The 40,711-nt window shown below is 70.5% G+C and carries 37 protein-coding genes; 12 read left to right on the plus strand and 25 right to left on the minus strand.

Features of this window, described 5'->3' with window-relative positions:
* Positions 1-58: 58 nt before the first annotated feature.
* Together ACFU8Q_RS09760 and ACFU8Q_RS09765 are read right to left on the minus strand one after the other, a co-directional pair.
* Positions 59-376 (minus strand): hypothetical protein, encoded by a 318-nt coding sequence (locus ACFU8Q_RS09760; protein ID WP_384450355.1) that lies wholly within the window; start codon positions 374-376, stop codon positions 59-61.
* A gap of 135 nt (positions 377-511) precedes the next feature.
* Positions 512-1,666, minus strand: coding sequence for an adenosine deaminase (locus ACFU8Q_RS09765; RefSeq protein ID WP_384450358.1), 1,155 nt, complete (start codon positions 1,664-1,666; stop codon positions 512-514).
* 103 nt (positions 1,667-1,769) lie between these two features.
* Between ACFU8Q_RS09765 and ACFU8Q_RS09770 the strand changes: the two genes are divergently transcribed.
* Positions 1,770-2,531, plus strand: coding sequence for an alpha/beta hydrolase (locus ACFU8Q_RS09770; RefSeq protein ID WP_384450361.1), 762 nt, complete (start codon positions 1,770-1,772; stop codon positions 2,529-2,531).
* A 489-nt stretch (positions 2,532-3,020) separates the two neighbouring features.
* On the plus strand, positions 3,021-3,566 hold the full coding sequence (locus tag ACFU8Q_RS09775) for a hypothetical protein (RefSeq protein ID WP_384450363.1): 546 nt from the start codon (positions 3,021-3,023) through the stop codon (positions 3,564-3,566).
* An 88-nt stretch (positions 3,567-3,654) separates the two neighbouring features.
* On the opposite strand, the gene ACFU8Q_RS09780 is transcribed toward ACFU8Q_RS09775, so the two are convergent.
* Both ACFU8Q_RS09780 and ACFU8Q_RS09785 read right to left on the minus strand, forming a co-directional pair.
* Entirely contained in the window at positions 3,655-4,275 is a 621-nt protein-coding gene (locus ACFU8Q_RS09780; protein ID WP_384450366.1) for a DinB family protein, read from the minus strand.
* 203 nt (positions 4,276-4,478) lie between these two features.
* Entirely contained in the window at positions 4,479-5,432 is a 954-nt protein-coding gene (locus ACFU8Q_RS09785; protein WP_384450369.1) for a LysR family transcriptional regulator, read from the minus strand.
* A 62-nt stretch (positions 5,433-5,494) separates the two neighbouring features.
* Between ACFU8Q_RS09785 and ACFU8Q_RS09790 the strand changes: the two genes are divergently transcribed.
* The 3 genes from ACFU8Q_RS09790 to ACFU8Q_RS09800 all read left to right on the plus strand — a co-directional run bounded on the left by ACFU8Q_RS09790 (position 5,495) and on the right by ACFU8Q_RS09800 (position 8,736).
* A complete protein-coding gene (locus ACFU8Q_RS09790) occupies positions 5,495-6,814 on the plus strand; it encodes an MFS transporter (RefSeq protein ID WP_384450371.1) in 1,320 nt (439 codons plus the stop codon).
* A 110-nt stretch (positions 6,815-6,924) separates the two neighbouring features.
* Positions 6,925-7,641, plus strand: coding sequence for a L,D-transpeptidase family protein (locus ACFU8Q_RS09795; RefSeq protein WP_384450374.1), 717 nt, complete (start codon positions 6,925-6,927; stop codon positions 7,639-7,641).
* Positions 7,642-7,746: 105 nt separating this feature from the next.
* The gene (locus tag ACFU8Q_RS09800) at positions 7,747-8,736 is read left to right on the plus strand and encodes a sigma-70 family RNA polymerase sigma factor (RefSeq protein ID WP_384450377.1); all 990 of its coding nucleotides are present in this window, start codon (positions 7,747-7,749) and stop codon (positions 8,734-8,736) included.
* A 93-nt stretch (positions 8,737-8,829) separates the two neighbouring features.
* Here the strand turns inward: ACFU8Q_RS09800 and ACFU8Q_RS09805 are convergent, their stop codons facing one another.
* Positions 8,830-9,216, minus strand: coding sequence for an STAS domain-containing protein (locus tag ACFU8Q_RS09805; RefSeq protein WP_384450380.1), 387 nt, complete (start codon positions 9,214-9,216; stop codon positions 8,830-8,832).
* A gap of 301 nt (positions 9,217-9,517) precedes the next feature.
* Between ACFU8Q_RS09805 and ACFU8Q_RS09810 the strand changes: the two genes are divergently transcribed.
* A complete protein-coding gene (locus ACFU8Q_RS09810) occupies positions 9,518-12,859 on the plus strand; it encodes a S8 family serine peptidase (RefSeq protein WP_384450383.1) in 3,342 nt (1,113 codons plus the stop codon).
* Positions 12,860-12,940: 81 nt separating this feature from the next.
* Here ACFU8Q_RS09810 and ACFU8Q_RS09815 read toward each other — a convergent pair whose 3' ends face one another.
* The 12 genes from ACFU8Q_RS09815 to ACFU8Q_RS09870 form a co-directional block, all read right to left on the minus strand.
* On the minus strand, positions 12,941-14,218 hold the full coding sequence (locus ACFU8Q_RS09815) for a thymidine phosphorylase (RefSeq protein ID WP_384450386.1): 1,278 nt from the start codon (positions 14,216-14,218) through the stop codon (positions 12,941-12,943).
* Between the two features lie 133 nt (positions 14,219-14,351).
* Positions 14,352-14,765 (minus strand): cytidine deaminase, encoded by a 414-nt coding sequence (locus tag ACFU8Q_RS09820; RefSeq protein ID WP_384450389.1) that lies wholly within the window; start codon positions 14,763-14,765, stop codon positions 14,352-14,354.
* Complete coding sequence (locus tag ACFU8Q_RS09825) at positions 14,762-16,027, minus strand: ABC transporter permease (RefSeq protein WP_384450392.1); 1,266 nt, start codon at positions 16,025-16,027, stop codon at positions 14,762-14,764. The genes ACFU8Q_RS09820 and ACFU8Q_RS09825 overlap by 4 nt, the downstream gene beginning before the upstream one ends.
* A complete protein-coding gene (locus ACFU8Q_RS09830) occupies positions 16,024-17,142 on the minus strand; it encodes an ABC transporter permease (protein WP_384450394.1) in 1,119 nt (372 codons plus the stop codon). The genes ACFU8Q_RS09825 and ACFU8Q_RS09830 overlap by 4 nt, the downstream gene beginning before the upstream one ends.
* Positions 17,142-18,725: an ABC transporter ATP-binding protein gene (locus tag ACFU8Q_RS09835; protein WP_384450450.1), complete on the minus strand. Its 1,584-nt coding sequence runs from the start codon at positions 18,723-18,725 to the stop codon at positions 17,142-17,144. Before ACFU8Q_RS09835 ends, ACFU8Q_RS09830 begins: the two co-directional genes overlap by 1 nt.
* A gap of 252 nt (positions 18,726-18,977) precedes the next feature.
* Positions 18,978-20,027 carry a BMP family protein gene (locus ACFU8Q_RS09840; RefSeq protein WP_384450397.1) on the minus strand — a complete coding sequence of 350 codons (1,050 nt, stop codon included), beginning with the start codon at positions 20,025-20,027 and terminating at the stop codon, positions 18,978-18,980.
* 138 nt (positions 20,028-20,165) lie between these two features.
* Complete coding sequence (locus ACFU8Q_RS09845) at positions 20,166-21,392, minus strand: amidohydrolase (protein ID WP_384450453.1); 1,227 nt, start codon at positions 21,390-21,392, stop codon at positions 20,166-20,168.
* Between the two features lie 263 nt (positions 21,393-21,655).
* The gene (locus ACFU8Q_RS09850) at positions 21,656-22,360 is read right to left on the minus strand and encodes a hypothetical protein (RefSeq protein ID WP_384450400.1); all 705 of its coding nucleotides are present in this window, start codon (positions 22,358-22,360) and stop codon (positions 21,656-21,658) included.
* Positions 22,361-22,641: 281 nt separating this feature from the next.
* The gene (locus ACFU8Q_RS09855) at positions 22,642-23,697 is read right to left on the minus strand and encodes a hypothetical protein (protein ID WP_384450402.1); all 1,056 of its coding nucleotides are present in this window, start codon (positions 23,695-23,697) and stop codon (positions 22,642-22,644) included.
* An 11-nt stretch (positions 23,698-23,708) separates the two neighbouring features.
* Complete coding sequence (locus ACFU8Q_RS09860; protein WP_384450405.1) at positions 23,709-24,653, minus strand: N-acetylneuraminate synthase family protein; 945 nt, start codon at positions 24,651-24,653, stop codon at positions 23,709-23,711.
* A gap of 93 nt (positions 24,654-24,746) precedes the next feature.
* Positions 24,747-25,982 carry a cytidylyltransferase domain-containing protein gene (locus ACFU8Q_RS09865; RefSeq protein WP_384450407.1) on the minus strand — a complete coding sequence of 412 codons (1,236 nt, stop codon included), beginning with the start codon at positions 25,980-25,982 and terminating at the stop codon, positions 24,747-24,749.
* A gap of 20 nt (positions 25,983-26,002) precedes the next feature.
* A complete protein-coding gene (locus ACFU8Q_RS09870) occupies positions 26,003-27,352 on the minus strand; it encodes a DUF6716 putative glycosyltransferase (protein ID WP_384450410.1) in 1,350 nt (449 codons plus the stop codon).
* Positions 27,353-27,561: 209 nt separating this feature from the next.
* Here ACFU8Q_RS09870 and ACFU8Q_RS09875 point away from each other — a divergent pair, with 209 nt between their 5' ends.
* From ACFU8Q_RS09875 to ACFU8Q_RS09885, 3 genes are all read left to right on the plus strand, one after another.
* Positions 27,562-28,539 (plus strand): glycosyltransferase family 2 protein, encoded by a 978-nt coding sequence (locus ACFU8Q_RS09875; protein ID WP_384450412.1) that lies wholly within the window; start codon positions 27,562-27,564, stop codon positions 28,537-28,539.
* The gene (locus ACFU8Q_RS09880) at positions 28,539-29,954 is read left to right on the plus strand and encodes a polysialyltransferase family glycosyltransferase (protein ID WP_384450415.1); all 1,416 of its coding nucleotides are present in this window, start codon (positions 28,539-28,541) and stop codon (positions 29,952-29,954) included. Before ACFU8Q_RS09875 ends, ACFU8Q_RS09880 begins: the two co-directional genes overlap by 1 nt.
* 289 nt (positions 29,955-30,243) lie before the next feature.
* The gene (locus ACFU8Q_RS09885) at positions 30,244-31,317 is read left to right on the plus strand and encodes an acyltransferase family protein (protein ID WP_384450457.1); all 1,074 of its coding nucleotides are present in this window, start codon (positions 30,244-30,246) and stop codon (positions 31,315-31,317) included.
* A gap of 99 nt (positions 31,318-31,416) precedes the next feature.
* Here ACFU8Q_RS09885 and ACFU8Q_RS09890 read toward each other — a convergent pair whose 3' ends face one another.
* The 3 genes from ACFU8Q_RS09890 to ACFU8Q_RS09900 all read right to left on the minus strand — a co-directional run bounded on the left by ACFU8Q_RS09890 (position 31,417) and on the right by ACFU8Q_RS09900 (position 34,080).
* Positions 31,417-31,701, minus strand: a complete 285-nt coding sequence (locus ACFU8Q_RS09890; protein WP_384450418.1) for a hypothetical protein — start codon at positions 31,699-31,701, stop codon at positions 31,417-31,419.
* Entirely contained in the window at positions 31,698-32,363 is a 666-nt protein-coding gene (gene leuE / locus ACFU8Q_RS09895; RefSeq protein ID WP_384450421.1) for a leucine efflux protein LeuE, read from the minus strand. The genes ACFU8Q_RS09890 and leuE overlap by 4 nt, the downstream gene beginning before the upstream one ends.
* A 136-nt stretch (positions 32,364-32,499) precedes the next feature.
* Positions 32,500-34,080: a methylmalonyl-CoA mutase gene (locus ACFU8Q_RS09900; RefSeq protein ID WP_384450424.1), complete on the minus strand. Its 1,581-nt coding sequence runs from the start codon at positions 34,078-34,080 to the stop codon at positions 32,500-32,502.
* A 325-nt stretch (positions 34,081-34,405) separates the two neighbouring features.
* Between ACFU8Q_RS09900 and ACFU8Q_RS09905 the strand changes: the two genes are divergently transcribed.
* Positions 34,406-35,305 carry a L,D-transpeptidase family protein gene (locus ACFU8Q_RS09905; RefSeq protein WP_384450427.1) on the plus strand — a complete coding sequence of 300 codons (900 nt, stop codon included), beginning with the start codon at positions 34,406-34,408 and terminating at the stop codon, positions 35,303-35,305.
* 232 nt (positions 35,306-35,537) lie between these two features.
* On the opposite strand, the gene ACFU8Q_RS09910 is transcribed toward ACFU8Q_RS09905, so the two are convergent.
* A complete protein-coding gene (locus ACFU8Q_RS09910) occupies positions 35,538-36,917 on the minus strand; it encodes a hypothetical protein (protein ID WP_384450430.1) in 1,380 nt (459 codons plus the stop codon).
* The gene (locus tag ACFU8Q_RS09915; RefSeq protein ID WP_384450433.1) at positions 36,917-37,780 is read right to left on the minus strand and encodes an RNA polymerase sigma factor; all 864 of its coding nucleotides are present in this window, start codon (positions 37,778-37,780) and stop codon (positions 36,917-36,919) included. The genes ACFU8Q_RS09910 and ACFU8Q_RS09915 overlap by 1 nt, the downstream gene beginning before the upstream one ends.
* A 470-nt stretch (positions 37,781-38,250) precedes the next feature.
* Between ACFU8Q_RS09915 and ACFU8Q_RS09920 the strand changes: the two genes are divergently transcribed.
* Entirely contained in the window at positions 38,251-38,502 is a 252-nt protein-coding gene (locus ACFU8Q_RS09920; RefSeq protein ID WP_384450436.1) for a hypothetical protein, read from the plus strand.
* On the opposite strand, the gene ACFU8Q_RS09925 is transcribed toward ACFU8Q_RS09920, so the two are convergent.
* Positions 38,465-38,836, minus strand: coding sequence for an HGxxPAAW family protein (locus ACFU8Q_RS09925; RefSeq protein WP_384450439.1), 372 nt, complete (start codon positions 38,834-38,836; stop codon positions 38,465-38,467). The two genes, ACFU8Q_RS09920 and ACFU8Q_RS09925, sit on opposite strands and share 38 nt — an antisense overlap.
* Positions 38,837-38,951: 115 nt before the next feature.
* Between ACFU8Q_RS09925 and ACFU8Q_RS09930 the strand changes: the two genes are divergently transcribed.
* Positions 38,952-39,425 (plus strand): MarR family winged helix-turn-helix transcriptional regulator, encoded by a 474-nt coding sequence (locus ACFU8Q_RS09930; protein ID WP_384450442.1) that lies wholly within the window; start codon positions 38,952-38,954, stop codon positions 39,423-39,425.
* Positions 39,426-39,733: 308 nt separating this feature from the next.
* Here the strand turns inward: ACFU8Q_RS09930 and ACFU8Q_RS09935 are convergent, their stop codons facing one another.
* Together ACFU8Q_RS09935 and ACFU8Q_RS09940 are read right to left on the minus strand one after the other, a co-directional pair.
* Entirely contained in the window at positions 39,734-40,324 is a 591-nt protein-coding gene (locus ACFU8Q_RS09935) for a hypothetical protein (RefSeq protein WP_384450445.1), read from the minus strand.
* 91 nt (positions 40,325-40,415) lie between these two features.
* A partial coding sequence (locus ACFU8Q_RS09940; RefSeq protein ID WP_384450447.1) for a DUF4328 domain-containing protein occupies positions 40,416-40,711 on the minus strand: 296 nt, incomplete at its 5' end.

The raw sequence follows: 40,711 nt of genomic DNA on the forward strand, positions 1-40,711 counted from the left end.
CCCGGTCCGGGTGTCCGCCCACAGGCGTGTGTACGGGGAGCGTTCCCGTGACGGGGGGTCAGCCGCCGAGCGGGAGGCCGTTGGTCGTCAGGCCGCTGGTCTGCATGCCGCCCGCGGGCAGGCCGCCGAGCAGGCCCTTGACCGGGGTGGCGGCGTCGCCGACGAGCTTCTGCCGGCCGGCGCCGAGGAGCTTGGTGGCCGTGTCCTGGACCGGCAGGGACCGGGGCGCGTTCTCCAGCGCCGAGCCGGCGACCGGCAGGGCGGTGGCCGCGGCGTCGGACGGCAGCACGGCGGCGGAGGCGGTACCCCCGGCGGCAGCGGCGAAAGCGGCACCGACAGCGGCGACGCCGAGAGTCCTGACAGCAGACTGCTTCATGTGAAATTCATCCTTGGGGAGAGGAACGTGGGGGGTTCTGAAACGTAGTCAGCCCACTACCTGTCCCGCAAACCCGCCGGATATGGGAAACGGCCGGGAAACCGCCGTCCCGGCCGCTTACCGAAGGAGTGCCGATCAGCCCGCGGAAGCGGAAGAAATGCTGGTCGTGGCGGTCTGCTCGAAGAGCCACTCGGACTTCAGCTCGGCGTATCCGGGCTTGATCACGTCGTTGATCATCGCCAGACGTTCATCGAAAGGAATGAATGCCGACTTCATCGCATTGACGGTGAACCACTGCATGTCATCGAGCGTGTATCCGAAGGTCTCGGTCAGCTTCTCGAATTCCTGGCTCATGCTCGTACCGCTCATCAGGCGGTTGTCCGTATTCACGGTGGCCCGGAAATGCAGCCTCCGCAGCAGACCGATGGGGTGCTCGGCGTAGGAGGCGGCCGCGCCGGTCTGGAGGTTGGAGGTCGGGCACAGCTCCAACGGGATGCGCTTGTCCCGTACGTAGGAGGCGAGCCGGCCGAGCTTCACGGAGCCGTCCTCGGCGACCTCGATGTCGTCGATGATGCGGACACCGTGGCCGAGCCGGTCCGCGCCGCACCACTGGATGGCCTGCCAGATCGACGGCAGGCCGAAGGCCTCGCCCGCGTGGATGGTGAAGTGGTTGTTCTCGCGCTTGAGGTACTCGAACGCGTCGAGGTGCCGGGTGGGCGGGAAGCCCGCCTCCGCGCCCGCGATGTCGAAGCCGACGACGCCCTGGTTGCGGTAGCGGTTGGCGAGTTCGGCGATCTCCAGGGACCGGGCGGCGTGCCGCATCGCGGTGAGGAGGGCGCCCATCCGGATGCGGTGGCCGTCCAGGCGGGCCCGGCGCTCCCCCTCCCGGAAGCCCTCGTTGACCGCCTCGACGACCTCTTCGAGGGTCAGTCCGGCTTCCAGGTGCTGCTCGGGGGCGTACCGCACCTCGGCGTACACGACACCGTCCGCCGCGAGGTCCTCGGCGCATTCGGCGGCCACCCGGACCAGGGCGTCACGGGTCTGCATGACGGCGCAGGTGTGGGCGAACGTCTCCAGGTAGCGCTCCAGCGATCCGGAGTCGGCGGCCTCGCGGAACCAGATGCCGAGCTTGTCGGGCTCGGTCTCGGGGAGTCCGTCGTATCCGCTCGCGGCGGCGAGGTCGACGATCGTTCCCGGACGCAGGCCGCCGTCGAGGTGGTCGTGGAGAAGGACCTTGGGGGCACGCCGGATCTGATCCTGGCCGGGCACATGGAGGGTCGGGCTCATCATTTGGGCACTCTAGCGCCTACGCGCGTAGATTGTCGCTTGCCGATGCGTAACAGTGACCGCGAATACGGGTGGAGTACACCTCTCCTTCTGACACTGTTCTGTCATGGCACAGCGCGCACTCCCCCTGCCTGCTGCGAGGCTGGGACGGGCCGTCAGGACGGCCGGAGCACCAACTGCGGTCAGCGGCGTGGTTCTGCTGCTCCCGGACGGCGAGGCCGACTCGCACCGCCGCCCCTCCCCCCTTTCGTACGCCCTCCAGCTGCCGCTGGCCCGGACCCTGGCCCGCGCGGGCCGGGAGGACGGGCTCACCGCGCATGTCGTGCGCTACCGCTGCCGCGGCTGGAACGCGACCGACGCGCAACTCGCGGCGGACGCCCGATGGGCGGTGGACGAGGTCGTACGACGCTACGGCGACGTCCCCGTCTGCCTCGCCGGCCATGGCATGGGCGGCCGCGCCGCCCTCCGCGCGGGCGGCCACGCGGCGGTCAACTCCGTTCTGGCGATGGCTCCTTGGCTGCCCGAGAACGCGGTGGTCGAGCCGGAACCGGTGAAGCATCTGCTCGGCCGGCAGGTCCTGCTCGTCCACGGTACGAACGATGCCCGCATCGACCCCGAACTCTCCTTCCGCCTGGCCGAACGCGCCAAGAAGGCCAACCGCGACACCTGCCGCTTCGAGGTCCACTCCGACGGCCACGGACTGCGCCAGCACCGCGCCGAAGTAGCGGCCCTGGCCACGGACTTCGTCCGCGGCTCACTCTTCGGCCACGCCTACGCCCGTCCGGTCGCCGACGCACTGGCGGCGCCGCCGCCGCTGGGGTTGCGGATGCCGCTGGCGGCGGGGTTCGGGAAGTCGCTGCGGGGGTGAGGTGAGGGGCACGGAGCCGGTGGGGACGAAGTCGGCCACTTCCGAAGGGGGCCGCCCGGTGACCCGCTCCACGCCGTCCGCCTTGCGGTCGTACCGGTTCTCCGCATGAAGGCGGACCATGGTGGAGATGTGCCGGAAGACGTGGTCCGGCCGCCCCAGCGGCCTGAGATCCTGGTCGATCCATTCCTGCAGGGGGACGTCGCGGTAGCCGACCGGCCGACCCAGGAGCCTCTGCCCGCGTCGCGGTCGAGGCCGGAGTCCGCGCACTTCTATCGCTTCGCCGCCGCGACTCATAGGTTGATCACGCGATGCGCAGCCATGAACAACGACGGCATGAGGGGGGCTCATGAGTGCCGGGGTCCACAGCGCGAGCAACGGCGCTTCCGGGGAGTGGCCGACGGTTCACCTGGTGGCAGTAACCCGGCTCCTGCCGTCCGGGGGTGCGGTGCACGCGGCGCCACCTGGCGGGACGGGGCCGGTGATGGGGTCGTGACCGCAGTGCGGGTACGCGTGCTGGAGGGCCCGCTCCTGGTTCAGTGGCTCTGCGCCGAAACGGCCTTCGCCTGGGTTTCCGTCACCGTCGCGGGTGTCTTCGGTGCTTTGGGGGACCATCCGACGGCGTGGTTCATCCCCGCGTGCCTGGTGCTGCCGGTCGTGCTGCACTTCGCGTTGCGGGGCCGGTTCGCCGTACGCCTGGACGACGCCGGGATCACGGTTGTCCGGCCCTGGAACCGCCGCCGCGCGGCCTGGGCAGAGGTGGGCGGGGTCCGCTTCGCTCCGCTCCCGATCGACGAGGACGACGTCGCCAGGTGGGCGGTGACGATGACCGTGAGGACCTCGCGCACACTCCCCCTGACCATCGTCGACGACACCGACGACCCGGCCTTCGACACACTGCTCCGGCATGGCCGGCTGTTCCGGCCGTTCGCCGACCGCGGCCTCGGTGTCCTCGGCGCGCCGGAAGGCTCACGCGAACGCGAGTACTTCGAGCGGGCCGTACGCGCGGCCGGCGGCAGGGCGTCCGGCGAACGGTGACGCTCCGGGCCGTGCGCCGGACCACCGTGACAGCGCCGTACGGGCTCCAGGTCTCCGGTCCGGGCCCCCGCGGGAACACCGCGCGGCGTCAGCTCCGTCGCGCGCGGTACAGGTCGCGAATCAGGGCGATCTCGGCTCCGTGGTGCAGGAGTTCCTGGTTGACCCACCAGACCGTTTCGAGGAACGGGTCCTCCGGGTCGCTGCCGTGCGGGTAGGTGCTGTACCCCACCGTGTCGAGCGCGGCGTCGTCTGCGGTGAGCAGGGCCTTCCGCCATGCTGCGGCGCCTTCGTCGAAGGCCGCGACCGCCCCCATGGCGTCCGGGCTGCTGTGATAGTCGTCCCTGGTCAGCGTGTGGCTGCCGGCCGTGTGGTCGGCGCGCAGGGTCAGCATCTCGGCGAGGTGGCTCAGGCGCCACGCGATCGTGGTGAAGGGCGGCGGGAACGGGTGCGGGAAGGGCGTGGCGTCGCGTCCCCAGTTCCCGGCACCGGTCAGGAGGGTCGCGTGCGGCCCCGGCCCGCCCGAACGCGGGCGGACCGACCAGCAGTCGGGCACCGGCTCCCAGAGGCACTCCTCGTCCGTCATGGGACCGGCTGGTACGTCCGTCCCGTCGCCGCTGTCCACGACGGGACCTGTCAGGCGGTCGGCGAGGCGCCCGCGCGCGAAGTCGAACTGCTGGAGCAGCGGAACCAGTCGGGGCGGTGCGGTCATCGAACACTCCTGGGGAGGCCGGTGGCGTGCGGGACTGAGCCGTGGGCCCGTCACTCTGTCACGGCCGGTACCGCACCGCAGTTCATTTTCCGGCGGGGCCGGGTCCGTGCGGTACGACGGGCGGGCTCCGAGCGGAACGAGGGCGCCCCGTACGCCGCCGCCGGTCCGCTCGGCGGTGCCGCCCGTCGCCCCCGGGGGCCGGCTCAATCCGGCAGCAAATGCCCCCGCCGAGACAGCAGGAAGCGCTTGAAGGCGGCCACCGGCGGGGTGTCCGGGTGGCCGTCCAGCCAGGCGACGCCGATCTCGCGGGCCGCCCTCGGGGCCGTCACCGTGAGTTCGACGACGCCCGGGCGGGCCACGGCGGGCGGCGGCAGCAGGGCCACGCCGAGGCCGGCCGCGACCAGGCCGCGCAGGGTCTCCGCCTCCTCACCCTCGAAGGCGACACGTGGGGTGAAGCCCGCCTCCGCGCACAGGTCATCGGTGATCCGCCGCAGGCCGTACCCGGGTTCGAGGGTGACGAACTTCTCGTCGGCGGCCTCCGCCAGGCGGATGCGGCGGCGCGAGGCGAGCCGGTGGTCCTCGGGGACGACGAGGCGCAGTCGCTGCTCGTCGAGGCGGCGGGCGACGAGGTCGGGGGCGTCCGGAACGGGAGAGGTGAGGCAGAGGTCGAGGCCGCCGGACCGGAGGCGTTCGATCATCGCCTCGCCGTAGTTCTGCACGAGCTGGAAGCGGACCCGGGGGTGGTCGGCGCGGAAGGCGCGGATCAGGGCGGGCACGGTCTCGGAGCCCATGGTGTGCAGGAAGCCGAAGGCGACCTTGCCGGTGGCCGGGTCGGCATCGGCCCGTACCGAGTCGGCGGCCTTCTCGACCTCGGCGAGGGCCCGCTCGGCGGAGCCCAGGAAGGTGCGGCCCGCGGGCGTGAGGGAGACGGTACGGCCCTTGCGGGCGAACAGGGCGACTCCCAGGTCCTGTTCGAGCCTGACCATCGACCGCGAGAGCGTCGACTGCGGAACGCCGAGCTCGTGCGCGGCGCGGGTGACGTGCTCGTGGCGGGCCACCGCCTCGAAGTGAGCCAGTCGCGGTGCGAGGACGGCACGAATGTCTTCTTCGTAACTACTGGGTGACAGCCGCGGCTGTGACCTGGATTCATGCACCATGGGATTGATTATCGCAACTTCGCGCATTGGACGCATGAAGCCGGGCGGCCTACTTTCGAACCATGCCTCCTGCCAGTACCGGGGCGTCCACCCTCACCGTGGCCGCCTCGCCCCAGCCGTCCCCCGTCGCCACCGCTGCCACCACCTCCGCCGCCGCGCCGGACCGTCTCGAACCGGGCCGTCCCGGCTACCGCCGGATGAGCTTCGCTCTCTTCGCCGCCGGTGTCGCGACATTCGCACTCCTCTACTCCACCCAGGCCCTGCTGCCCGCCGTCTCCGCCTCCCTCGGCGCCACGGCCGGCCAGGCCAGCTGGACGGTCTCCGCCGCGACGGGCGCGCTGGCGCTGTGTGTGCTGCCGATGAGTGCGCTGTCCGAGCGGTTCGGGCGGCGGCAGATGATGACCGCCTCGCTGGCGGTCGCCGTGCTGGTCGGGCTGCTCGTGCCGTTCGCGCCCTCGCTGGGCTGGCTGATCGCGCTGCGCGCCGTCCAGGGCGCGGCGCTGGCCGGACTCCCGGCGTCCGCGATGGCGTATCTGGCCGAGGAGGTCCGGCCGAAGGCGCTGGTCGCCGCGATCGGACTGTTCGTGGCGGGCAACAGCATCGGCGGGATGAGCGGCCGTATCCTCACCGGCTGGATCGCCCAGCTGTGGGGCTGGCGGGCGGCGCTCGGCGCGGTCGGGCTGCTGGCCGTGGCCTGCGCGGTCGTCTTCCACTTCATGATCCCCAGGGCCCGGCACTTCACCCCGGGTTCGCTGAATCCCAAGGCCCTCGCGAAGACGGTGGGCGGGCACCTCGCGGACCCGCTGCTGCGCCGGCTGTATGCGATCGGCGCGCTGTTCATGACGGTGTTCGGCGCCGTCTACACGGTGATCGGCTACCGCCTGGTGGAGGCGCCGTTCAACCTCCCGCAGGGCGTCGTCGGGTCGATCTTCCTGGTCTATCTCGTCGGTACGGTCTCCTCCGCCGCGGCAGGCAAGCTGGTCGCCCGGCTCGGCCGACGGGGCGCGCTGTACCTGGCCGTCTCCACGACGGCGGCCGGTCTGCTGCTGTCGCTCGCCGACCAGTTGGCCGCCGTACTCCTCGGCCTGGTCCTGATCACGGCGGGATTCTTCGCCGGGCACGCGGTCGCCTCCTCGTCCGTGAGCCGTACGGCGACGAAGGGCCGGGCCCAGGCGTCGGCGCTCTACCAGTCCGCGTACTACCTGGGCTCCAGCGCGGGCGGCACGCTCGGCGCGGTCGCCTTCCACGCCGGGGGCTGGGCCGGGACCGTGTCGCTGGGGCTGCTCGCGGTCCTCGGCGTCGTCTCGGTCACGCTGTACGGCTCGCGGGCCGCACGCGCCGAGCGGCGGCGGCTCGTGCCGGTGGCAGCCGTACACAACTGAGACAGCGGCGTCCGTACAGAACTGAGACATACGGCGCACAACCATCCACTCCCCGACGCGCGTCTAGCAGGCGGAATCACCTCACGGCGCGCGAAGGGGAGTTGGCGTACATGAGAATCGCAGGGAGCATACGGGGGGTCAGTTCGCGGCGCACGCTCGCGCTGTCCGTCGCCGGTCTGATGGCGGCGCCCGCCCTCGTCGTGGGCACCGGCGGATCCGCGCAGGCGGCGTCCTGCACGACGTCCACCGGGCCGTACCAGAAGCAGGTCGAGAAGTATCTGCACCGGCCGGTCGACGGCAGGCAGTCGGCCGCCGACTGCAAGGCGATCCGGTCGTTCCAGACCACCTACGGCGTCACGCCCACGATCGGTTACGCGGGACCGGTCACCTGGCGCACCATGAAGACGCTGACGGCCCAGAAGGCGGCCGGCAAGAACCCCAACAAGGACAAGAAGTGCCCCACGAACAAGGGGCGCATCGCATGCGTCGACCTGACCCGGCAGCTGAGCTGGATCCAGGACGGCAGCAAGCTGAAGTTCGGTCCCGTGCCGGTGCGGACCGGGCGGGACACGTACGAGACGCGCACCGGGGCGAAGAAGATCTACTGGCGGCACATCAACCACGTCTCGTCGATCTACCACGTGTCGATGCCGTACTCCCAGTTCTTCGACGGCGGGCAGGCGTTCCACTCGGTGGGCCTGAAGATGTGGAACCCGCCGGGGTCGCACGGCTGCGTCAACATGCGGCCCGCCGACGCGAAGGCGTACTGGAATCTACTGAAGAACGGCGACGACGTATACGTGTACGGGCGCAAGCCCGGAACGTGACCGGTAGGTGTGCGGCTTGACCACGTCCCGCCCTCGTTGTCAGTGGCCTGTTGTAGCTTCCGAAGTGCTGGGTGAGCGGTGTAACAGCGCGACAGGGGTGGAGCGATGAGTGATCTGACAGCGACGGCGGACATCGACAGCCGTCTGGAGGGACACCGGGTCGAGCTGACCGGCTACTGCTACCGGATGCTCGGTTCGGCCTTTGAGGCGGAGGACGCGGTCCAGGACACACTGGTGCGTGCCTGGCGCAACTTCGAGAAGTTCGAGGGGCGTTCCTCGCTGCGGTCCTGGCTGTACCGCATCGCCACCAACGTCTGTCTGGACATGCTGAAGGCCGGCAACAAGCGGGCCCGTCCGATCGATCTGACGGGCCCGACGCCGCTCGCCCAGGCGACGCTCAACCCGCTGTCGGAGAACACCTGGCTGGAGCCGATGCCGGACGGGCGGATCCTGCCCTCGGTCGCGGACCCGGCAGAGGCCGCGGTGGCGCGGGAGTCGGTGCGACTCGCGTTCGTCGCCGCGTTGCAGCATCTGCCGCCCAAGCAGCGGGCCGTGCTGATCCTGCGCGAGGTGCTGGCCTGGAAGGCGAGCGAGGTCGCCGAGCTGCTCGACACCTCGGTCGCCTCGGTCAACAGCGCCCTCCAGCGAGCGCGCGCGACCCTCACGGAACACGAGGGCCGGGCCGTCGACACGGCGAATACGCTCGACGAGGAACAGCGCAAGCTGCTCGAGCGGTACGTAGCGGCCTTCGAGGGCTACGACATGGCGGCGCTGACGGCGCTGCTCCATGAGGACGCCGTGATGACGATGCCGCCGTTCGATCTCTGTCTCCAGGGGCACGACGACATCACCGGCTTCATGCTCTCCATGGGCGCGGGCTGCGCGGGCTCCCGCCTGGTGGCGACGTCGGCGAACGGCACCCCGGCGTTCGCGCACTACAAGCCGAATCCGGACGGGACCGGGTTCGTGCCGTGGGCGGTGCAGGTCATCGACATCTCGGAGGGCTCCATCACCGGGATGCACTGCTTCCTGGACACCCCGCGCTGGTTCCCGCTGTTCGGCCTGCCGGATCGTCTCGACGACGACGCGGCGTGAGCGGTAGGCCGCCGGGCAGGACCGAGGGTGAACGGAGCGCGGACGGGCGGGCGAAGGTCCGCGCCGGGCGCGCTCCCTCCGGGCCCCGCCCCCTCAGGCCCCGCTCCCCCCGGCTTCGGCTTCGGCCCCGGTCCCGCACCCGATGTCCACGCCGTCGGCCAGCCCCACCAGGTCCAACAGGGCCAGCAGTTCGGGCGATGCGTTGCGCAGCCGCAGTCGGCCGCTGCCCGCCCGGCGTACGACGAGCCCCAGCCGCGCTATCGCCTCGACCAGGGCCAGGTCCGCCTGTACGACCCCGCCCACGTCACAGTCCACCCCGGCATCCGGTGCACGGCCCGCGCCCCCGGGGTCGTACAGCAGCGACTCCATCTCGGCACAGAGTCCCGGCACCGCGGCCCGCGTGACGCGGCCGGTGACGACGAGCACGATCGAGGTCCTGGCTTCCACACCAGGGAGACCGACCCGGCGGCCGAAACTCATCGCTGACCACCTCCGCACCTTCCCGGCGCCCCGGCCCTCATCACGCCCCGTACCCGCCCAAGGAACTGCTCCCACCCGCCGCGCACCCGCTTCCTGCCCGCTCCTCGCCCGCCCCTCAGCCAGACAAGCAAGCGGTGAACGTCCGTCAACTGCGTTCATCTGTGCGGTTCCTGTGAACCTTTTCGATCAATTCCCCCTCTAAGCAAGTGAACCGGTCAGCACCGGCATCTCGTCGGTACCGACTGTCCAGTGGCCCCTCGGGGGGTCGCCCGATTCTCCAGGGGGAGAGTTGCGCAGACACGTGAGAAACGCGTGTGTTTCGACCATCGCCACGGCAGCCGCCGTGGCGCTCGCGGCCGGTATGACCACCCCAGCGGTGGCACAGCCGGATCAGGTCCGGCCGACGGGGACGAAATCCCTGCCCCGTTATCAGCTGACGCTCATCACCGGCGACCGCGTCTCGGTGGACGCCAAGGGCCGGGTCGTGGGCTTCCAGCCCGCGAAGGGACGTGCGCAGATACCCGTACAGCGGCAGGACCATGGTGGTCACACCTTCATCATTCCGTCGGACGCCCGCCGTCTGATCGGCTCCGGCAAGCTCGACCGCCGGCTCTTCGACGTCACTGTGCTGAACCGTCCGGAGATACGCAGGTCCCAGCAGAAGGGCCTGCGGCTGATCGTCGGTTACCAGGGCGCACAGAGCTCGTCCGCCCGGGCCGACGTCAGGGATGCCGGCGGCACCACGGTCAGCCGGACGCTGAAGTCCCTGAACGCCGAGTCGGTGGTCACGCCCAAGCGCGATGCCGGGGACATCTGGCATGCACTCACCACCAAACCGCAGCACAGCCCCCAGCGCACCACGGCCCCGGGAATCAACCGGGTCTGGCTGGACGGCGTGCGCAAGGCGAGCCTCGACAAGAGCGTGCCGCAGATCGGCGTGCCCGCCGTGTGGAAGGCCGGTTACACCGGCAAGGGCGTCAAGATCGCCGTCCTGGACAGCGGTGTGGACGCCACCCACCCGGACCTCAAGGGCCAGATCCTGGCGACGAAGAACTTCAGCGCGTCGTCCGACACGAAGGACCGGGTCGGTCACGGTACGCATGTGTCCTCCATCGTGGCCGGTACGGGCGCCAAGTCGGGCGGGAAGTTCAAGGGCGTGGCGCCGGACGCCAAGCTGCTCGAGGGCAAGGTGCTCGACGACGACGGCTACGGCGACGACTCCGGCATCCTGGCCGGCATGGAGTGGGCCGCCGCGCAGGGTGCCGACGTCATCAACATGAGCCTCGGCGGCTTGGACACCCCGGAGATCGACCCGCTCGAAGCGGCGGTCAACAAGCTGTCGGCCGACAAGGGCGTCCTGTTCGCCATCGCGGCGGGCAACGAGGGCGATCTCGGCGCCGGTACGGTCGGCTCGCCGGGCAGTGCGGACGCCGCACTGACCGTCGGTGCGGTCGACGACAACGACAAGCTGGCCGACTTCTCCAGCCGTGGCCCGCGCGTCGGCGACAGCGCGATCAAGCCCGATGTCACCGCCCCGGGCGTGGACATCACGGCAGCCGCGGTGCCGGGCTCGCTCATCGACCGGGAGTACGGCCAGAAGCCGGCCGGCTACACGACCATTTCCGGTACGTCGATGGCGACCCCGCACGTCGCGGGCGCGGCGGCGCTCCTCAAGCAGCAGCACCCGGAGTGGAAGTACACCGAGCTCAAGGGGGCGCTCACGGCCTCGACGAAGCCGGGTGCGTACACCCCGTTCGAGCAGGGTTCGGGGCGGATCGCCGTCGACCGGGCGATCGCCCAGACCGTCGTCGCCGACCCCGTCTCGGTGAACCTCGGTGTGCAGCAGTGGCCGCACACCGATGACACCCCGGTCACCGAGCAGGTGACGTACCGCAACCTGGGGACGACGGACGTCACTCTCTCCCTGTCGGTGACGGGTCACGACCCGAAGGGCAAGACCGCCCCGGCCGGTTTCTTCACCCTGGGCGCGAACGAGGTCACCGTTCCGGCGGGCGGCACGGCCGACGTGCCGCTGACGGCGGACACCCGCCTCGGTGGCACGGTGGACGGTTCGTACTCGGCCTACGTGGTGGCGACCGGTGATGGCCAGACCGTCCGCACGGCGGCCGCGGTGGAGCGCGAGATCGAGTCGTACGACGTGACGCTCAAGGCCATCGGCCGTGACGGCAAGGCGCCCGCGAACGCGAGAGCCGATCTCTCCGGCCTCGACGACTCCGTCTCCGACATGTGGCTCATGCCCGAGATCACCAACGGTTCGGTGAAGGTGCGGGTGCCCAAGGGCCTGTACTCGCTCAGTGCGGACCAGGTGCTGGGCTCGGACGATGTCTACAAGGGCGGCGACTGGTTCGTCCAGCCGAAGCTGAACGTCACCAAGAACACCACGGTGACGTTCGACGCCCGCAAGACCAGGCCGGTAAGCATCACCCTGCCTGTGAAGGGGCTCAAGCCCGGCTACGTCGCGACCGACTACACGATCGAGAACAAGAACTACTCGGCGGGCTTCGGCTACTCCGTGCCGGACCAGAAGAACTTCCGCACGGCGCACGTAGGCCCGAAGCTGACCGATCGCTCGCTGTCCCAGCACTGGACGGGCACCTGGTACAACGGTGCGTCGAGCGAGTACGACATCGCGCTCGGCGGCCCGGTGACCCAGTTCTCGACCGGCTACACCCGCAAGCTGACGGCCAAGCAGTTCGCCGCGGTCAAGGTGGCCATGGGTACGCCCGGTGTGAGCCGTAAGAACGGTGCCATCAACGCGTGGGGCAGCCTCCCCGGCGAGGGCGGGACACTGTCCCTGATGCCGGTGGAGCAGAAGCTCCCCGGCACCCGCACGGTCTATGTCTCCACCGCCGACAAGGCCACGTGGGGATTCGACTTCATGCAGATCGGCGGTCACGATGCCCAAGGCTTCCCGATCGTCGATTCCATGTACTCGCTCGGTGCCGAGCAGGCGTTCACCGGTGGCAGGACGTACACGAAGACCGTGAACGCCGGTGTCTTCGGACCGCGGCTGGCCAAGGGAGACGGCATCTACCGCGAGGGCAACGAATTGTCCGCGTCCATTCCGCTGCATGCCGACGGCAAGGGCAACGAGGGCTACATGGACTACACCTCGGTGAAGACGGTCCTCTACCGCAACGGCAAGAAGTTCGCCGAGAACCAGGATCCGCTCTTCGGACTGGAGCCGTTCGTCCTTCCGGCCGCGTCGGCGGACTACAAGCTGACGACCTCGGTCCGGCGCAGCGCCAGGATCGGCACCCTGTCCAGCCGTATCGACGCAAGCTGGACCTTCAAGTCCAAGAAGGCCGGCTCCGCGAAGCTCCCGGCATCCACGGTCCGCTTCACACCCAACGTGACGCTGGACGGCAAGGTGACCGCGGGCAGGACCGCCTCGGTACCGGTGACGGTGCAGGGTTCGGCCGCTGGCAGGAACCTCAAGTCACTGACCGTGTACGTCAGTTACAACGCCGGTAAGACCTGGAAGAAGACCACGGTCAAGTCGGGCAGGATCTCCGTGAAGAACCCGGCCAAGGGCAAGTCGATCTCCTACCGGGCCAATGTCACGGACAAGCAGGGCAACAAGTCCTCGGTGTCGATCTACAACGCGTACTTCGGCAAGTAGGCGCCGACCGCATGAGAGCGGCCCGCCGGGACGGATTCCTCCGCCCCGGCGGGCCGTTCGCGTGCGGTGCGATCGAAGCCGTTACGCGATGCGCTCGCGCACGACCGCCGTCGGTGTGAACTCCGTGCCCTCCGGGGCGATGTCGTACGAGGAGGGCAGGGCGTTCAGCGCGTAGTCGAACTTCTCCGGGGTGTCGGTGTGCAGGGTCAGCAACGGCTGTCCGGCCGTGACCGTGTCACCCGGCTTGGCGTGCAGTTCGACGCCCGCGCCCGCCTGCACCGGGTCCTCCTTGCGGGCCCGGCCCGCGCCGAGGCGCCAGGCGGCGACGCCGATGTCGTACGCGTCCAGGCGGGTCAGCACGCCGGTGGCCGGGGCCGTCACGACGTGCTGCTCGCGGGCGACCGGGAGCGCGGCGTCCGGGTCGCCGCCCTGGGCGGAGATCATCCGGCGCCAGACGTCCATCGCGGAGCCGTCGGCCAGGGCCTTCTCCGGGTCGGCGTCCTTGAGCCCGGCCGCGTCCAGCATCTCGCGGGCGAGGGCCAGGGTGAGGTCGACGACGTCCTTCGGACCGCCACCGGCCAGCACCTCGACCGACTCGCGCACCTCCAGGGCGTTGCCCGCGGTCAGGCCGAGCGGAGTGGCCATGTCGGTGAGCAGCGCGACCGTCCGCACCCCGCTGTCGGTGCCCAGCGCGACCATGGTGGAGGCCAGTTCGCGGGCGTCCTCGATGGTCTTCATGAAGGCGCCCGAGCCGACCTTGACGTCCAGGACGAGTGCGCCGGTGCCCTCGGCGATCTTCTTGGACATGATCGAGCTGGCGATCAGCGGGATGGCCTCCACGGTGCCGGTGACGTCGCGGAGGGCGTACAGCTTCTTGTCGGCGGGGGCGAGCCCGTCACCGGCGGCACAGATCACCGCGCCGGTGGTGTCCAGGACGCTCAGCATCTCCTCGTTCGAGAGGTGGGCGCGCCAGCCGGGGATGGACTCCAGCTTGTCGAGCGTGCCGCCGGTGTGGCCGAGGCCGCGCCCGCTGAGCTGCGGCACGGCGGCGCCGCACGCGGCGACCAGCGGGGCGAGCGGCAGGGTGATCTTGTCGCCGACGCCGCCGGTGGAGTGCTTGTCGGTGGTGGGCCGGGAGAGCGACGCGAAGTCCATGCGCTCCCCGGAGGCGATCATCGCGGCTGTCCAGCGGGCGATCTCGGTGCGGTTCATGCCGTTCAGCAGGATCGCCATGGCCAGCGCGGACATCTGCTCGTCGGCGACCTCACCGCGGGTGTACGCGTCGATGACCCAGTCGATCTGCTCGGGGGTCAGCTCGCCTCGGTCCCGCTTGGTGCGGATGACGGAGATGGCGTCCATGTCCTGGAAGTCCTTCCGGCCGGTACGTGACGTACGCAAGAGTCCCGTATGACTCTACGCGCATAGAGGGTCGAGAGGGGAGTGGCCCTCCCGGCGGGCGGGAGGGCCACGGTGGTTCTGCGGCGGGTGCCGCCTACTTCAGATGGTCCGGCTTCAGATGGTCCGGTCCGAACGCCTGCGGCAGCATCTCGTCGAGCGTGCGCAGCCCGTCCGGCGTCTCCAGGACCAGCTCCGGCCCGCCGAACTCGTACAGCAGCTGCCTGCACCTGCCGCACGGCACCAGGATCTCGCCCGCCCCGTCCACGCAGGTGAAGTGGGTCAGCCGGCCGCCGCCGGTGGCGTGGAGCTGGGAGACCAGGCCGCACTCGGCGCACAGCCCGATGCCGTACGAGGCGTTCTCGACGTTGCAGCCGGACACCGTACGCCCGTCGTCGACGCGGGCCGCCGCGCCGACCGGGTAGTGCGAGTAGGGGACGTACGCACGCGTCATGGCGGACCGTGCGGCGCTCCGCAGCGCCGCCCAGTCGACCTCCGCGCCCGCCGTCACTTGCCCTGGCCCTTGCGGTAGACGAGGCCGTCCGCCTTCGGCATGCGCAGCCGTTGCGCGGAGAGCGCCAGCACGAGCAGCGTCGTGACGTACGGGGCCGCGTCGACGAACTGACTCGGCACCTGGTCCGTCAGCGCGTACCAGGTGAAGAGCAGCGCGGAGACGGCTGCCGAGATCACCGCGGCCACGTACTTCTTCTGGTACAGCTTCCAGAGCACCACGACCACCAGCAGGATCGCCAGCAGCAGCAGCATCGCGTGTACGTTCTCGGCGCCGCCGCGCAGCTTGAGGCTGTCGGTGAAGCCGAAGAGGCCGGCGCCCAGCGCCATACCGCCAGGCATCCAGTTGCCGAAGATCATCGCGGCGAGACCGATGTAACCGCGGCCGCCGGTCTGGCTCTCCTGGTAGATGCCGGTGGAGACGATCGCCAGGAAGGCACCCGCGAGTCCGGCCATGCCGCCGGACACCACGACGGCGATGTACTTGTACTTGTACACGTTGACACCGAGCGATTCGGCGGCCACCGGGCTCTCGCCGCAGGAGCGCAGCCGCAGCCCGAACGAGGTGCGCCACAGCACCCACCAGGTGCCGGGGATCAGCAGCAGTGCGACCACGGTCAGCCAGGACAGGTTGGTGATCAGACCACCGACGACTCCGGCGATGTCGGAGACGAGGAACCAGTGTTTCTGCTGGAGATCGATCAGCCAGTCCGACAGGCCCGGAATGGTGATCCGGTCGATCGCCTCGATCCGTGGGGACTGCTTGGAGGAACCTCCCTCGACGCCGTCGAAGGCGAAGTTGGAGAGGTAGCGGGTGAGCCCGGCGGCAAGGATGTTGATGGCCACACCGGAGACGATGTGGTTCACCCCGAAGGTGACGGTGATGATCGCGTGCAGCAGTCCGCCGAGGGCGCCGCCGAGGATGCCGAACAGGACACCCACCCAGGGGCCCCACTGGAACCCGGCCCAGGCGCCGAACCAGGTACCCAGGATCATCATGCCTTCGAGGCCGATGTTGACGACACCCGCGCGCTCGGCCCACAGACCGCCGAGCCCGGCCAGCCCGATCGGGACGGCCAGTTCGAGGGCACCGGCGACCTGGCCCACGGAGGTCACGTCGTTGGCGCCACTGATCAGGCGGACCAGCGAGATCAGGGCGAGCCCGCCCGCGATGATCAGCAGTACGACGGGCAGGGTGAGCTTGCGGCGACCGCCGCCCTTCTTGGGGGCGACGCTTGCGGCGGCGACTTTGCTGGCGCTCACAGTGCGGCCTCCTTCTCGGTCGTGAGGGCATGACCGGCGGCGAGCTCCTCGCCGACCTTCTGCTGCTGGCGGCGGGTTCCGTAACGGCGGACGAGTTCGTAACTGACGACGACCGAGATCACGATCAGGCCCTGCATGATCGTGGCGATCTCCTTCTCGTACCCGAACTGGTCGAGAGAGGCGGACGTCTTGTCCAGGAAGGCGATCAGCAGCGCGCTGAACGCGATGCCTATCGGGTTGTTCCGGCCGAGCAGGGCGATGGTAATGCCGGTGAAGCCGATTCCGGTCGGGAAGTCGAGGCTGTACGTGTGCGTGTCTCCGAGGAGCGTCGGCATGCCGGCGAGGCCGGCGACGGCTCCGGAGATCAGCATCGAGGTGAGCACCATCTTCTTGGCGTCCACTCCGGAGGCCTGGGCGGCGCTCTCGCTCTCGCCCGTGGCCCGCAGGTCGAAGCCGAAGCGGGTGCGGTTCAGGACGAACCAGTAGACGACACCGCAGGCGGCCGCGACGAAGGTGAACCCGTAGATCTCCCCCGCCTCGGCGCCCATGGACAGACCGGGGAACCAGCCGGACTCCGGGATGTCGCCGGTGGTCAGGTTGTTGGAGCCGGCGGGCTGCTCGCCGAAGTTCTTCGGCAGGATCAGCCAGGCGATCAGTGCGGTCGCGATGGAGTTGAGCATGATCGTCGAGACGACCTCGCTCACCCCGCGGGTGGTCTTGAGGAACCCGGCTATGCCCGCCCACAAGGCGCCGACCAGCATCGCGACGATCACGATCAGCGCGATCTGCAGCGGCCCCGGCAGGTGGACGCTCGCGCCGACCAGCGCGGCCATCATCGCGGCGAGCCGGTACTGGCCGTCGACACCGATGTTGAAGAGGTTCATGCGGAAGCCGATGGCGACCGCGAGAGCGGCGAGGTAGTACGTACCGGCCTGGTTGATGATCAGTACCTGTACGTCGGCGTACGTCGCCGAGTCGAACATCAGACTGTACGGCTCGAACGGGTTCTTGCCCGAGGCGAGCAGCACCACGGTGGTGAGCGCGAAGGCGACGACCAGGGCGAGAACGGGGCCGGCGAAGCCCAGGATCAGCCGGTCCTTGTCGAATTTCTTCATCAGGCCTCGTCCTCCGGTGCTGCCTCGAGATGACCGGTGGCGGCGCCGGTCATGGCCGAGCCCAGTTCCTCCGGGGTGATGGTGCCGGGGTCGGCGTCGGCGACCAGCCGGCCGCGGTACATGACACGCAGGGTGTCGGAGAGCCCGATCAGCTCGTCCAGGTCCGCCGAGATGAGCAGGACGGCGAGGCCCTCGCGGCGCGCCTCCCGGATCTGGTCCCAGATCTGCGCCTGTGCGCCGACGTCCACTCCGCGGGTGGGGTGCGCGGCGATCAGCAGTTTCGGCGCGTGGCTCATCTCCCGGCCGACGATCAGCTTCTGCTGGTTGCCGCCGGAGAGGGAGGCCGCGGTGACCTCGATGCCCGGGGTGCGGACGTCGTACTCGCGCACGATCCGTTCGGTGTCGGCGCGGGCCGCCTTGATGTCCAGCAGCCAGCCCCGGCTGTTGGGCTTCTCCGTGACGTGGCCGAGGATCCGGTTCTCCCAGAGCGAGGCCTCCAGCAGCACACCGTGCCGGTGCCGGTCCTCGGGGATGTATCCGATACCGCTCTCGCGACGCTCGCGTGTGGGGGCGTGCGATATGTCGTCGCCGTCGAGGGTGATCGCCCCGCTGTCGGGGTCCCGCATGCCGATCAGCGCCTCGATCAACTCGGTCTGGCCGTTGCCCTCGACCCCGGCGATGCCCAGCACCTCACCCTTGTGGATGGTGAAGTCGATGCCGGCCAGGACGTCACGCACCACGCCGTCCGGGTCGGTGACGCCGAGCGAGAGCTTCTCGACACGGAGCATCGGAACGTCCGTCACCGTGGATTCCCGGGTCTCCGGCGAGGGCAGTTCGCTGCCGACCATCAGCTCGGCGAGCTGCTTGGTCGTGGTGGTCGCCGGGTCGGCGGTGCCGACCGTCGTACCGCGGCGGATCACCGTGATGTCGTCGGCGACCGACAGCACCTCGCCCAGCTTGTGGGAGATGAAGATGACGGTCAGGCCCTCTGCCTTGAGCTCGCGCAGGTTGTCGAAGAGCGCGTCGACCTCCTGCGGAACGAGCACGGCCGTCGGCTCGTCCAGGATCAGGATGCGGGCGCCCCGGTAGAGGACCTTGAGGATCTCCACGCGCTGCCGGTCGGCGACGCCGAGGTCCTCGACGAGCGCGTCGGGCCGGACCCCCAGACCGTACGCGTCCGAGATCTCCATGATCTTCTTGCGTGCGGCGGAGCCGATGCCGTGCAGTTTCTCGCCACCGAGAACCACGTTCTCCAGGACGGTGAAGTTGTCGGCGAGCATGAAGTGCTGGTGCACCATGCCGATGCCGCGCGCGATGGCGTCGGCCGGGCTGCCGAACGCCACCTCGGCCCCGTCGACCGTGATGGTGCCCTCGTCCGGCTTCTGCATGCCGTACAGGATCTTCATCAGGGTGGACTTGCCGGCGCCGTTCTCACCGACGAGGGCATGAACCGTGCCCTTACGGATGGTGATGTCGATGTCGTGGTTGGCGACGACGCCGGGGAAACGCTTGGTGATGCCGTGCAGTTCTACGGCGGGGGGGCTGGTGGACGCGTTGATGACGCACTCTCCTTGGCCGGACAGGAGCGGGGCAAAGGGGCAGGGGCGGGGTGAAGCTATCGCGCCGGAGGGCCGTCTACACGCGTAGCGCCGCCGAAACGTAAGGCAGCACACACAACATCGCGAAAGACTCGGTCCTGGGCCTGTGCGGCTGTTGCCGGGAGGGGCACCAGGACGCTGCGACGGGCGGAACTTCTTCGATGAACACCCCGTGAGCCCGGAGCGGCAGGACTGCGCGCTCCGGGCCCGGGGAAACCAGCCGTACGGCAGTTGCTGTTACGGGGTGGTCTTGACCGTGACCGTGCCGTCGACGATGGCCTTCTTCGCCTTGTCGACAGCGGCGGTGACCTCGGTCATCTTGGTGAAGGCCGGGTTGGAGCCGGCCAGGCCGACGCCGTCCTTGTCCAGGCCGTAGCGGATCTCACCGGTCTGCGGCTTGCCGTCCTTGACCGACTTGATCAGGTTGAGGACGGAACCCGAGACGTCCTTGGTGACCGAGGTCAGGATCTGCGCCTTGTAGGCCGCCAGACCCTTCTGGCTGTACTGGTCGGAGTCGACGCCGATGGCCCACTTGCCCGCCTTGGCCGTGGCCTCGATCGAGCCCGAGCCGGCGAGACCGGCCGCGGCGTAGACGACATCGGCCTTCTTGTCGAGCTGCCCCTGGGCGGCGGCCTTGCCGAGGTCGGGCTTGGAGAAGCCGTCGAAGTTCGGCGGCTGGGTCAGGTACTGCGACAGGACCTTCACCGACGGGTCGGTGTCCTTGACGCCCTGCTCGAAGCCGGCCTGGAACTTCTTGATCAGCGGGGTCTCCACGCCGCCGATGAAGCCGACCGTCTTCGTCTTGGTGACCTTGGCGGCGGCGACGCCGGCGAGGTACGAGCCCTGCTCCTCGTTGAAGACCAGGTTGGCGATGTTCTTGCCGGTCACCGAGGCGTCGTCGATGATGCCGAAGGTGATCTTCGGGAACTTCGGCGCGACCTTCTTGATGGCGGGCGCGTACGCGAACCCGACGCCGATCACCGGGTTGTTGCCGGCGCGGGCCAGCGTGGTGAGACGCTGCACCTTGTCGGCGTCCGACTCGCCGTCGGACGGTTCGGCCTCGGTGCCCTTGAAGCCGAGTTCCTTCTCGGCCTTGGCGAGTCCTTCATAGGCGGCGTCGTTGAACGACTGGTCGCCGCGGCCCCCGATGTCGTACGCGAGGGCGGCCTTGGCTTCCTTGGAGTCGGAACCAGCATCCGACGAGGACTTACCGCCACAGGCGGTGGCACTGAGCGCAAGCGCCGCGGACGCAAGGCCCACGGTGGCAATCCGGGTGATCCGGCGCAAGGGAAGGCTCCTTCAAACCTGACCGAAGCGCCTCTTCCGGCGCTGGTTTCGCGGCGATCGTAACGCGCGTAGATGTCAGATAAAGACCTGTACGGAAGCTGTTATCGGATCGTCGCGAACCAGGGGTGACCTGTTCGGTTACGGATGGTTGCCATCCAGCAACGCGGAGGCGGTGAAGAGCTCCACCGCCACCGTGATCGCCTCCTCGTCGGCGTCGAAATCACCACGATGCAGGTCGAGCCGGGCGGTGTCGCCGGGGGTGCGGACCCCGAGCCGGGCCATGGCTCCCGGGACGTGTTCCAGGTACCAGGAGAAGTCCTCGCCGCCGAGGCTCTGTTCGGTGTCCTCGATCGCGGACGAACCGCGGCGTGCGGTCATCGCCCTCGCGAGCAGATCGATCACCGTGGCGTCGTTCACGACGGGCGGGACGCCCCGGACGTAGTTGATCACCGTCTTGGCGCCGTACATCCCGGCCACCTCGTCGATCGCCGCGTGCACCAGGTCGGGCGCCTCCCGCCAGGCAGTCAGGTCCAGGCAGCGCACGGTGCCGGAGAGCTCGGCGTGCTGCGGAATCACGTTGCAGGCGTGCCCGGCCTCCAGCCGGCCCCAGGTGACGGCGAGCCCGGCCCGTGCGTCGACCCGGCGGGCCAGCAGCGCGGGCACCTCGGCGGCGACCTTGGCGGCGGCGGTGACGAGGTCGGTGGTCAGATGCGGCCGGGCGGTGTGCCCGCCGGGGCCGTCGAGACCGACCTCCAGCCGGTCGCAGGCCGAGGTGATCGCCCCGACCCGCAGCCCGATCCGCCCCACGTCGACCTTCGGGTCGCAGTGCACCCCGATGATCCGCCCGACCCCCTCCAGCGCCCCGGACGCGATCGTGTCGGGCGCCCCGCCGGGCAGCACCTCCTCGGCCGGCTGGAAGATCAGCCGCACCGGCCGCGGCAGCAGGCCCTGCCGGTCGAGTTCGGCAAGCACGAGTCCGGCGCCGAGGACCGCGGTGGTGTGGATGTCGTGCCCGCAGGCATGCGCCCGGTCGGGGACGGTGGAGCGGTACGGGACGCCGGCCTTGGTGTCCGGGATGGGCAGGGCGTCGATGTCCGCGCGCAGGGCGAGCACGGGCCGCGGGTCGCCGTCCCTCCCGCCCACGTCACAGACGAGCCCGGTCCCCGTGTCCAGCACCCGAGGCGCCAGCCCCGCCTTCTCCAGCCGGGCCTTGATGGCCGCGGTGGTACGGAACTCCTGGTTGCCCAGCTCGGGGTGCATGTGCAAGTCACGCCGGAAGGCGATCAATTCGGCACGCAAGGCCTCGGGCAGGGTGCCGGACAGCACCTCGCCCCCGGGCAGCTGGGCATCGGAATCGCGGGACATCAACTGGTTCACCTGGTGAAGGGTAAGGCCCATCCCCCGTCAACTGACCATGAAACAAGAAAAGTTCAGCCACATAGACGAATAAATGACTGGGTCGTCGCGTGTGAGGTGACAGCGAGGTGGGTAAACTCGCCCATTTTGCTCCTCGGTGCGCGACGGGAGACAGCGCCACCCGCCACGCGCCCCGGTCGCCCTCACGTCCCGTCCCCGCCGCCCCGCTGCCCGGCACGGCTCCGTCCAGCCTGGGGCACCGAGCCTCCGGGCTACCCCACGACCGTTCCCCGACTCTCGTCCGCCGGGCCGTCACCGGCCCCGCCGGCCTGCTCGGCCCCGTCGCCCCCGGGCGCCCCCCGGCGCATCGGCAGCAGCGCGAGCCCGAGGCACAACCCTCCGACCGGCAGCAGATCCAGGCTGGCCGCCATCAGTACGGTCGCGGCCAGCACCAGCAGCGGGGCCCACCCCGGCACCACGTCCCGGCGGAGGAACGCGAGCAGGGTGACGAGACCCAGCAGCCCGACCCAGAACAGCAGGGGCACCACCGTGTAGACGAGCGGCATCACCCCGGGTACGGCCTGCACCCTCCCGAACAGCTCCCCCATGGCGTCCTCGTCCGCCGCGACGAACCCGACGACCAGATCGATCCCCGCCTGGACGGCCACCGCCGCCGTTCCGAGCAGCCCGGCCCAGGCGGCCGCCCCGGCGGCGACCCGCTTGCCCCCGCGCTCCCCGGCGAGTCTCCGCAGCCCCGGGAACACCGGCACGAACGTGAGCACCCCGGCCAGGAACAGCAGATGCGCCGCCGTCCACCACACCCCGGGCCCGTAATCGCCGACGGCCCGCCCGACCAGCCGCACCGCCCCGTACCCCGCCATCAGGGCAGGTCCCGCGAGGAGGGCCGTTGCGACCGTCACCCCGGCCGTGCCGGCCGTCCCACCTTGTCGCTCCGTCGCCATCCGCATCGCTGTCATGCGTCGATGCTCGCGCCCGGCCGACCCTGCCCGCTATCGGGGCCTTCCCCCAACAAACCCTGGGTGTATGCCACTTACGGGTCAGGGTGATCCATGACGCCCCGCCAAGGCTTGCGTACCGGCATCGACATCGGCATCGACCGCCACTCCCCCGACAGGCAGGAGTCGGCCGCCATCGGCGCACGCCTCGGGATCGCACGACGTGCAGGTCATGCACGTCCGACGGCACCGGCCCGCGCCGCTCCCACCGCCCTCGGGCGGCGGGCCCGGTCACGCTGCCCTCACGCCTCCGTCACCGCCGTCGCCCGCCAGGGCGCCAGCCGTTGCACGTCGCGGGCCGTTTCCGTGACGCCGGCCAGGAAGCTCTGGGCCCGGGGGGATGCCGTGTCGCGGAGCCACTGCGGGGCGATGTCGCAGACGGCGACCTTGACGTCCGTGCCGGCCAGGGCCAGGGGCAGGGTGTGCACGACCGTGGAGGGGAAGCTCAGGACCGTGCGGCCGATGGGGCCGCGGCGGGCGATGAGTTCCAGGGGGAGGTCGGGGCGGACGATCTCCAGGCCGGTGGCGGCCTCCAGGGCGTGGAGCTTGTCGGCGGATTCGCGGCGGTGGGCGAAGTAGCGGGTGGCGTGGTGGGTGCGCGCCAGACCCGCGACGGCCTCCAGGTACTGGGCCTGGTCGACCACGCCCGTCTCGACGAGCGAGGTGCCGACCAGGTCCGCGCCCTTGGTCAGCAGCGGCGGGCCGAAGCGGGCCCGGGTCCAGGCGAAGGTGTTGGGCGTGACGGTGACGCCGGGCGGAGCCTCGACCGGCATGGCCGTGAACACCTCGACCGTACGGGTCGCGGACGGGGTGAAGCGGCTGCGGGCGCGGGCCGTGACCGGGGCCAGGACGAGTTCGCGCGGGCCCGAGCTGCCCTTGCGGTGCCAGCGCACCAGACGCTCGCCGCGCGCCAGTTGGGCGACGAACTCCATCGTGGCCGTGCCGTCGTCGACCACGGTGAGGCGGCGGGCACGGACCAGGGTGAGCAGCAGTTGGACGTAGCGGGAGAACGGGTCGCCGATGACGACACGCTCCGCCCTGCGCAGAAGTCCGGTCAGTGAGCGCAGGGTCTTCAGGGGCGCGCCCGCGCCGCCGCGCGCCTCCTGCCAGCGGACGTTGACGCCCTCGTCGCGGGCCAGCTCCGCCATCCGGCGCAGCTGGCCGCGCGACATCGGGTCGACCGGGGGGAGGACGACGACCGTTATGTCGGTGAAGACGTGGTCGTCGCCTCCCTCTGTGTAGGCCCACTCCAGGACGTTCAGGAGCTGGACCGGGCTCTCGACGAAGGCGAGGTTCACCGGTCGGCCCGTCAGACCGCGACCGGCTCGGCGGCCGGGGCCGCCTCGGTGCTCTCGGCGTTCTCGGCGACGACGCCCGCGACCCGGCGGAGCTTCTTCATCGGGCCGAGCTCGGACTCGTACACCTTCTTGATGCCGTCGCCGAGCGAGGCCTCGATGGTGCGGATGTCGCGGACAAGTCGGGTGAGGCCCTGGGGCTCGACGGAGGCGGCCTGGTCGGAGCCCCACATGGCGCGGTCGAGGGTGATGTGGCGCTCGACGAACGCTGCGCCGAGGGCGACGGCGGCGAGGGTCGTCTGGAGGCCGGTCTCGTGGCCGCTGTAGCCGATCGGGACGTTGGGGTACTCCTGCTGGAGGGTGTTGATGACCCGCAGGTTGAGCTCCTCGGCCTTGGCCGGGTACGTCGAAGTGGCGTGGCAGAGAAGGATGTTGTCCGATCCCAGCACCTCCACCGCGTGGCGGATCTGGCGCGGGGTCGACATGCCGGTGGAGAGGATGACCGTGCGGCCGGTGGCGCGCAGGGCGCGCAGGAGTTCGTCGTCGGTGAGGGAGGCCGAGGCCACCTTGTGCGCGGGGACGTCGAACTTCTCCAGGAAGGCGACGGCCTCGGTGTCCCACGGGGAGGCGAACCAGTCGATGCCGCGCTCGGCGCAGTGCTCGGAGATGGCCCGGTACTCGGCCTCGCCGAACTCGACGCGGTGGCGGTAGTCGATGTACGTCATCCGGCCCCAGGGGGTGTCGCGCTCGATGTCCCACTGGTCGCGCGGGGTGCAGATCTCCGGGGTGCGCTTCTGGAACTTGACGGCGTCGCAGCCGGCTTCGGCCGCCACGTCGATCAGCGCGAGGGCGTTGTCGAGGTCACCGTTGTGGTTGATGCCGATCTCGCCGGTGACGTAGACGGGGTGGCCGGGGCCGGCGGTGCGGGTGCCGAGGGTGCGCAGACGGGAGGTGCTCATGAGACCTGTTTCCTTACTCGGGGGACGTGCGGGACTTGCTGGATGTGCGGGACTTGGGGGACTTGAGGGTTGCCCGGGGCTTGGGGGCCCGGGTCACTCGGGTGAGCGGGTGGGAGTCGTGGTCGTGAGGGTGGGGCCGAGCAGCCAGGCCGCGATCTCGCGGATGGCGCCGAAACCACCGGGGGTCGTCGTGACCGCGCGCGCCGCCGCCCGTACCGAGTCGTGGGCGCTCGCGACCGCGACCGGCCAGCCGGCGAGTGCGAAGCACGGCAGGTCGTTGACGTCGTTGCCCACGTAGAGGACGCGTTCGGGAGCGATGGACTGTTCGTCGCACCACTGCTTGAGCGCCAGATCCTTGCGGTCGATGCCGTGCAGGACGGGGATGCGGAGCTTGTGGGCGCGGGCCGCGACGACCGGGTTCTGTTCCGTGGAGAGGATCAGCAGCGGCATTCCGGCCTTGCGCAGGGCCGCGATGCCCAGGCCGTCGCCGCGGTGGACGGCGACGATCTCGCGTCCGTCGGCGTCGATGAGGACCCGGTCGTCGGTCTGCGTGCCGTCGAAGTCGAGGACGACCGCGTCGACGTCGTCGAGGGTGGGCAGCGGGGAGGGGTCCAGGAGCGGGGCGAGGGCGCGGGCGCGGGCCAGGTCGTGCGGGTCGTCGACCTCCAGGACCCGGGCGGCGTCGGTGCGCACCAGGGCGGTGTGGCCGAAGAAGCGGTGGCGGTGGGTACGGAAGCCGGCCGCGTTCATGGCGTACGCGGTGCCGGTCTCCAGCAGGTCCTCGGGGCGGTCCTGGCGCATCTGCCGGACGGACTTGTCGTGGTTGACGCCGTAGTTGCCCTCCGCCGGTGCGCTGCCGTCGCGCCACAGGAAGCCGTGGAAGGGGGCGACCGTGACCGCCGTGTCGGCGCCGTCGCGGGCGACCGCGGCGGCGACGCCGTCGATGTCCTCGCGTACGACGAAGGGGCTGGTGCACTGGACCAGCAGCACCACGTCGGCCTTCCGGTCGTGCATCGCCTCGTACGCGTCCAGGGCGTGCAGCACCGCGTCCTCGCTGCTCGACTTGTCCCCCGCTATGGCCGCCGGGCGCTGGACGATGTGCACCCGCTCCGGGGCACCCAGCGTGTCGCCGGCGGCGCGGGCCGCGTCGGCTATGGCCGCGTCGTCGGTTGTCACGACGACGTCGGTGACCTCACGGGCGGCGAGGCAGGCGCGTACGGCGCGGGCGACCAGCGGTACGCCGCCGACCTGGGCGAGGTTCTTGGCCGGTACGCCCTTGGATCCGCCGCGGGCGGGGATCACGGCGAGCACGGTCGGGGTCGGGGTCATCTCTGCTCCTGAAGTGGTGTTCACAGCTCGCCCATCCGTCGGATCACCGGGGCGACGCGCTGGACGCCCTGCCGGTATGCGCCCCGCGCCGCTTCCCGTACCGCGTCGCGCATCGCGCCCCGCACCCCGCCGGTCTCGCGCGGCCGGTCCGTGCCCGGCAGCGGGTGGCCGTCGGGGGCCAGGTGGTGGCGGGCGAGGATGCCGGGGAGGTAGCCGGGGGCGGTGGCGGGTGTGTAGTACGGGGCGAGGTCGGGCAGGCGCGCGGCGGCGAGCAGGGCGTCGACGCGTGCGCGGGCCTGGTCGTAGGCCGTGGCGTACGTGCCGTCGGCGGCAACGCCCTGGCCGGCCAGCCACTCGCCGTCGGGCTCCGGGCGGTGGCCGCCGTCCAGGTGGTCCCAGGAGGTGAGCAGGCCGGAGCCGATGAAGTGATGGTTGCCGAGGGTCTCGCGGACGCCGAGGTCGGTGAGGACCGCGGTCGGGATGCGCCGGTGCAGGGACTCCAGCGCGGCGGTCGAGGAGACGGTGACCAGCAGGTCGGTGCGGTCCAGGACCTCGCCCATGTGCCCGTACACCAGGCTGAAGTTGGGCGGCAGCCCGCCGGGCAGCCTCTCCGCGAGGCGCTGGTAGGGGAGTTCCTCGATGTGCGTGGTGTGCTCGCCGGGCTTGGAGCGCAGCTTCAGCAGCACCTCGCGGTTCGGGTGCAGCCGGGCGTGCTCGACGAGCCTGCGCAGCAGATACGTACGGTCGGCGCGGGAGGCCGGTACGGAGGGCTGGGCGGCGAAGACGACCGTGTCGCGGCCCTCCTGCGGGCGGTGCGGCTCCCCGCCGAGGAACGGCAGCGCGGCCTCCGTGACGGCCGAGGCGTCGGCGCCCACCCCCTCGTACACCGCGCGGAAGCGCTGGGCGTCATGGTGGGAATTGGCGAGGACGACGTCCGCGCCGTGCCGCAGCAGGAGTCCGTCGGCGAGCTTCTCGTAGACGACGCCGACATAGCCGGTGACGACGACGGGCCTGGCCGGCAGGCGCAGCGCGGCAAGGCCGTGCAGCATCGCCTGGACCGCTCCCCCGACGAGGGCGAGGACGACGACGTCGTACCCCTCGTCCCGCACCGTGTGCAGGAATTCGACGGCCGTCACCTCGCGCACCCGGTCGGCGCCGATCCCGACGTCGCCGACCTCGGCGAGCTGGCGCGGGGTCGGGGTGGCCCGGCCGCGCAGCAGGAGTCCGGTGATCTCGACGTGCTGCGCCGGCGTTCCGGACGTGCTGGTGGTCAGGCGGCGCGCGGTGAGCGCGCCCCATTTCCACCGGGTGTCGGAGTCGGCGAGTACGGCTACCCGGAGGGCGGTCGTCTTATCGGTACGTGGGGGCACGTCCCAGAACTTAGGAAGGCATTTCGATGCGCGGCCCAACGTGACGGCAACAGCTGGTTAACAGCCCGCCGACGCTCGGCGAACCACCCTCAGAAAAACCCCGCGCGGGACGGGCTGCCGATCCGGTTCATCATTTCGACATTCTTCGTTCACCTGCCGTCCTTTCCTGAGCCAAGGCAAATGACGGCTCTGCGCCTAGCGTGTGGCCCGTGGTTAAGCTCTCCGTCATCGTGCCGTTCTACAACGTGCAGGCATATGCTCCCGATACCTTGCGAAGCCTGCGGGCCAACGCCCGCGAGGATTTCGAATTCATCCTCGTCGACGACTGCTCGACCGACGGGACGCCGGAGATCCTCGCGCGCGCGGAGCGCGAGATCCCGGGTGCCGTCCTGGTGAGACACGAGACGAACGGGGGCCTGGCCACCGCGCGCAACACCGGGATCGACGCGGCGCGGGGCGAATACCTCACGTTCCTCGACGGCGACGACTGGGTGGTTCCCGGCTACTACGAGCGGCTGCTCGCCGCCATCACCGAACTGGGCTGCGACTTCGTCCGTACGGACCATGTGCAGTTCACGGACCGGACGCGCACGGTCCACCAGGTCCCGCACGGCCTGCGCGACACCGTCATGCGGCCGCGCGACGTGATCCTGCCGGCCGACCGGTCGACGCCCGTGGACTACGCGTACGCCTGGGCCGGCGCCTACCACCGCCGACTCGTCGAGTCGGGGCTGCTCCGTTTCCGGGACGGGCTGCGCACCGCCGAGGACCGGCCCTGGATCTGGCGCCTGCACCGTGAGGCCGAGTCCTTCGCGGTGGTCGGGCTGCAAGGGGTCTTCTACCGGCGCGGGGTGGCGTCCTCGCTCACCCAGATAGGCGATGTGCGACAACTCGACTTCATCCGGGCCTTCGACCAGGTGCTCGAAGAAACGGCACAGGACCCGGAGGCGGACCGGCTGTTGCCGAAGGCCGTACGGACCTATTGCGCGGTCATGGCACATCACCTGGAATCCATCGAAAGGTTCGAACCAGCAGTGGCACGGAAATTGCGCACACTGAGCGCGGCCTCTCTGCGGCGCATGCCCCAGGAAATTCTCGCGGACACGCTGAATTCGCTGGGCGACCGCCGTGCGGACCGCCTGCGCCGGGTACGCCGCCGCTCCGTGTCGCGGGAGGTCGCGGCCTGATGTCCGGTACGTACACGGCGCCGGTCGGCCGGTCCGCCACTCAGATCTTCTCCGCTTGCACGCAGTACGCCGCCGCGACGGTCGTCGCCGCGTTGCGTGCGGGTCAGTTCGGTCCCCGGTCCGAACACCGTCGCATTCTCGTCGTGAGCGACACCTCCTCGTCTCCCGAACTGGGCACGCCGCTCCACCGAAGGCCCGGATTCGAGAAACTGGAGTCCGAATTCGACGAGGTGTACTCCTGGAACGACTTCATCCGGCCGTTCCACCCCGCGGGATGGTCACCCCGGGAGCAGGACGCCTCGCTGTGGCAGCGGGCCGTGCGCAGCGAGTGGCATCTCGGGGACGGGCCCGTCGAGATCGCCTGCGAGTCCATCCAGGCCAACCCCGCCCAGGCCCTCACCGTGATCTTCGGCGACAGCCCCGTGCACATCTACGCCGACGGCCTGATGAGCTACGGCCCGACCCGCAGCAAGCTCGACCAGCGGCTCGGCACCCGCATCCGCCGACTGCTCCACCTGGACCTGGTGCCGGGCCTGCGACCGCTGCTGCTCACGGAGTTCGGCGTCGAGTCCGAGGTCGTACCGACCGATGTCTTCCTGGAGGTGCTGGACGAACTGGCCGGGGCGACGATCCTCGACGCCGCGCTCGGCGACGCCCTCGATGCCTCTCTCGACACCTCCGGACCGGCACCGGCCCTGCTCCTCGGCCAGTACCTCTCCACGCTGGGCATCCTGACGCCCCAGCAGGAGGAGGAGCTGCACGCGCGGATGCTGCGCGGCGCCGTCGCCCTCGGCCATACCCGGGTCGTCTTCAAACCGCACCCCAGCGCACCGGCCCACTGGGCCCGGCTGCTGGAGCTGGAGGCGGAGCGGCTCGGTGCCGACCTGACCGTCCTGGACAGCCCCGTTCTCGCCGAGACGCTGTTCGGAACCATGCGGCCGGCCCTGGTCGTCGGCTGCTTCTCCACCGCGCTGCTGACCGCCGCCTCGTTCTACGGGCTCCCGGTGGCCCGCGCCGGCACGGACACCCTGCTGGGACAGCTCACCCCGTACCAGAACAGCAACCGCATCCCGCTGACCATCGTCGATGCGCTGCTGCCCGACCTGGAGGACGCGTCCGCCGTCACCGACTGGTCGCTTCCCTCCGCCGAAGAAGTCCGGGGCGAGCCGACCGGCCTGGTCAGCGCAGTCGGATACGCCATGCAACCGCAGATCCAGGCCGCGCTCCGCCCTGAGGCCGAGCGGTATCTCACAGGGCACCGCGACAACCTCTGGCGCTACTTCAAGCGGCGCCGCCTGACCGCCCTGGGACTGCCGGGCGCCGTGCCCCAGCAGCTCGCGTTCATCCCACGCAACGCGACGGTGCGCCGGATCGCCCGCAAGGCCCGCACCCTGAAACGGGCGGCGGCGGGCTGACCCGCCCTGCCGCCGGACGAGTTGGTTGGCGGGTCCGTCCGTGCTCCGCCGCCCGATGACGGCGATCCTCCGGCCGCCCCCGGCACGGCAGCAGGCCCGGCCGTCCGCGCGGGCGGCCCCGGGGCAGGCCGGTTCCAGTGATTCCACACGTCCCGGCCTGTTCCGGGAGAGGAGCATCCCCGTGGCCGAAGCGCCCACGACAACCCGGTCCGCTGCGGCTGCCGCAATACCCGCTCCGTCCGCACCCCCCGCCCCGCACAACCCGCGCCCCGGCGCGGGCGCGGGCCGGATGCGGGCTCTGGACGGACTGCGCATCCTGGCCGCCCTCATGGTCTGCCTGTACCACTTCGCGGGGAAGGGCGGCCCGGTCGCTCAGTCCTGGGGGCAGTCGCCGGGCCAGATGTTCCCGACCCTCTCCCAGGCGGCCGTCTACGGCTGTCTCGGGGTGCAGTTCTTCTTCGTCATCAGCGGCTTCGTCATCTGCATGAGCAGCTGGGGGCGCTCGCTGGGCGACTTCTTCCGGTCCAGGGTCGCCCGCCTCTACCCGGCGTACTGGGCCGCGATCATCCTCGTGACGGCGGCCGCGTGCGTCCTGCCGGTCGTCGTGAAGCCGCTGCGCTCGGACGAACTGCTGCTCAACCTGACGATGCTGCAGCAGCCCATGGGCGCGGACCGGGTGCTGGGCGTGTGCTGGACGCTCTGGGTCGAGCTGCGCTTCTATGTTCTGTTCGCGCTGTTCGTCGTCCGGCGTGGTGTCACCTACCGCAGGGTGGTGACCTTCTGCTGTCTGTGGACGTTCGCGGGGGTGCTCGCCCGGGTCGCCCAGACCCCGCTGACGGACGAACTGGTCATGCGCGACCACGCGCCGTTCTTCATCGGCGGCCTGGCCCTGTACCTGATCCACCGGTACGGCAGCAACCTGCTGCTGTGGGGAATCGTCGCGATGAGCTTTCTCCTCGGCCAGCGCTACTCCGTCACCGCGCTCTGGCACCCGGGAATGAACGGCGAATTCCATCGCTCCCCGTACGTGATCCAGCTGATCGTCGCCGCCGCCTTCCTCTCGGTCGCCGCAGTGGCACTGGGGTGGCTGCGCTGGGCGAACTGGCGCTGGCTCACCGTCGCCGGCGCCCTCACCTACCCGTTCTACCTGGTGCACGAACATCTCGGCTGGTTCGCCATCCGGATCCTGCACCGCGGCTGGGGCCTGCCCCCGGTCCCGACACTGCTCGGCGCGGTCGGCTCGCTGCTGATCCTCGCCTGGCTGATCCACCGGTACGTGGAAAAGCCGGTCGGCCCGCGCCTGAAGCGAGCCATGACCACCCAGAGCGCCCGGCTCCACGCGGCGCTGCGTGCGGGCGCGTGAGCGGGGCACGGCGGTACCGAAGGCCGGCCGTGCCGCCCCTTCCGGCCCGCGCCGACGGGGCGCCTGGGTGAGACGACTGACGCGGCAGCGGCGGTACGACTACGGCATATGCCCTTCGCGCCGCACTTCCTCGGCTTCTTCCAAAGCCTCACCGGCCATGCTCCGCAGTTCGCCTTCGCATCGCGAGACCGAAAGGCCGAGAAACTCGATCACGTCCTCCGACGAGTCGGCCAGCTGAGGAATGAGGTAGCAAACCTCCCGGAAGAGCTCAGAGTTCTCTCCGTCGGCCGCCCGGAGAATCTCCGGGAGGAGGTCAAGGATTCTCTTTCTGCAGTACTCCGCAGCATCCACCAGGACCGGCTCGTCCGCCCCCGCCGCGCTCACACGCTGCTGAGCGAGAGCTTCGCCGCGAACCCCAGGAACAGCAGACCGGCCGCCGAGGTGGCCCCCGCCGACAGCCGCCTGCGGCGGCGGAACGCGGCGGACAGCCGCGTACCGCCGAATATCAGCATCGACAGATAGAGGAAGCTGGCGATCTGCAGCAGGGTGCCCAGCACCAGGAACGAGAGCGCCGGGTAGGCGTAGCCGGGGTCGACGAACTGCACGAAGAACGAGATCAGGAACAGGATCGCCTTCGGGTTGAAGAGGCTGACCACCAGCGCCCGCCGGAACGGCCGCTCCATCGCGGCGGCGGCCTCGGGTCCGGCGCTCTCCTCGGTCAGCTCGGCCACCCGCCGGTGCCGCTCGCGCCACATGGCCACCGCGGCCCGCAGCATGCCGATCGCCAGCCAGGTCAGATAGCCCGCACCCGCGAACTTGACGACGGCGAAGAGCACCGGAGTCGTCCGCAGCAGGGACGACGCCCCCAGCGCGGACAACGTCATCAGCACGGTGTCCCCGGTCCACACCCCGGCCGCGGCCACATAGCCGGTCCGCACACCGCGCCGGGCGGCGACGGACAGCACGTACAGCGAATTCGGCCCCGGCAGCAGAACGATCAGCACCAGGCCGGCGAGATAGGTCGGAAGATCCGTGACACCCAGCATGAAACGGAGTGTCGCACGCGGGTACGACACTCCGTTCGGGGGGTTCGAACAAGCCCCGGTTCAGGCCTCGTCGCCGTCGAGGAGACGGTCCACGGAGAGCTCCAGGCCGACGCCGAGAGCCGAGGACGACACCCCCTCAGAACACGTCCGACGGCTCATACGTCCCCCACACCCCGCGCAGCGCGTTGCACACCTCGCCCACCGTCGCCCGTGCCCTGAGCGCTTCCTTCATCGGGTACAGGACGTTGTCCGTGCCCTCGGCGGCCTTCCGCAGCTGGACCAGCGCCGAGTCCACCGCGCCCTGGTCGCGTTCGGCGCGGAGCTTCGCCAGCCGCGCCGCCTGCTGGGCCTCGATCGCGGGGTCGACGCGCAGCGGCTCGTACGGCTCCTCCTCGTCGAGCTGGAAGCGGTTGACGCCGACCACCACACGCTCGGCGCTGTCGGTCTCCAGGGCGATGCGGTACGCGCTGCGCTCGATCTCGTTCTTCTGGAAGCCGCGCTCGATCGCGCTGACCGCGCCGCCCATGTCCTCGACCTTGAGCATCAGCTCCAGGGCTGCGGCCTCGACGTCGTCCGTCATCTTCTCGACGACGTACGAACCGGCGAACGGGTCGACGGTCGCGGTGACGTCCGTCTCGTACGCCAGGACCTGCTGGGTACGCAGGGCGAGGCGGGCGGACTTGTCGGTCGGGAGGGCGATCGCCTCGTCGAAGGAGTTGGTGTGCAGCGACTGCGTACCGCCGAGGACCGCGGCCAGGCCCTGGACGGCGACACGTACCAGGTTGACCTCGGGCTGCTGGGCGGTGAGCTGGACGCCCGCGGTCTGGGTGTGGAAGCGCAGCATCAGCGACTTGGGGTTCTTCGCGCCGAACTCCTCCTTCATCACCCTCGCCCAGATCCGGCGGGCGGCACGGAACTTGGCGACCTCTTCGAGGATCGTCGTGCGGGCGACGAAGAAGAAGGAGAGACGGGGGGCGAAGTCGTCGACGTCCATGCCCGCGGCGACGGCGGTACGGACGTACTCGATGCCGTCGGCAAGGGTGAACGCGATCTCCTGCGCGGGCGAGGCACCGGCCTCCGCCATGTGGTACCCGGAGATCGAGATGGTGTTCCACTTCGGGATCTCGGCCCGGCAGTACTTGAAGATGTCGGCGATCAGCCGGAGCGAGGGCTTGGGCGGAAAGATGTACGTGCCGCGCGCGATGTACTCCTTGAGCACATCGTTCTGAATGGTGCCGGTGAGCTTCCGGGCCGGGACGCCCTGCTCCTCGCCGACCAGCTGGTAGAGGAGGAGAAGAAGGGCGGCAGGTGCGTTGATCGTCATGGACGTGGAGACCTTGTCCAGCGGAATCCCGTCGAACAGGACCCGCATGTCGTCGATCGAGTCGATCGCGACCCCGACCTTGCCGACCTCGCCGGACGCGATCGCCGCGTCGGAGTCGTGGCCCATCTGGGTGGGCAGGTCGAAGGCGACGGAGAGGCCCGAGGTGCCGTGGGCGATGAGCTGCTTGTAGCGGGCGTTGGATTCCGTGGCCGTACCGAACCCCGCGTACTGGCGCATCGTCCACGGCCGGCCGGTGTACATCGTCGGGTAGACACCGCGCGTGAAGGGGTAGGCACCCGGCTCTCCCAGCTTGTCGTCGGGGTTCCACCCGTCGAGTGCGTCCGGCCCGTACACCGGCTCGATGGGCAGTCCCGACTCCGACTCGCGCGTCATCTGCTGTGCCTCCCGCTGAAGCTGCTCGTAAAGCTACTTGTTGGTAACCAAGGATTCCCGCGACGGACTGTAGCGGCGGGCACGAGACCGGTGGAGAGTCACCGGCTGGGACCTTGCTCACAGCCCTTCCCGACGGCCCGCGCCGCCGCTCTCCACCATCATGCGCGGGCTTTGGCAACCGGGCAGAGCGGGAATCCGTCCAATGGGACACCGGAGAAACCCGGAGAAGCAGGGGGCCGAGATGGTACGCAGCATCAGCGGAAGCGCGTCACGAGGCAGGGCACCGGGCAAGGCACCGGGCAGGAAGCCTGGTGGGGCCGCGGCAGTGGTGGACAGCGCCTCCGGTGGGACGCCGGGCAAGGTGCGGGGCCGGGCGCGGCACGCGGCCACGGCGGCGCTCGCCGTTCTCGCCGTGACCGCCATGGCCGCCGGCTGCAAGGCCCAGCCCGCCGACGGCGCACCGTCGGTACCACCCCGGGCCACGGCGACCGACGACGCCAAGCCCGCCGGCCGGTCGCCCTCGCCGGACGCGTCGTCACCGTCGCCGTCCTCGAAGCCCCCCGCCACGCCCGCACCGAAGCCGGACCCGCAGGGCACGACGTTGATGGCGAGCGGTTCCCAGGGCAAGCAGGTTCGGGAGCTGCAGGCCCGACTGCGGCAGATCGGCCACTTCGACCGCTCCCCCACCGGCTACTACGGCACCCTCACGGCTGCCGCCGTCCGGTCCTTCCAGGGCAAGCGCGGCCTCTCCACCACGGGCAGGACGGACACCGTCACCTGGCAGAAGCTGCTCGGCATGACGCACGAGCCGACGGCCGCCGAGCTGAACCCGCCGACCACCGTGCCCGTCGCCAAGCCGGACAAGCGCTGCATGACGGGCCGGGTGCTCTGCATAAGCAAGAACAGCCGGACGCTGTCATGGATGATCGACGGCCGTGTCGTCTCGTCGATGGACGTCCGCTTCGGCTCCCAGTACACGCCGACCCGCGAGGGCACCTTCTCCGTCTACTGGAAGTCACGGCACCACGTGTCGACGATCTATCACACGGCCATGCCGTACGCGATGTTCTTCAGCGGCGGTCAGGCGGTGCACTACTCGGCGGACTTCGCGGCCCGCGGCTACAGCGGCGCCTCGCACGGCTGCGTCAACGTCCGGGACGAGGGAAAGATCGCCTCGCTCTTCGCCCAGGTGAGGACGGGCGACAAGGTCGTCGTCTACGGGTAGGGCGGGGGCCCGGCCGGAGAGAAAAGGGGCGCGGGCGGGACCGGGGGAACGTGTCCCGCCCGCGCCATTGCGCTGAGCCGCAGGTACGGGGGGAACCCCGGCTCTGTGCGCTGCCGATGACCAGTCGGCTCATTCAGTACTGCGTCACGGCCTCGAAAAACGTCACACCCTGATGTCGCACCTGGACGTCGCACCCGGTGGACGGCGTGAAAGGGACCGGCGCGTCCGGCTCTCAGCGGAGTTGGCGCGTGGCCGCGCCGGCCGCCCGGGCCACCGCCGACGGGACGACCGAGGCCGAGTTCGTGGCCGAGTGCGTGGCCGATTTCGTGGTCGAGTGCGAGGCCGAGTTCGAGGCCGAGTTCGTGGCCGAGTGCGTGGCCGATTTCGTGGTCGAGTGCGAGGCCGAGTTCGCGGCCGATTTCGTGGTCGAGCGCGAGGCCGAGTTCGCGGCCGAGTTCATGGCCGATTTCGTGGTCGAGCGCGAGGCCGAGTTCGCGGCCGATTTCGAGACCGACGGAGAAGGCAACAGCGACGGCGAAGGCGACGGCGGGGTGGTGCTGAGCCAGATCGGCGGGAGCGTGCGGGAGCTCTCGACCCCGTCCCCGTCCCCGTTCGAATCGCCGTCGTCGCCCTGGTCGTCGTCGTTGCCGTTGCCCTGGTTGCCGTTGCCCTGGTTGCCCTGGCCGTTCTGGCCCTTCGCGGCTCTGACGGCCACCCGGTCGCAGAACCGGTCCAGATTGCGGGCGCCCTTCGCCAGCGCTTCGAGCTTCCGCCGACTGTCGTCGTCCAGCTTGCCGTTGCGGTAGTCGCGGCAGGCCTTGAGCGTCTTGGCGTACCACTCGCCGGAGGCGTCGCCTCCGGAGCCCTTGGGCGTCTTACCGCTCTCGGTGCCGGTCGAGGACCCGCTTCCGGCGCCGTCGGACTTCCGGTTGTCCTCGCCGCTCCCGCCCTTGCCTGTTCTGCCGTTGTCCCGGCCGTCCGTGGGGGCGGAGGGATTCGCCGGGGGTACGGAGGGCTCCGTCTCCGGGGAAACGGGCGGCGGGCTCGCGTCGGCGCCGGACCCCGAGCCGAGCTCGTCGGGGGTCGCCGCGACCGAGACGGACGTGGCCGGTGCGGGGGCGTGCCCGCCGAACGGTCCGGGGAGCATCCCGGTACCCGCGGCCACGGCCACCCCGCCGATCGCGCAGCCCGCGAAGGAGGCGGCCAGGCCGAAGCGGATGGGCCGGCTCCAGCGCAGCGGACGGGCACTGCGGGGGCCCGCGGCCGAAGTGTTCGGCACGGTGCCGCCGGAGGCGGGCCGAATGTGCACCGGGCCGAGTACGCCGGTCCGCGGCTGCTCGACGGGCTGCTCGGCGTACCCCTTCGCCTGTGGGTTCGCCGCCTGTGTCCTCGCGCGCGCGGAGTGCGTGGCGGTGCGGAAGGCGGCCAGCGCAGCGGCCTCGCCCGGCAGTTCGCCGGTGGCCGGGCGGGCGGCCCGTGCTGCGGCGTCCAGCGCTGCCGCGAGCATCTCCGCTTCCGTACACGAGTGGCCGCCGACGGGGCCGGCCGGTTCGCCGCGGAGCAATCTCTCCGCCGCGTCCTTGTCAAGCCATTCGTAGTACTCGTCGGCCATCACATGTCCTTCTGCGTCGACAGACGCGAATGCGTCACACCGGCCGGCGCCGCGAGACCGTTGTGGGAGAGGCGCTGAGTGGGTACGGCGCCAAGCTCCGCCGTCCGACCTGCCGCACTCTCGCGGGGGGCCGCCGGATCCGCCGGATCGCCCGCGGGAGCCCGGTCCACGGCGACGCCCGCGTCACCGTCGGGGACTGCGCCGTCCGCGCCGTCCCTGCCGCCGGGAGCGCCACCAGAGTTGCCCGCACCGCCCGCACCGCCCGCACCACCCGCACCGCCCGTGCTGTCCACACTGTCCGCGCTGTCCGCGCTATCGGCGCGCAGCAGCTCCGCCAGCCGCTTCAGTCCCCGGTGTGCCGCGGTACGTACCGCTCCCGGCCGTTTGCCCAGCGTCTGCGCCGCGCTCTTCGCGTCCAGGCCGACGACCACCCGCAGCACCACGGCCTCGGCCTGGTCCTGCGGCAGCTGGGCGATGAGCGACATCGTACGGCCGGTGGCCAGGGCCTCCATCGCCTCGTCGGCGGTGTCGAATTCGGCGGGCCTGTCCGACAGCTCCGACTCGTCGCCGCCGATCGCGGGGCGTCTGCCGCGCATCCGCAGATGGTCCAGGGCACGGTTACGGGCTATCCGCGCCGCCCAGCCACGGAAGCGGTCGGCGTCGCCGCTGAACCGGCCGAGGTCCCGCGCTATCTGCAGCCACGACTCGGACGCCACGTCCTCGGCGTCCGGCTCCCCCACCAGCGTCCGTATGTAGCCCAGCAGCCGCGGCTGCACCGCCCGGTACACAGTACGGAAGGCGTCTTCGTCCCCGTCCTGCGCCGCGAGCACTGCGGCAGTGAGCTCCGCGTCGTCCCCCAGCACTCCCTCAACCTGCCCTGCTGTCCTGAATCGCAGCTGGTCATCACTGCCGCGCCACCCTGCGCGACTCAGCACGCTACGTCCTTCGCGGGGGTCGCGTCCATGGCTTGTACAAGCTGCAACGTTCTCCCGGCCCGGTGCGGTGTGACAGAAAACGCAGCGACGGCGCTGAGAGGAGTACGGGGTCGTCCTACGGCCCCGCGGAAGACGACCGGGGCCTCTCCTGTGGGGGGTGGCGGCCCCGGTCGTCCTCGTTCTTCCGCAGCTCTCATTCATCCTCAGGATTTTCCTGTCCGGTACGGCCCAAGGGTCCGGCCGTTGATGACGACCCGTCCGGCGCCGCGGCGATTCAGCCGCCGACGGTCCTGTCCTTGCTTCCGCCGCTCCCGGTCCGGGTCCCGCTTCCTTTCGACGGCTCCGGCCCGCCCCGCTCCTCTGCGCTCGGCGGCCCGCCATGTGGTGTAGCGAAGATCTTGGCCACCACACAGGCCGGCGACCTGGACCCGACCACCCCCAAGGTCCGTACGGGCAGCTTCTCTCCCGGCCGACTGGAGCGCCGGCGCCGTATCGGCCAGGCCCGCTGCGCCATCGCGCCGGGCCGGATCAGGACCGCCGGGACCTGGCACCTGGCAGGCGAGCCGAGCTCCGACCAGGCACGCCCGGTGCTCGACGCGGCATCCGTCAGGATCACAGGTCAGCCGGAGAACCCGTACGAGAAGCGGTGATGGCCGGCGCGGGCGCTGCGCCCGCGCGTACCGGAACGCCGTTCCGTCCGGCCAGTCGACACCCGAGGCAGCCCGAGTGCCCCTCACGCGCGGCGCGGTCCCGGACCACGAGGCCCCACTGGTCGACAGGCCGCGGGCCGGGCGGTTTGCCCCAGCCCGCAAGGTGCAGGCCCCAGGTGACCAGCGCCGCCGACGCCATGACGCCGAGCCCCAACCAGATCCCGGGGCGCCAGCCACAGATGCCCACGCCCATGACCGCGACCCCGGCTGTCGCGACGGCGGAACCGGCCCATCCAGCGATGGTGTGGCCCTCGTCGTGCTGATGTCCGCTCACGTGCCTGCCTCCTCACGCCCGCCGGGCCGTGACACGGCATGCCGTGGCCACGCCGTCGCGGACCTATGATGACTTAGCAAGTGAGGAATTTATCTTACGTACTAAGGGAATTTCAATGGAGGGCAAGCCCCGCCCCACCGCCTCCGCCTCGGACGCGCTCAGCGCGATGGATGACCTCATCGCGACGAGCATCGTCGGCCAGCAGGAGTTCGCCCGGAACCTGGGGCTGAGCGTCACGGACCTCATCTGCTTCACATATGTCCTTGAGGCCGGGAACGCCCCGGTCACCGCCGGCGACCTGGCCGAGCGCGCGCACGTCACGACAGGGGCGGTGACCGGCATCCTCAACCGCCTGGAGCGCGGCGGGTTCGTGACCCGGCAACCGGACCCCGCCGACCGGCGCCGGGTGCGCGTCGCCGCCGTCCCGGCCGCAGCCGAGCGTGTCCAGACCGTCTACGGGCCGTACTACGCGCGCCTCGCGAAGCTCCTCGCGGAATACGCACCGGACGAGATCGCCGTACTCGCCGACTGGTTCACGCGCGCCAGTACGCTGGCGCGCGCTTACCTCGAGGACTCGTGCGAGAGCTGATCGTGCGACTGCGGGAATGACGGACGCCGAGTTCCGGCACGGGCCCGCCCTGATCGAGCAAGCCGCTGAGGATGGTCGAAATGGCAAGCAGCGAGCTTGACTTAATCCGCGTAAGTCCGGCCCGAACAACCCGAATTGGACGAGAACGGCGCGGGCACGCCCGGCGGCTCCGAGGCGGGTGACCTGTTCGGTTCGTCCAACGCATGGGGCGACGTGAACGCCACGGAGTCCAACGACCGGCTCGACTCGTCCCTGCCTCGGGCCTCTCCTGCCGTGTGTGTGCGGACTCTTGTGCGGAGCCTCTCGCGTCACGCCCTGCCACGGGCCTGACGCGACACCACCGCGCGCAGTACCCGGCGGCCCTCGGTCGACAGGTCGAACACCCGGCGCAGGGCGGCACCACTGCCCGCCGTGCCCGTGGTCTCCGCGAGGGTCTCCAGGATCTGGATCTGGCGGCGCAGTTCACCGGCGAGAAGCGGTCCGGTGCCTTCCGGACCCTCGGTGCGGCAGCGGTTCAGCAGCTCGGTGCGGTCCTCGGACTCGGACTCGTCCACGCCCGGGGCATCGAACCGGCAGTGGATCTCCAGCGCGGCGAGCGAACAGGTGTCGGCCCATGCCCGCAACGGAGCGGCGGAGAAGTCACGGGGCGCGGCATCGAGCAGCTTGCGCGACAGGGCGGACGTACCGTCCGTGGCTTCGAGAAGCTCCTCCAGTGCGGCACGGACCTCCGCGAGGCGGTCCGGCCATCCGGAGCCGTCCGCGCAGCCGGCCCGGAGCGGGCGCAGCGGATCCGGGTCGGAGCCCTCGGCGGGCTGCGGCAGGCAACGGTCGAGGCAGGCGACCGCGCTCGCAGCGAGCCCCCGTTCGTCGGCGGCGGCGATCAGTTCCAGCAGGCTCATCGGCGTCTCCCGTCGGCCGCGCCCCCGTGCGTGGGTGCACGGGGACGGGTGCTTCCAGTTACCGCGTTCAGCGCCGAATGGCTCAAAAGCGTCACCACGGAGGCCGAATAGCATGGTTCAGCGGGCGCGTCCCGCTACCCCCGGGCGCCCAGCGGATACACGCCGAGGGCCGCCCGCTCCCCCTGCATCCGGGTCGGCTTGCGTACGAAAAGGATCGCGAAACCGCGGCCACGATGCCGAGGGCGCCGGACGCCATCACCAGCCCCGCCGCGTCGATGATCTCCTGCGTCTTCTCAGCCCTCATGTACTGCCGGGACGTGACTCGGGAGAAGGCCAGCGAGCAGACCCACGCCCCCCACCAAAGGTCATCGTGGTGGGGGGCGTGGG

The sequence above is a fragment of the Streptomyces sp. NPDC057543 genome, from assembly GCF_042801895.1.
GTDB lineage: Bacteria > Actinomycetota > Actinomycetes > Streptomycetales > Streptomycetaceae > Streptomyces.

Coding starts and splice junctions, on each gene's coding strand:
- ACFU8Q_RS09885 (WP_384450457.1), top strand. CDS start 30,244: ATGCGGGCTCTGGACGGACTGCGCATCCTGGCCGCCCTCATGGTCTGC.
- ACFU8Q_RS09910 (WP_384450430.1), bottom strand. CDS start 36,917: ATGGCCGACGAGTACTACGAATGGCTTGACAAGGACGCGGCGGAGAGA.
- ACFU8Q_RS09930 (WP_384450442.1), top strand. CDS start 38,952: ATGGAGGGCAAGCCCCGCCCCACCGCCTCCGCCTCGGACGCGCTCAGC.
- ACFU8Q_RS09800 (WP_384450377.1), top strand. CDS start 7,747: ATGAGTGATCTGACAGCGACGGCGGACATCGACAGCCGTCTGGAGGGA.
- ACFU8Q_RS09790 (WP_384450371.1), top strand. CDS start 5,495: ATGCCTCCTGCCAGTACCGGGGCGTCCACCCTCACCGTGGCCGCCTCG.
- ACFU8Q_RS09795 (WP_384450374.1), top strand. CDS start 6,925: ATGAGAATCGCAGGGAGCATACGGGGGGTCAGTTCGCGGCGCACGCTC.
- ACFU8Q_RS09935 (WP_384450445.1), bottom strand. CDS start 40,324: ATGAGCCTGCTGGAACTGATCGCCGCCGCCGACGAACGGGGGCTCGCT.
- ACFU8Q_RS09830 (WP_384450394.1), bottom strand. CDS start 17,142: ATGAAGAAATTCGACAAGGACCGGCTGATCCTGGGCTTCGCCGGCCCC.
- ACFU8Q_RS09785 (WP_384450369.1), bottom strand. CDS start 5,432: ATGGTGCATGAATCCAGGTCACAGCCGCGGCTGTCACCCAGTAGTTAC.
- ACFU8Q_RS09845 (WP_384450453.1), bottom strand. CDS start 21,392: ATGTCCCGCGATTCCGATGCCCAGCTGCCCGGGGGCGAGGTGCTGTCC.
- ACFU8Q_RS09780 (WP_384450366.1), bottom strand. CDS start 4,275: ATGACCGCACCGCCCCGACTGGTTCCGCTGCTCCAGCAGTTCGACTTC.
- ACFU8Q_RS09865 (WP_384450407.1), bottom strand. CDS start 25,982: ATGACCCCGACCCCGACCGTGCTCGCCGTGATCCCCGCCCGCGGCGGA.
- ACFU8Q_RS09850 (WP_384450400.1), bottom strand. CDS start 22,360: ATGACAGCGATGCGGATGGCGACGGAGCGACAAGGTGGGACGGCCGGC.
- ACFU8Q_RS09765 (WP_384450358.1), bottom strand. CDS start 1,666: ATGATGAGCCCGACCCTCCATGTGCCCGGCCAGGATCAGATCCGGCGT.
- ACFU8Q_RS09815 (WP_384450386.1), bottom strand. CDS start 14,218: ATGGACGCCATCTCCGTCATCCGCACCAAGCGGGACCGAGGCGAGCTG.
- leuE (WP_384450421.1), bottom strand. CDS start 32,363: ATGCTGGGTGTCACGGATCTTCCGACCTATCTCGCCGGCCTGGTGCTG.
- ACFU8Q_RS09805 (WP_384450380.1), bottom strand. CDS start 9,216: ATGAGTTTCGGCCGCCGGGTCGGTCTCCCTGGTGTGGAAGCCAGGACC.
- ACFU8Q_RS09760 (WP_384450355.1), bottom strand. CDS start 376: ATGAAGCAGTCTGCTGTCAGGACTCTCGGCGTCGCCGCTGTCGGTGCC.
- ACFU8Q_RS09900 (WP_384450424.1), bottom strand. CDS start 34,080: ATGACGCGCGAGTCGGAGTCGGGACTGCCCATCGAGCCGGTGTACGGG.
- ACFU8Q_RS09860 (WP_384450405.1), bottom strand. CDS start 24,653: ATGAGCACCTCCCGTCTGCGCACCCTCGGCACCCGCACCGCCGGCCCC.
- ACFU8Q_RS09880 (WP_384450415.1), top strand. CDS start 28,539: ATGTCCGGTACGTACACGGCGCCGGTCGGCCGGTCCGCCACTCAGATC.
- ACFU8Q_RS09770 (WP_384450361.1), top strand. CDS start 1,770: ATGGCACAGCGCGCACTCCCCCTGCCTGCTGCGAGGCTGGGACGGGCC.